The 57671-nt window shown below is 57.1% G+C and carries 49 protein-coding genes and 1 pseudogene (2 of these 50 cut by a window edge); 24 read left to right on the top strand and 26 right to left on the bottom strand.

Translation table 11 applies throughout. The annotated features are described in order from the left end of the window. The 3 genes from ACFQL3_RS02045 to ACFQL3_RS02055 all read left to right on the top strand — a co-directional run. Positions 1 to 138, top strand: the 3' portion of a protein-coding gene (locus ACFQL3_RS02045) for a CDC48 family AAA ATPase (protein ID WP_377050929.1). The gene continues 2082 nt to the left of window position 1, outside the view; the window shows 138 of its 2220 coding nt (coding positions 2083-2220); its start codon lies off the left edge, out of view; it ends in the stop codon at positions 136 to 138. 56 nt (positions 139 to 194) lie between these two features. After that, positions 195 to 500: a putative quinol monooxygenase gene (locus ACFQL3_RS02050; protein WP_336331012.1), complete on the top strand. Its 306-nt coding sequence runs from the start codon at positions 195 to 197 to the stop codon at positions 498 to 500. A 678-nt stretch (positions 501 to 1178) separates the two neighbouring features. Next, positions 1179 to 1814 carry an adenylate kinase gene (locus ACFQL3_RS02055; RefSeq protein ID WP_377050931.1) on the top strand — a complete coding sequence of 212 codons (636 nt, stop codon included), beginning with the start codon at positions 1179 to 1181 and terminating at the stop codon, positions 1812 to 1814. Between the two features lie 28 nt (positions 1815 to 1842). Here the strand turns inward: ACFQL3_RS02055 and ACFQL3_RS02060 are convergent, their stop codons facing one another. Further along, positions 1843 to 2031 (bottom strand): DUF5786 family protein, encoded by a 189-nt coding sequence (locus ACFQL3_RS02060; protein ID WP_377050933.1) that lies wholly within the window; start codon positions 2029 to 2031, stop codon positions 1843 to 1845. A 668-nt stretch (positions 2032 to 2699) separates the two neighbouring features. On the opposite strand from ACFQL3_RS02060, the gene gnd reads away from it, so the two are divergent. From gnd to ACFQL3_RS02075, 3 genes are all read left to right on the top strand, one after another. Further along, on the top strand, positions 2700 to 3602 hold the full coding sequence (gnd, locus tag ACFQL3_RS02065) for a phosphogluconate dehydrogenase (NAD(+)-dependent, decarboxylating) (protein WP_377050935.1): 903 nt from the start codon (positions 2700 to 2702) through the stop codon (positions 3600 to 3602). A 78-nt stretch (positions 3603 to 3680) separates the two neighbouring features. Further along, positions 3681 to 4610 carry a ribonuclease Z gene (gene rnz / locus ACFQL3_RS02070; RefSeq protein WP_377050937.1) on the top strand — a complete coding sequence of 310 codons (930 nt, stop codon included), beginning with the start codon at positions 3681 to 3683 and terminating at the stop codon, positions 4608 to 4610. 339 nt (positions 4611 to 4949) lie between these two features. Beyond that, a complete protein-coding gene (locus ACFQL3_RS02075; protein WP_377050939.1) occupies positions 4950 to 5459 on the top strand; it encodes a macro domain-containing protein in 510 nt (169 codons plus the stop codon). A 54-nt stretch (positions 5460 to 5513) separates the two neighbouring features. Here ACFQL3_RS02075 and ACFQL3_RS02080 read toward each other — a convergent pair whose 3' ends face one another. Both ACFQL3_RS02080 and ACFQL3_RS02085 read right to left on the bottom strand, forming a co-directional pair. After that, the gene (locus ACFQL3_RS02080; protein ID WP_377050941.1) at positions 5514 to 6374 is read right to left on the bottom strand and encodes a hypothetical protein; all 861 of its coding nucleotides are present in this window, start codon (positions 6372 to 6374) and stop codon (positions 5514 to 5516) included. A gap of 215 nt (positions 6375 to 6589) precedes the next feature. Further along, on the bottom strand, positions 6590 to 6868 hold the full coding sequence (locus ACFQL3_RS02085) for a helix-turn-helix domain-containing protein (RefSeq protein ID WP_377050943.1): 279 nt from the start codon (positions 6866 to 6868) through the stop codon (positions 6590 to 6592). A 59-nt stretch (positions 6869 to 6927) separates the two neighbouring features. On the opposite strand from ACFQL3_RS02085, the gene ACFQL3_RS02090 reads away from it, so the two are divergent. From ACFQL3_RS02090 to ACFQL3_RS02100, 3 genes are read left to right on the top strand one after another with little or no spacing between them, the layout of a single operon-like run. Further along, a complete protein-coding gene (locus ACFQL3_RS02090) occupies positions 6928 to 7227 on the top strand; it encodes an amphi-Trp domain-containing protein (RefSeq protein WP_336331019.1) in 300 nt (99 codons plus the stop codon). A gap of 54 nt (positions 7228 to 7281) precedes the next feature. Next, the gene (locus ACFQL3_RS02095; protein ID WP_377050945.1) at positions 7282 to 7434 is read left to right on the top strand and encodes a hypothetical protein; all 153 of its coding nucleotides are present in this window, start codon (positions 7282 to 7284) and stop codon (positions 7432 to 7434) included. A gap of 9 nt (positions 7435 to 7443) precedes the next feature. After that, entirely contained in the window at positions 7444 to 7707 is a 264-nt protein-coding gene (locus ACFQL3_RS02100; RefSeq protein ID WP_336331021.1) for a hypothetical protein, read from the top strand. On the opposite strand, the gene ACFQL3_RS02105 is transcribed toward ACFQL3_RS02100, so the two are convergent. The 3 genes from ACFQL3_RS02105 to ACFQL3_RS02115 all read right to left on the bottom strand — a co-directional run bounded on the left by ACFQL3_RS02105 (position 7687) and on the right by ACFQL3_RS02115 (position 11182). Beyond that, complete coding sequence (locus ACFQL3_RS02105; RefSeq protein ID WP_377050947.1) at positions 7687 to 8091, bottom strand: hypothetical protein; 405 nt, start codon at positions 8089 to 8091, stop codon at positions 7687 to 7689. The genes ACFQL3_RS02100 and ACFQL3_RS02105 overlap by 21 nt on opposite strands. Beyond that, a complete protein-coding gene (locus ACFQL3_RS02110; protein ID WP_377050949.1) occupies positions 8084 to 8773 on the bottom strand; it encodes a DUF7504 family protein in 690 nt (229 codons plus the stop codon). Before ACFQL3_RS02110 ends, ACFQL3_RS02105 begins: the two co-directional genes overlap by 8 nt. A 489-nt stretch (positions 8774 to 9262) precedes the next feature. Next, the gene (locus tag ACFQL3_RS02115; RefSeq protein ID WP_336331024.1) at positions 9263 to 11182 is read right to left on the bottom strand and encodes a beta-CASP ribonuclease aCPSF1; all 1920 of its coding nucleotides are present in this window, start codon (positions 11180 to 11182) and stop codon (positions 9263 to 9265) included. Positions 11183 to 11808: 626 nt separating this feature from the next. On the opposite strand from ACFQL3_RS02115, the gene ACFQL3_RS02120 reads away from it, so the two are divergent. Next, positions 11809 to 11976 (top strand): DUF1931 domain-containing protein, encoded by a 168-nt coding sequence (locus ACFQL3_RS02120; RefSeq protein WP_135822921.1) that lies wholly within the window; start codon positions 11809 to 11811, stop codon positions 11974 to 11976. A gap of 61 nt (positions 11977 to 12037) precedes the next feature. Here ACFQL3_RS02120 and ACFQL3_RS02125 read toward each other — a convergent pair whose 3' ends face one another. Both ACFQL3_RS02125 and ACFQL3_RS02130 read right to left on the bottom strand, forming a co-directional pair. Continuing rightward, the gene (locus tag ACFQL3_RS02125; RefSeq protein ID WP_377050952.1) at positions 12038 to 12466 is read right to left on the bottom strand and encodes a transposase; all 429 of its coding nucleotides are present in this window, start codon (positions 12464 to 12466) and stop codon (positions 12038 to 12040) included. After that, on the bottom strand, positions 12393 to 13340 hold the full coding sequence (locus tag ACFQL3_RS02130; RefSeq protein WP_377050954.1) for an IS4 family transposase: 948 nt from the start codon (positions 13338 to 13340) through the stop codon (positions 12393 to 12395). Before ACFQL3_RS02130 ends, ACFQL3_RS02125 begins: the two co-directional genes overlap by 74 nt. A gap of 123 nt (positions 13341 to 13463) precedes the next feature. Between ACFQL3_RS02130 and xseA the strand changes: the two genes are divergently transcribed. The 7 genes and pseudogenes from xseA to ACFQL3_RS02165 all read left to right on the top strand — a co-directional run. Beyond that, on the top strand, positions 13464 to 14516 hold the full coding sequence (xseA, locus tag ACFQL3_RS02135) for an exodeoxyribonuclease VII large subunit (protein WP_377050956.1): 1053 nt from the start codon (positions 13464 to 13466) through the stop codon (positions 14514 to 14516). Positions 14517 to 14518: 2 nt separating this feature from the next. Continuing rightward, on the top strand, positions 14519 to 14701 hold the full coding sequence (xseB, locus tag ACFQL3_RS02140; protein ID WP_377050958.1) for an exodeoxyribonuclease VII small subunit: 183 nt from the start codon (positions 14519 to 14521) through the stop codon (positions 14699 to 14701). 82 nt (positions 14702 to 14783) lie between these two features. Further along, complete coding sequence (locus ACFQL3_RS02145; RefSeq protein WP_377050960.1) at positions 14784 to 15752, top strand: IS1595 family transposase; 969 nt, start codon at positions 14784 to 14786, stop codon at positions 15750 to 15752. Positions 15753 to 15953: 201 nt separating this feature from the next. Further along, the gene (locus ACFQL3_RS02150; RefSeq protein WP_377050962.1) at positions 15954 to 16232 is read left to right on the top strand and encodes a hypothetical protein; all 279 of its coding nucleotides are present in this window, start codon (positions 15954 to 15956) and stop codon (positions 16230 to 16232) included. Positions 16233 to 16238: 6 nt separating this feature from the next. Next, positions 16239 to 16658 carry a hypothetical protein gene (locus tag ACFQL3_RS02155; protein ID WP_008580508.1) on the top strand — a complete coding sequence of 140 codons (420 nt, stop codon included), beginning with the start codon at positions 16239 to 16241 and terminating at the stop codon, positions 16656 to 16658. A 25-nt stretch (positions 16659 to 16683) separates the two neighbouring features. Beyond that, a complete protein-coding gene (locus ACFQL3_RS02160; RefSeq protein WP_377050965.1) occupies positions 16684 to 18417 on the top strand; it encodes a hypothetical protein in 1734 nt (577 codons plus the stop codon). Then, positions 18414 to 18728, top strand: a pseudogene (locus ACFQL3_RS02165) (hypothetical protein); the annotation flags it as partial. The gene ACFQL3_RS02160 and the pseudogene ACFQL3_RS02165, both read left to right, overlap by 4 nt. A 203-nt stretch (positions 18729 to 18931) precedes the next feature. Here ACFQL3_RS02165 and ACFQL3_RS02170 read toward each other — a convergent pair. Continuing rightward, on the bottom strand, positions 18932 to 19132 hold the full coding sequence (locus ACFQL3_RS02170) for a hypothetical protein (RefSeq protein WP_377050967.1): 201 nt from the start codon (positions 19130 to 19132) through the stop codon (positions 18932 to 18934). A gap of 713 nt (positions 19133 to 19845) precedes the next feature. Here ACFQL3_RS02170 and ACFQL3_RS02175 point away from each other — a divergent pair. Further along, complete coding sequence (locus ACFQL3_RS02175; RefSeq protein WP_377050969.1) at positions 19846 to 20727, top strand: hypothetical protein; 882 nt, start codon at positions 19846 to 19848, stop codon at positions 20725 to 20727. A 72-nt stretch (positions 20728 to 20799) separates the two neighbouring features. Here the strand turns inward: ACFQL3_RS02175 and ACFQL3_RS02180 are convergent, their stop codons facing one another. Then, a complete protein-coding gene (locus tag ACFQL3_RS02180) occupies positions 20800 to 21261 on the bottom strand; it encodes a DUF7344 domain-containing protein (RefSeq protein ID WP_377050971.1) in 462 nt (153 codons plus the stop codon). A 688-nt stretch (positions 21262 to 21949) separates the two neighbouring features. Here ACFQL3_RS02180 and ACFQL3_RS02185 point away from each other — a divergent pair. Beyond that, positions 21950 to 23194: an RNA-guided endonuclease InsQ/TnpB family protein gene (locus tag ACFQL3_RS02185; RefSeq protein ID WP_377050973.1), complete on the top strand. Its 1245-nt coding sequence runs from the start codon at positions 21950 to 21952 to the stop codon at positions 23192 to 23194. A 508-nt stretch (positions 23195 to 23702) separates the two neighbouring features. Next, positions 23703 to 24419 carry an HNH endonuclease gene (locus ACFQL3_RS02190; RefSeq protein ID WP_377050975.1) on the top strand — a complete coding sequence of 239 codons (717 nt, stop codon included), beginning with the start codon at positions 23703 to 23705 and terminating at the stop codon, positions 24417 to 24419. Between the two features lie 73 nt (positions 24420 to 24492). Here ACFQL3_RS02190 and ACFQL3_RS02195 read toward each other — a convergent pair whose 3' ends face one another. From ACFQL3_RS02195 to ACFQL3_RS02205, 3 genes are all read right to left on the bottom strand, one after another. Then, positions 24493 to 25200 carry a hypothetical protein gene (locus ACFQL3_RS02195; protein WP_377050977.1) on the bottom strand — a complete coding sequence of 236 codons (708 nt, stop codon included), beginning with the start codon at positions 25198 to 25200 and terminating at the stop codon, positions 24493 to 24495. Between the two features lie 750 nt (positions 25201 to 25950). Then, complete coding sequence (locus tag ACFQL3_RS02200) at positions 25951 to 26277, bottom strand: hypothetical protein (protein WP_377050979.1); 327 nt, start codon at positions 26275 to 26277, stop codon at positions 25951 to 25953. Between the two features lie 144 nt (positions 26278 to 26421). Further along, complete coding sequence (locus ACFQL3_RS02205) at positions 26422 to 26850, bottom strand: PadR family transcriptional regulator (protein ID WP_377050981.1); 429 nt, start codon at positions 26848 to 26850, stop codon at positions 26422 to 26424. Between the two features lie 135 nt (positions 26851 to 26985). On the opposite strand from ACFQL3_RS02205, the gene ACFQL3_RS02210 reads away from it, so the two are divergent. Then, the gene (locus ACFQL3_RS02210) at positions 26986 to 27555 is read left to right on the top strand and encodes a hypothetical protein (RefSeq protein ID WP_377050983.1); all 570 of its coding nucleotides are present in this window, start codon (positions 26986 to 26988) and stop codon (positions 27553 to 27555) included. Positions 27556 to 28019: 464 nt separating this feature from the next. Here ACFQL3_RS02210 and ACFQL3_RS02215 read toward each other — a convergent pair whose 3' ends face one another. From ACFQL3_RS02215 to ACFQL3_RS02245, 7 genes are all read right to left on the bottom strand, one after another. Next, on the bottom strand, positions 28020 to 29384 hold the full coding sequence (locus tag ACFQL3_RS02215) for a restriction endonuclease (protein WP_377050985.1): 1365 nt from the start codon (positions 29382 to 29384) through the stop codon (positions 28020 to 28022). Positions 29385 to 29449: 65 nt separating this feature from the next. Continuing rightward, a complete protein-coding gene (locus ACFQL3_RS02220) occupies positions 29450 to 30841 on the bottom strand; it encodes an ATP-binding protein (protein WP_377050987.1) in 1392 nt (463 codons plus the stop codon). Positions 30842 to 31000: 159 nt separating this feature from the next. Further along, positions 31001 to 34462 carry an ATP-dependent helicase gene (locus tag ACFQL3_RS02225; protein ID WP_377050989.1) on the bottom strand — a complete coding sequence of 1154 codons (3462 nt, stop codon included), beginning with the start codon at positions 34460 to 34462 and terminating at the stop codon, positions 31001 to 31003. Then, positions 34459 to 35361 (bottom strand): RecB family exonuclease, encoded by a 903-nt coding sequence (locus ACFQL3_RS02230; protein ID WP_377050991.1) that lies wholly within the window; start codon positions 35359 to 35361, stop codon positions 34459 to 34461. The genes ACFQL3_RS02225 and ACFQL3_RS02230 overlap by 4 nt, the downstream gene beginning before the upstream one ends. Next, positions 35358 to 37415, bottom strand: a complete 2058-nt coding sequence (locus tag ACFQL3_RS02235; protein WP_377050993.1) for a DNA helicase UvrD — start codon at positions 37413 to 37415, stop codon at positions 35358 to 35360. Before ACFQL3_RS02235 ends, ACFQL3_RS02230 begins: the two co-directional genes overlap by 4 nt. Before the next feature lie 5 nt (positions 37416 to 37420). Then, entirely contained in the window at positions 37421 to 39541 is a 2121-nt protein-coding gene (locus tag ACFQL3_RS02240) for a phospholipase D-like domain-containing protein (protein ID WP_377050995.1), read from the bottom strand. 63 nt (positions 39542 to 39604) lie between these two features. Further along, entirely contained in the window at positions 39605 to 42259 is a 2655-nt protein-coding gene (locus tag ACFQL3_RS02245) for a Piwi domain-containing protein (RefSeq protein ID WP_377050997.1), read from the bottom strand. A 257-nt stretch (positions 42260 to 42516) separates the two neighbouring features. Between ACFQL3_RS02245 and ACFQL3_RS02250 the strand changes: the two genes are divergently transcribed. Both ACFQL3_RS02250 and ACFQL3_RS02255 read left to right on the top strand, forming a co-directional pair. Further along, complete coding sequence (locus tag ACFQL3_RS02250) at positions 42517 to 44196, top strand: AAA family ATPase (RefSeq protein WP_377050999.1); 1680 nt, start codon at positions 42517 to 42519, stop codon at positions 44194 to 44196. 144 nt (positions 44197 to 44340) lie between these two features. Next, positions 44341 to 45750: a PD-(D/E)XK nuclease family protein gene (locus ACFQL3_RS02255; RefSeq protein WP_377051001.1), complete on the top strand. Its 1410-nt coding sequence runs from the start codon at positions 44341 to 44343 to the stop codon at positions 45748 to 45750. A 24-nt stretch (positions 45751 to 45774) separates the two neighbouring features. Here the strand turns inward: ACFQL3_RS02255 and ACFQL3_RS02260 are convergent, their stop codons facing one another. From ACFQL3_RS02260 to ACFQL3_RS02270, 3 genes are all read right to left on the bottom strand, one after another. Continuing rightward, a complete protein-coding gene (locus tag ACFQL3_RS02260; RefSeq protein ID WP_377051003.1) occupies positions 45775 to 47169 on the bottom strand; it encodes a hypothetical protein in 1395 nt (464 codons plus the stop codon). 6 nt (positions 47170 to 47175) lie between these two features. After that, complete coding sequence (locus ACFQL3_RS02265) at positions 47176 to 49809, bottom strand: AAA family ATPase (RefSeq protein ID WP_377051005.1); 2634 nt, start codon at positions 49807 to 49809, stop codon at positions 47176 to 47178. 131 nt (positions 49810 to 49940) lie between these two features. Continuing rightward, entirely contained in the window at positions 49941 to 51287 is a 1347-nt protein-coding gene (locus ACFQL3_RS02270; RefSeq protein WP_377051007.1) for a restriction endonuclease, read from the bottom strand. 193 nt (positions 51288 to 51480) lie between these two features. On the opposite strand from ACFQL3_RS02270, the gene ACFQL3_RS02275 reads away from it, so the two are divergent. After that, a complete protein-coding gene (locus tag ACFQL3_RS02275) occupies positions 51481 to 52218 on the top strand; it encodes a hypothetical protein (protein WP_377051009.1) in 738 nt (245 codons plus the stop codon). 62 nt (positions 52219 to 52280) lie between these two features. Here ACFQL3_RS02275 and ACFQL3_RS02280 read toward each other — a convergent pair whose 3' ends face one another. The 3 genes from ACFQL3_RS02280 to ACFQL3_RS02290 all read right to left on the bottom strand — a co-directional run. Beyond that, positions 52281 to 55841 carry an AAA family ATPase gene (locus ACFQL3_RS02280; protein ID WP_377051011.1) on the bottom strand — a complete coding sequence of 1187 codons (3561 nt, stop codon included), beginning with the start codon at positions 55839 to 55841 and terminating at the stop codon, positions 52281 to 52283. Next, positions 55834 to 57120, bottom strand: coding sequence for a metallophosphoesterase family protein (locus ACFQL3_RS02285; protein ID WP_377051013.1), 1287 nt, complete (start codon positions 57118 to 57120; stop codon positions 55834 to 55836). Before ACFQL3_RS02285 ends, ACFQL3_RS02280 begins: the two co-directional genes overlap by 8 nt. Before the next feature lie 134 nt (positions 57121 to 57254). Continuing rightward, positions 57255 to 57671, bottom strand: partial view of an HNH endonuclease gene (locus tag ACFQL3_RS02290; RefSeq protein ID WP_377051015.1) — the 3' end only. Its footprint extends 567 nt past the window's final position; the window shows 417 of its 984 coding nt (coding positions 568-984); its start codon lies off the right edge, out of view; the stop codon is at positions 57255 to 57257.

Genomic DNA, 57671 nt, shown 5'->3' on the forward strand with positions numbered 1-57671 from the left:
CATTTCGATCGCGCTATCGACCGGATCCGACCGACGATGACCGATGCGACCAGTGAATACTACGAGCGGATTGATGAGGAACTCGACCGAGAACGCTGGCCGGACACGACCGGGAGTGGTCCTCGAGGCTTCCAGTAAGCAACGGGAGGTATCAGGAGAACTTTTGGGCTGGCAGTTTGTGGCCCGGGCTGTCGATGATCGTACTTCACGCGAGTTTTCCGATCGATCCGGGTCGGCGTGATGAAGCGCTCGAACTGGTCGACGATCTCGTCGAGCAGTCACAGGCAGAGGACGGGATGATCGAGTACCGGGCGACGACGGATGTCCAAGACTCGAACGTCATCCGCTTCTTCGAGCAGTACGAAGACGCAGAGGCGTTCGAGTCGCATACGGAAACAGCACACTTCCAGGAGTTTGAGGCGGCACTGCCGGACCTCCTTGCCGGCGAACCCGAAGTTATCCAGTTCGACGTCGATAGCGCTACCGAACTCGAGCTGTAACGTCGTTCTCGGCAATCGAACGCCGTCGGGACTGCACTATACACCGAGGGTATTATAGAATCATTGATAAATATATTACTTTCCTCACATATGGCTGAATACGCTGATAAATAGAGATGTAACGTGTCAAACATCGTCTCCGAATCTATCATATCCACCGTCAGTGGCGAGTCGATACTCCACTTGAAGTACGATACGGTTATCCCTGTCCAGAGAGAAGATAAGGAAATGACGCCCTCCACTTCCACTACTGAGCGACAGCCGCCCGACAAGGCGACCCTCTATTGTCCCGAGTGCGGTCTCGATAGTCATATTAATGGCGACTGGACCATCCACATACTCGCCAATTCGCTTACCTACGAGTGTCCGAATTGTGAAGCGGTGATCGATTCTCGCCGGAATCAAAAGGAGTTGGCTGCATGGAGTGGTGGATCGCTTCATTTCGCGACCGAGAACTGACCTGTACATAGGTAACACCAGTCTCCCACAATTTGATAGCGTTCAGTCATATCACTCTCAACCTGAGTTATTGTCCATCGAATAGGATAATCAGCTCCCTGTATTGAGCGAATCGAGTGAGTAAGGAACTGGTATGAAAAATAATATATAACGTCCTCTCACACTACTCGTAATTTCGATTTCAGCGATGTTTTAGGGCTGCTCGTAGACGCTTACTGTATGGCTGATTTACGACTCGTTATTCTCGGGGCTCCTGGTGCCGGGAAAGGGACACAGTGCGAACGCCTCGTTGACGAATTCGATCTTGCGCACGTCACGACCGGTGACGCGCTCCGCGCGAACAAGGATATGGAGACTGAGTACGGTACGCCCCGGAGTTTCATGGACGAAGGCGAACTCGTTCCAGACCCTGTCGTCAACGAGATCGTCGAAGCAGAACTAACGGCTGCAGATGGGTTCGTGCTCGACGGCTATCCCCGGAATCACGATCAGGCCGAATATCTCGACTCGATCACCGACCTCGATGGTGTGCTGTATTTAGCGGTCGACGAAGATGTACTGGTTGACCGGCTTACTGGGCGACGAGTGTGTTCTGACTGTGGGGCAAACTACCACGTCGAGTTCAACCCACCGGCGGAGGCAGGGACCTGTGACGAGTGTGGTGGTGGCCTCTATCACCGAGAGGACGATCAGGAAGAAACGGCCCGTGAGCGGCTACGCGTCTACCAAGAAAACACGCAGCCGCTCATCGAGTTCTATCGGAATCGTGGGGAACTAATCGAAATCGATGGGGAGCAATCCATCGAAGCGGTTTGGGAGGACGTCAAAGATGCCGTGCAGTCGACCAGTTCGTAATACCGGAAAATAGCGCTAGGTGTTGATTCTACTCTTCGTCAGCGCCGTCCTTGATCTCTGCGAGCTGGTCCATGAGTTCATCGGTGGACGCGTCCGTTTCGAACGTGATCTCGCCTTCGTGTTCGTTTTCGTGAACACTCACGCCTTCACTGTCCTCATCATCGGCATTGACGTCCTGGTTCTGCTGCTCGGATTCGTCATAGCTCCCAAAACCCATATGAGACGATAGCGGTGGCGTGGACTAAAAACAACCGGTCCGCTTGCAGGTGATTATGAGACGTTCGGTATCATATACCAAGATAGATGGGGCTGGGCTCTCCATCTCGAAGGATAATGACCGCTGACGTTGCACAGTGTCCGGAATGCGGGTGGACCGGCCAGGAGTCTGATTTCGAGGTAGACGGCAACGAGCGAAAGTGCCCCGTATGTCAATACACGATGAAACGGGTTTGAATACAGTATCCAGCGAACCGAATACCTATGCCTACTGGTTGACCAGAGACAAATACGATGCCTTCCTGCGACAATTGTGGCTCGTTCGTGACTGAGGCCTATGTGCGAGTGTTTGCACCAGAGGGTATGGAGACTGTTCGAGTGTGCCCTAGCTGTGAAGACAAAGTTCGGGATGGGGCCGACGTTCGAACAGCTCGCTCCACGCGACAGCAGTAATTCTGGACTCTATCGGAATGAAGTGGCGGCTCGGATTCTCGCGTCATCACAAGGGGCTCAGAGGGGTAACCATTCGTCACTGCCGCCATCTCACACTCTCTGCTCAGTCGTAACAATCCCTTGGACCGCAAAGAGGTGTATCTGAGCCCACCGGGTGCTCAATTCAGTATCGAAACTGTCGAGTCCCGACCGTCCCGACTACTGAGGAGAACACGTATGAAACTCGGTATAATTGGGCTCGGGAGAATGGGCCAGATCGTCGTGGATCGAGTTCTCGCTGCCGGTCATAACGTCGTGGCCTTTGATATTGACGAGAACGCAGTTGCAACGGCTCTTGAACGGGGAGCATCGGGGGCGGCATCGATTTCGGATGTCGCGGATCAGCTTGGCGACGAGAAACGCATCTGGCTCATGGTGCCAGCGGGTGACCCAGTTGACGCCGCGCTTGACGAACTCGAACCATCGCTCGGCAGTGATGATATCGTCGTCGACGGCGGGAACTCGAACTTTCAGGATTCGATTCGGCGAGCAGAGTCAACTGACGCTGCGTATCTAGACTGTGGAACGAGTGGCGGGCCCGCCGGTGCAGAACGCGGTTTCTCGTTGATGATTGGTGGTCCGGAGTGGGCATACGACGAACTCGAAGCCGTATTCGATGCCGTCGCGACAGGCCCTGACGGCCACGAACGGATGGGGCCAGCAGGCTCCGGACACTACGTGAAGATGATCCACAACGGCGTCGAGTACGCGCTGATGCAGGCGTACGGTGAAGGCTTCGAACTGCTCGCGAACGGACGATACGATCTCGACCTTGAAGCAGTAGCACGAACGTGGAACAACGGAGCGGTAATCCGCTCGTGGTTGCTCGAACTCTGTGAAGAGGCGTTCCGCGAAGAGGGGAACGATCTGGATGGCGTTGCAGACTACGTTGCGGGTGGCTCGACTGGAACGTGGACTGTCCAGGAAGCGCTCGAACAGGAGGTCCCTGTTCCCCTCATCTACGGCGCACTGGCCGAACGCTTCAGTAGTCGCAACTCGCGATTCTCACGGCGTCTCGCCAATCGTCTCCGGTATGGGTTCGGTCGTCACGAGATCAAGCGACAGGACAAGAGCGAGTAATATCGTACCGATGGAGTCGTCGGAGTCGTATCCGCGGATCTCGAAGTTGCTTTCCGCATTGCTCTCCGAACTGGGACTATGGACGTGACCTTTCTCGGAACGAGTGGGGCAGTTCCGACGACCCAGCGCAATCCGAGTGCAATCCTGCTTCGTCGAGAAGGGGAACGATTTCTTTTCGATGTCGGAGAGGGGACACAGCGACAGATGATGCGCTTCTCGACCGGTTTCGACGTTTCCATGATCTTTCTCACACATCTCCACGGTGATCACGTCCTTGGTCTTCCTGGGCTTCTACAGACGCTCGATTTCAATGAGCGAACTACACCTCTCGACATCTACACGCCCGCAGGTACCTCTGGAGATGTTGAAAATCTCCTCGACGCGACAGGGACGACACCGGGCTTTCGTGTTCAGGTACACGATGCGACGCCTGGGAAGCCGATTATCGAGCGTGACGAGTACACGATTCGAACCGTCGAGACCGACCATCGAACACGTTCCGTTGGATACGCACTCGTCGAAGCCGAGCGGAAAGGTCGATTCGACCGTGAGCGAGCCGAAGATCTTGGCGTTCCTGTGGGGCCAAAGTTCCAACAGCTCCACGAGGGATCCCCCGTGGAACTCAAGGACGGAACTGTCGTTCAGCCAGAGGAGGTCGTCGGTGACCCACGTCCGGGGCGGCGCGTCGTTTATACCGGCGATACCCGACCGACAGAGCCTGTTGTTTCGGCCGCTGCGAACGCAGATTTGCTCATTCACGATGCGATGTTCACTCAGGACCGACAGCAGCGGGCGCAACAAACCGGTCACTCGACGGCCCAGGAGGCAGCTACTGTCGCCTCGAAGGCCGGTGTTAAGCGACTCGCACTCACACATATCTCCTCACGGTACGCAACCGATGCTGAACCGCTCGAGAACGAGGCTGTCGAGAAATTCGGTGACAATGCGTTCCTCCCTGATGATGGAGATACGATTACCATTCCCTATCCCGAGATCGACGACGAGTAGTCCTGTGGATATGGAGGGAAACCATCCAGCGAAGGGATTGTATGGCCGGTCGTTCTACAGGGAGAAGTGACTGAGAATCGCTCATCAATAGCCTGTGGTGATGAAGAGTGGACGGTAGAGGATTTGACGCGACGAGTCATGTGGACGACGGAGACGACGGAGTATCTGAATTGTGGCTCGACGGTCGATCTCGATACTGCACACTATTACGCAACGCTTCGGTCTGACCGATCAGATTCGACGGAGACACGGACGGTCGTCTTTTGCTCGCGGAACTGCTTCGAGGAGTGGTGCTGATCGTCGGGTGGATTTTACTGTTCAGTCTGTGTATGTCTTCGTATGGAGTTCACCGTCATTCAAGGCGATATCGCGGCAGAGAGTGCGGATGCACTGGTGAACGCCGCTGGGACGAGCTTACAGATGGGCAGCGGTGTCGCCGGCGCTCTACGACGCGGCGCGAACGGCTCGATCAACGAGGAGGCCGTCTCGAAAGGTCCAGTTGACCTCGGCGGCGTGGCCGTCACTGATGCGTATGACCTCGACGCTGACTACGTGATTCATGCAGCGGCGATGCCCCACTACGGAGACGGTCGAGCGACCTCCGAGAGCATTCGCGAAGCCACTCGAAATACACTCGAGAAAGCCGACGAACTGGGCTGTGAGTCACTCGTTATTCCGATTCTCGGGACAGGAGCTGCCGGCTTCGATTTCGAGACGGGTGCAAAACTGGTCTGTGAAGAAGTCTGGTCGTACGAGCCCACGTCGCTCACCGATGTTCGTGTGATCGCGTATTCGGAGCCAGAATATCAGACCGTTACCGATATCGCGGATCGACTCCAGTCGTCGTGAGTAACCCTCTCGGGTGACTCGTTCGTGTTCGACCACTAGTGGCGATTCTGTTGGTCACACAGCGGCGGTCTGGAACTCCTCGCGAATCGCATCGACGATCGCCTCTCGGTCGTAGTCCCCCGCAGTTGCGCTCACGAGCGTGATATCGTCTTCGTCGACTGGCATCCAAATCTGGAGGAATCCCTGTGAGCCGTCCATGTAGTCGACTTTCGAGGCCGGTTTTTGCCAGAGTTCAGCCGGCTCATCGGTGTATTTCGGATGAATCCCCTTGGGGAGAGGTTTCGTCGTCTCCTGTCTGAAATCCGGATCCGTCTCGAGCCGCTCTCGAATATCCGCCGTGATGGTGTGCCGGTCGGCATCCTCCTCGATTCGCGTGTTCACCGTCCGCACTGTTCGCGAGATGAACTTCTCCAGCGTCTTGTCCGGGACAATCTTGTCGACGTCCTCGAAGATCTCCTGCTCTCGGATTCGTGGCGTTCCACTGATGCCGGAGACGATCCGATCGTCTCCTGGCTCGTGACAGACACCGAAATTCGCCCGCGGCCGTTCACCCAGCTGGGGCTGATAGATATCCGGGAGTTCGAGAAGCCGGGCAATCTCGAGCTCTCTGTACACGCCATACTGCTTCCGGAGGAGGAGTTTGAACTTCGACATCTCTTTGCGTGATGGCGAGAGGAAGATGAAGCGCTGAAGCACCTCCTGATTGGGCGCGTCATCGTGGTAGAAGAAGGTGTGTGTCTCGTAGTCCTCGAGCGCAAACCAGACGAGGTAGTCGATCGGACCGTCGTCGACGAAGATTGCTTCTTCAACGGGCTGCTCGGAGAACTTCGGACAGCGCTCACAGAAGGTATCCACCAGGTGCTGGACGTAATCTCCCGGGTCGAGTCCGTACTCAGAAATGAACTCCCGAGGCATATACGGACCTACGAGTGACCGTCGATAAAAGCCACCCGAAGCGTCAGCACTTGGCGGCACGTCTCCTTTGGGATTGGCGAGAGCAAGTGCGGCTCGGTGATGGCCGTCATCACAAGGGGCTCAGTGCGGGGGTAAAATGATCGTCATCGCCGCACTCCAATATCCCTTTTCGACCGGGCGTATTCAGCGTTCTCTTTCGGTGATGTCACCTGCTGTCAGGACAGTTCGGGGTCGGGAAACCGCGCAACAAATCGACGGTTTGGAGATGGTGTGATTTCGAGTCGAACTTCCCGAACCAACGTGTAATACCGTCTGCGTCCGTCTTTATACGACTCCAGTAAGCCCGCGTCAGTGAGGACATCGAGATGATGCGTCGCGGTTTTCCCGTCCATTCCGACCTCTTCCATCAACTCGGAAACGTACATATCGCGCCGAGAGAGCAATCGGAGCAGCTCGAGTCGGGGCTTCGATCCGAGTACGTCGAGCGAGTCCATATAGAGATAATATTCCAACGAAATTTTATCTGTTACGGACCGCACGTCTCGAATGTACTATGCCTGAAGTCCCTGCCGAAGAAGAGGAAGTACCGTCGATAGAAACAGTCACAGACGGCTACTTCGAGGAAGAATACTACATCGGCGCTGAGGATGCTGGCGACTTCTTGATCAAACTCGGAGAGCAGTTCAAAGAGGAGGACGAGATCACCATTACCGGCGACGACTGGGAGCTGCCGTTCGCGTTCGGCGAGCCCGTCAAGCTGGATATCGAATTCGAAGGCAACGGCGAGCCGGAACTGGAGATCGAAGTCGAACTCTCCGGACGTGTCGAAGACGAGACCCCGGATCTCGCATAGACGCGGCACAAACCATCCTGTACCGTTATAGCAACAGCGCGAGTAGGGCCACGTATGCAATCTCGTGTTCCTACTCTTGTGAGAGAGGAGACTACCGATTCTGACGATTCAGACGACGAATCCACGCCCGAGGAGTCTGTCTCCGCTGATGACTCCTCAGACGACGAGAAATCACTCGATGAAATCATTGACACCTACGCAGAGTGAGCCCCTGATATGGTCGATACACACCGATTCCCGTCGGAAAGCACCTCGCAACTCCAGGAAGCAATAGATACGATTGTCCAAGCATTCAGTCATCCGGAAACGATCTCCGTCACCTATACGTTCGAAGACGGACAGAAACGGACGATGATCGAGGTGCCAACTGGTGATGGCGCTACCACCTACGAGCTCGTCTACAACGGACAGGACGACGACGCAGAACCAGAGCTCAAATCGGTCGACGAAGATGACCAGTCACCGAAACCGTCGAAGTAACCGCCCAATCGACGGGAATACTCGCTCCCCTCTGAATGCCTCGATTGTCCCGCGTATTGCCTCAATTTCAGGGTCAGCAGCCGAAATCGACCCCTCCTGTACCCGCTGTGAGAACATCTCGATGAACGACTGTGCGCCCGCCACTGCATCGTCGACTGTGTCGTATTCATCGACAGGGTAATCGTGCCGGACATGCGTCGACGTTCGATTGATCGTCGATAACCGGAGTTTGAATCCCTCATCGGCTGTCTTCGACATCACAGAGACAACAAACGTCGTGTCATCTGCCGTTTCGTGTTGATACTCGACGACTGCGGTGCTATGCTGGGCCTCCTCGCGTTTCCTTGTCCACTCTGCTGGAAGGCCAATATCGGTCTCAGTCATCAGTACCACCGCCAAGAACAGATCGACTGTGTCGTCCCCTCGTCGGCTGATAGTCGAACGAGAGACGATCCGGTAATGGCTGGTTGACCCAGAGCACTCCATCGACGAGGGGAGCAATCGCTGCTATCGTCTCTTCATCGTGAGCGGTGTAGTCGATTCCGAGGAGACAGAGGCCCGACTCGGAACGGAGCCCAGTGATTCGCTCGAGGACAGTACTCACACGAGTGGCAGACGACGCCTTGAGGATCGGTGTGAGCGAGCGGATGACGAGGTGATGCGCTCCATTACTCGGTGCCGAACTGTCGGAGAGATCAGAGAGGGCCATGACCAGCCGTTCGAGATCGCCCGGCGAGGGTGTGAAGACGACATGTGACTCGCCATAGAGCGCTGAGACGGATTGTTGCTCTGAAACTGTGTCGACGATGCTGATCGATGGTCGCCCGGTCTCTCCTCCGAGACGGTCATAGACTGCAATCGTTCGATCGGCACTTTCTGTTGTCGTGACGACAAAGGCTGTATCCTCTTCCGTTCCCTGCATACAGAGAATACGGAGACACACAGCGTACTGAGACGGGTCACCGGTGGTCGCGACGAGAACGGTTGAGCCACCGCTGAGGCTGTTTGGGAGCGGATCAACCTGCAAGGCCTCTATTTCGACAGTACTATCAGAGTTTCCGTCCATCAGTCAGCTGTCACCACGAGGCTGCGGATTGTTCGTCGAACCCGTCAGCTGAGACAGCGTCTGTTCAGGGTAGTATCGAGCCTCACATGCCGGGCACTCGGCGATACGGACCTGGCCCTGCCAGCTTGTCGGAACTGGAAGGTCCCGTGCGGGGACCGTCCGTTCGATAAGCTCCGTGCCACAGTCTGCACAGGGGATATCTGTTTCATTCATGGGTGGATACGTGGATCGTGCCCAGTCCCGTCGGGGAGACCCAGGGCCACCGCAGACGGGTGGGCATCCGGCACGGCGCATCTCAGAGCTGTGCTATCGAGGGACGCCCCCGTAGTGGCGGCGAACCGATGGGCGAGCGAAGAAAGGACGGGACGGAGCCCTTAGTACGACGTAAAGTTGCTGTGTGCCGGATAAATAGGTTTCGGACACCCGATTTAAGCGATTGAACGTTCCTATACTAATTTCCAGTGCTCCCGAGCGTGGGACGCACGTCTCTCAATCGAAGCGGAATGTTTCCATATTTTTCGGCGCGTGGGTTCGGATATTGAATTCCTGATACAGGCCAGACGAGAGTTGGTCTGTCGAGGATTCATCGCCGTGAACACAGAGGATTCGCTCTGGACGAGGGTTCATCGTCCGCACGAAGTTCTCGAGGCCGTTCCGGTCGGCGTGACCGGAAAACCCACTGACTGATTCGACGTCGAACCGAAGCGTCAATTGTTCGCTACGGCTCCCGCGGTCACTGAATGGGATCTCGCGACGGCCACTCTGAATGCGCCGTCCGAGCGTGCCCTGGGCCTGGTAGCCGACGAAGATGAGCGTGTTTTTCGGGTTACCCCCAAGCAGTTCCAACCACGACATAATCGGGCCGCCGGTCACCATCCCGGAGGTCGAGAGGATGATACAGGGCTCGCCACCTGCGATATCTTCCCGCATCTCCTGGCCACCGTCGACCTGCTGAAACTGGTCGGCGAGGAACGGGTTCTCGTCCTCGTGGAGAATTCGCTGGCGGAGTCCATCACGGAGGAACTCAGGATAGGCCGTGTGGATCGCCGTCGCCTCGCGAATCATCCCGTCGAGATAGATCGGCATCGTCGGGAGTCGATCCTCACGCATTGCCTCCTCCAAGACGAGCATCAACTCCTGGGATCGACCGACAGCGAACGCTGGAATTACGACTATCCCGTCCTGTTCGTACGTGTCGTTGATCAGCTCGATGAGCTTGCGCTCACTGTCCTCCTGGTCGGTCTGGTAGTCGTTGCGCCGTCCGTAGGTCGACTCCATGATGAGTGACTCGACGCGGGGGAAGTCGTTCGATGCCCCGTTGAACAGCCGAGTATCGGTGTGGTGGACGTCGCCGGAGAAGACGATGTTGTGGAAGCCGTCGCCGACGTGGAAGTGCGCGACTGCACTGCCGAGGATGTGGCCGGCGTTGTGGAACGTGAGTTTGATATCTGGCGCAATGTCGGTGACGTTGCCATAGTCAACCGTAATCGTGTGTTTGAGTTCTTCCCGGACCATCGCGCTCTCGTACGGCGGCGTACGCCCCTCCTTGGCTGCAACGTCCAAATAATCGAGCTGGAGCAGGCCCATCAGATCACGGGTCGCCTGCGTCGTATACACTGGTCCATCGTACCCGTACTTGAATAGGAGCGGGAGTAACGCACTGTGGTCAAGGTGGGCGTGAGTCAGGACAACCGCGTCGAGATCTGGGATGGGGTTCGCCTCGGGTATCTGGAGGTATGGAACCTCGCCTTCCGCACCAGGTTTGTCCCCACAGTCGATGAGAACCCGTGTTTCGGGGGTACTGAGGATGAAACTCGCCCGCCCGACCTCACGACAGCAGCCGAGCGTTGTGACGCGAACCCATTCAGTGTCGTGCATCGGTTCGCGGTGGATTTGGTTCCCCACGCGTTCGAGAATCTCGCGGCGCTCGTCGCGCTCCTGCATCAGGAAGTTCCGGACGTTATCAACCGTCGACGATTCCATCGGCGGTGTTCGGAGAACTTCGGGTGTCCAGCCGACCTCCTGTGTGATTTCACGGAGAGTGCTGGCGCGACGACCGATCACGAGCCCCGGCTTCTCAGCTTCGATGAGTACCTCACCGGTGGCAGGATAGAACTGCAGATTCGTGATGCCGGCATCTTCCGGAATAAGGTCGAGAATGCGGGGCTCGGCATCTGCCGGACTCGCCTGCGTGCCCGCCGCAGGCCGGACCGTGATTCGTTTGCGAACCGTACTGGCGAGTTTCCGGATCAATCCATCCCGCTCGGCAAACTTCCGTGGCGTTTCAGTGTAGATGACGAGTTCTGGACCCTCGTAGGTCACCCGTGAGATATCGAGATCGTCTGGAATCTCAGCCTCTACCTGAGCCTGCATAGTCTCGAGCGGATCGTTCTCGTCGTCAGAACTCATACTTGGGCGAGAGTATGTATTGTGAGCGATGGGCGATACGGCGAATATACCCGTTTCTCGACGGGGATGTCGGCTGATGAGGGAACTCCATGACCATGGATTTTCGAGTAGTGGGAGACATTCACTGATCAGTGCTCTCCGGAATATCCCCGCGATGCTGAGGTGGGGAAGACCGATACAGTATGCTCTCCAGCGTGCGAACGAATGAAATCGTTCGATTGAGACTACCCGAGGGCCAATATAAACCTTTTCCGACGCATCGTTCCGGGCTCAGATCGGCTGTTAGTGAGTAGAAATCCCAACGACTAAGCGATTCAATGATGAAGTAGAATTCGTCATAACCCTCGCGAGCCGCGAAAATATACCGGGATTCGGGAACATCGCCCGATGAGGCCACCGCGGCTGAGGGCGTGTATCGCCGCTCGCGGCAGTCAGCGACCCTGCCGCTGAACCGTGGGCCCCACGCAAGGCATACGTGGGAACAACTAACCTGGAGGTCGTTCCGGGATCTGCTCCCCGGAATGGACCTGCTTCTGCTCTTTCGCCATCTTATTTCCTGGCGCAACCCGCATTATCGTCCACAATTCCCCAATTTCATATACGTAGTCGGAGAACTCCGCGATGGAATGTCTGACCTAATCGTCAAAGCAGCCGTGAAGGATGCACTCTCGGACAACAACGTCTCGGCAGATTTCTACGACACTCTCAACGAGGAGGTCGCCGAACTGCTCGACGACGCCGCAGAGCGTGCCGAGGCCAACGACCGAAAGACGGTTCAGCCCCGCGATCTGTAGGCCTGCTTAGCGTAGCCGCCCCCGTCACTCGAACGTAGCTTTTTGAGGCATCCGTCTTTAGTTAAGACTCACACCTCGGTTGAGTAGCGGTAGCGAGTGTCTCTTGTAAGATTGGTCGTTGCTTGTGGATCTTCTGAGCGTCTTCGATCAACCGTTCTAGAAGTGGTGGCGGTGAGTAGCCGAGATATTCACCGAGTTCGTGGAGGATAAGCTGGGCGTGCGACCGAAAGGTCGCCGCCCAGCGCTCCGTCGGAAACACGATCCCATCACCCGCTTGCTCGGTCACCAGATCCAACAGATCACGGCTTACAAGCAGCGATAGCAACGCTGCGTACAGTAGGATCTTTACCACGTGTTCGTCACTCGTGTCGAACTCATCCAGTTCGTACTGCGTCTTCAACTCACGGAACAGCAACTCAACCTCCCACCGACATCGGTAGATCTGCGCTAAATCCGCCGGGAAGAACTCTTTTCTCACCAAATTCGTCATGTACAGATGGTAGTCGTCGGCGTCCTCGTCGCGGACGCCGACGACGCGAAACCGCTTCGTATCCAGCGACCGCGTCCCGTTGTACGGTCCTCGTTTGAACTCTACTTCGACCTCTACATCGATGTACTTCCGGTCGAGATCGTCGAGAACAGCTCGGAGCTGCTTCCTCTAAGGGAATGGCGCGGCCGCGCCATTCCCGTAATTCGTCCGTAATAACCGGGTTTGCGTTCTGTTTTAGCCTGCTCACGAAGTAACCGCCGTTCTCGTCGATCCGCGCAAACCGGCGGTACTTGAAATACGCAAGATCGAACAACACGAGGCGGTTCTCAAGCCACGGCCCTGTCTTGAACAGCGTGCTATCGTGTGCTTTCTCGTCAGTCACGTCGATTCGTTCAATCGTCTGGTCGGTGGCATTGTGGAGCAGGTGGAGCTTCGCTCCAGCCTGCTCCTCGTGGCAGGCTTCGTACTCGTTGGAAAGGAACTCGTGCAACCGCAGCACCGTTCCATCGGCGATCATCACATCTCTAAATCGGTCGATATCAGCGTCAACAGCGTCGGGAACAGCGACCTCGTCGAGACCGTGCTCGACGAGGTCGCAGAGGTACTCTGCGAGTATCGGAGTCAACCGCTGATAGAACCCACCCGGTGAGATTGTCTTGTCGGCAGTAGAGTTGTAGCAGCGTCTAAAACTGGCGAGTGTTCGGCTTTCGCCTGCGGCGAAGCCGAACACAAATGCCCAGACGAAGGCAGGAATCTGGAGTTTGCGGTCACGTTTGACCACGCCGAGTTCCTCGGCGTGCTCTTCAAGAAACTCAGAGGGAAACAATGTAGTGAGCCGACGCATAATCCGAGACGAGGAGGTTTCGTTGTGCACACTCGACACCTCCTCATTCCTTGCGAAAAGTAGTCTCGATAAGCCGCTGCTGTCACGCGGTTTCCCGCTTAACTAAAGACGGATGGCTTTTTGAGGTTCCTGCTCAGAAGTTAGGAAACGGAGATGGCGGACGCACCGGATACCGAACGGCAGGCGGTCGAACCTGATGCGAGAGAGGTCCTTAGCGTGTCCCAGCTAAACGACCGGATCGCGTCGGTCGTCCAGGACACGCCTGCCCTCAACGGTGTCCGGTGTATTGGCGAAGTCACTGATCTCCACCAGAACAGTACGGCGCTCTACTTCACGCTCACCGACGGCGACGCCGAGCTCCCCTGTATGATCTGGGCAAACCGCTACCGGGAGATGGACGCCGATCTCGAGGACGGGACCGAGGTCATCCTCGAAGGCGATATCGACTACTGGGTCGAAGGTGGGAAAATCGACCTCAAACCGTGGGAAGTAATCGTCGTCGGCGACGGCGACCAGGCCGCTGCCGTGGAGCGACTGCGGAGCGAACTCGAAGAGCGTGGCTGGTTCGATGACGAACAGAAACAGCAACCGCCGGCGTTCCCGGAGCGGGTCGGCGTCGTCACGTCCCTCCGAGGGGACGCCCGGTACGACATTCAGAACGCGATCCACGGGCAGGACCCCACCGTCGACATCCTGGTGAAGGACGCAACCGTCCAAGGGTCGAACGCGCCGACGTCCATCGCGAACGGCATCCATCATCTCGACCGTTCCGAGGACGTCGACGCGATCATCGTCGGCCGTGGCGGTGGGAGCGATTCGAACCTCCAAGCCTTCAACACCGAGCGGGTCGCGGAGGCGATCTTCACCGCCAATACCCCTGTGGTCACCGCTATCGGACACACCGATGACCGACTCATCGCGGATCAGGTGGCGGACGTTGCGACGATCACGCCGACCGCCGCCGGCGAGTATATCGTGAACTCCCGCCAAGAGTTCCTTGCGAGTGAGATCGAGCCGCTGGAGCAACAGCTCGACGCCGCATACGAGACCTTCCAGCAGGACCACGAACACGAACAGGAGCTCGCCGAAGTAGTCGATGAAGCGACTGCACCCGAAGGCCTCCCACCGATTTACTACAAGGTCGCGATCGCTGTGCTGCTGTTGCTGTTGCTGGTCATCACCGGGCTTTGGCTGGGGGTGATCTAACCGTGGCTAAAGACGCCGAAATCCACGATCGGGTGAGTCGCGTCGAGGAGATCATTGAGCAGCTCGACGCAGATGAGTGCGACCTCGACGAAGGTACAGCACTTCACGAGGAGGGTCAGGAACTCCTGACCGAGGTTCGAGAGGTCCTCGACGAGGGAAGCGGCGAAGTTGTGGAGCTCGAGTAAGTGAGCTGATTCTCACCCTCGCTCTTATGCAAAGCTACGGAAAGACCGTATCATTACACTGAACCGGCGCTAATCTGGTGATATGGCTTCTGCTCAGCCGGCGTTCGGCGCGATGTTTCGAGAGCTGATCGAGCTGGGCGTCGTCAAGATCGACACGGAGCCGCTCGATGCCCGCATCGAGCGGCGACTCAAGGAGGAGACGTCCTGTCCACGCTGCGGCCACACCGCCGTTCAAACGTGGCCGCATCTCGACCGTGTCTGGTGCCGTGACTGCAACTTCAAGCCGGTGTACACCTACGGAACGCCGTTTCACGAGAAGCACCTCTCTTGCGGCGAGGTGCTTCTCGCGTTCACCCTCTACGCCGATACGTTGCTCAGTATCAACCAGATCGCGCCGTTGCTCGATCGGGTCTACACTACCGTTCACACGGCAATTCGGGAGGTGGAAGCCGCGATCCATCGCGGCTTCCCCGTCGTCTGGCGTCTCCTCGACCAGACCATCGACGGACCGACCCAAGTCGACGAGTCTGGGGAGGTCTGTTCGGGCTACAAAGGGAAAGAGCCGCCGCGGAACAGCCGTTCTCGCGGCGGCTCGTCCCAAACTGGGCGGTCGCGCTGGCGAGGCCGTCACGGTGACCAGCTGACGCTCGTCGCGGCGTGCCGCGACTCGCTTCGCGTGCTCCGTGGACAGCGTGGGATTGACTACAGCGGCGACCTGGAACCAGTGATCCAACTGGCTGAAGACCTCTCCCAGCCACTGGGAGAGGTCTGGACCGATGGCCTCCAAGCATACCGCGAGATGGAGCGTGACCACCGAACGGTCGTACACAAAGAGCGGTACGTATCGCCAGAAGGCGTCCATATTAACCAAGCTGAATGCCTGTTTTCGCTCGTCCAGCCGTGGCTACGGAAGTTCCGCGGCCTGTCCAAGCAAGGCTTGGAACAGGCCGCTCACACCTTCGGCATCGTGCGCTCACTGACTCTAGCAGGTGCATCCACCGAGTCAATCGTTGACTGTCTCATTATCGGGGCTTTCCGCAATTCTACATAAGAGCGCTCACCCTTAACCAACAGACTTCTTCCTCCTGCGCCTTCGTTGGTTAAGTCCTTTCCTACGAGGTCAACAAGTGATTTGGTTATAATTTATCCGATAAACTTGCACCACTTGGTAGCCAGAAAGCATTTAGGTATCATCCAACTACCGCGCCAATATGTACCGTGACTCAACCGGTGCATACCCATACCCGCATGTATGATTACGAGGTCAGTCACCATCGAAGACATCGATGACCTGTACCTGATGTGGAACGACCACATCAACGCCTCCGCCCTCTATCGCCGCGCCCTCCGCGAGGAAATGGAAGTCCGCGGTGTTGACCCCGATGAACTCCGCGACCTCCTCGAACGGGCCCGCGAGCAGGGCTACACGCTCGACGAGATCGCAGAGGACACCAACCGATTCGACGACCTCCAGTCGCTCGTCGAAGAGCAACAGAGCCAGCCACCAGCTGGAGACGCCACAGATGATTGACTCGCTATGTCACAGGACCAGACTCCCTCCGACCCTGAGCCTAGCGTCGAAAACCAATCACCGCTGACCGGGAAGATCCCCCGGCAGGCAGCGCTCACTGTCGTCCTCCTGAGCCTGTTCGCTGTCCAGCCGGTCGCCGCCCAGAGTAACGCGGTCTGTAGCGCAGACAACCTCCCGAGCATGATTGAGGGGTTCTTCCAGCTGACCACCGCGCTGGGGATCGTCGGCCTCGCCATCGTTTGGCAGGCTGACTCCCTCATCGAGATGTTCACCCTCAATCCCGAGCAGAAGAAGGGGCTCAAGCGCCACAAGCGCTCGGCGATGAAGTCCGCCGTCGTCCTCGTCGTCCTCGGCCCGCTGTACACCGTCGCCGGGTCGATGATGGGCCTCCCGCTGGCGCAGTGCGTCGACCTCGTCCCCTGGTAACCACTCCGCAGTCCCCGCGAGCCCTATGAACCATCGAGAGCTCTCCGTGCTCATGGCCGGCTTGCTCGCGACGAGCCTAGTCACGGGTATCGTCGCCGCTGACCCGCCACGACCAGGTACGGAGGGGAACGGACTCACGGAAAATGAGTCGGCAACGCTGTGGTCACGTGATGCGGACAACTACATCACTCAAGAGGAGTACCGCCAGCGCTACGGCGAGAACCGCTCTGCCGTTCATCAGGTCGCGAACGGGACGGACATTACGTTCAAACGACCGCCGGCGACTGCGACGACGTGGACGCGGAACGACTTCGAGGACCTCGACGCCGGCGGCCCAGATACGTCCGTGCATCCACCGCACGCGGACCTCGAGGACGGCGTCTTCATCGAGGATGCTCACGCGACGATCTTCGCCGTCCAGCCCTCTACTCGTGGCCACCTCGAGTCCGGTGAAACCCCACTCTACATCGCGCCGAATGGGACGATGCGCGGGTTCGTTGATTACCGCGTTCGTGTGCCCAACGGGAGTTCCTCCGGCAACACGACTATCTCGTGGTCGCTCACGGAGCACGAGATCGAAGAAGTCCGGTTGAAGAAGGACGGCGAGATCATCGCCGAGCGTGATGGGGCCCATATGCCTGCCCTCGACTACCAGATCGAGGACGACTGGAGTGCGAATCTCACGCTGGAAGCGGAGATTAGCGTCCGGCTGAAGAAGACCGTCAGGACCGACCTGGGTGACCGGACGGACGTCGACATCACCTATCGGACGGAATCACGCAACGTCTCCGATTCGATCGCCGTCGAGATTTACGACCTCTCGGCGTACCCCTACTACGCCGAGTATCCGAACGGCGATGCCGGCGTGGCCATCTTCCAGTCGCGGCCGTGGCAGGGGTACACGCTCACGGAGGACGGTGAGGCACGGGTCCGTGGCATCTGGCGGTTCTACACCGCTCGGAACACCAACTGGGACACGCTCGTCCGGTCGAATCGCACGGATAGCGCCACCGTCGAGTCAGACGCGATTCCGGTGTACGTCCACGCCTATCCCTCGCGGATCGGGCCGCGTGCCGAGCCGGTTCGAGACGGACCGGAACTCATCGAGACCTGGGGGACTGACCGCCCGTCACCAGTCGGCACCATCGGTGAGAACATCAATATCGACATCGTCAACCAGTCGTACACGACGACGTACGGCGTCGCCGTTCGAGCCGAGAACGTCGATCCAGAGTCGCTGCACGTTGCGGGCATCGTCCGGGGCGTGAATGCGTCAATCGTCGAGCCGAATGCCGGCTCCGAGCGACAGCTCCGCCGCAGCAATCTCACTGTTGAGGTCATCCAGCAGAATCAGTCGCAAGCCACGCTCAGGGTCGAACTCCGGGATAATCAGTCCGGCGCACCGATCGGGCTCGATGATAGCCGTCAGTATCCAATCGGCGGCACCACCCGAAACGGGTACATCACGGTCGCGGATCAGCGCGTCGAGACCAACGCCTCGGGAGTGGCCATCGTGACCATCGACGAACCGGGCATCTACACGGCTCGGTACCATCCGGGCTCGTGGCTCGGTCACAACCCGGCGTACGTCAGCGATACCGCGACGGCCCGCTGGCACCCTCTAGGGACGATCGACGGCTGGTTTGCGCTGGTGTTCGAGGTCGGCTGGCAGCTCCTGCCGTTCTTCGTGATGTTCTACGCTGGCAAGCGCCTCCTGCGGATGCTCGGCCCAGAAGACATCTTCGGACAGAAACCATGACTCAGGACAATCCCCACTTCAGTAGACGGACCGCCCTCCGAACAGTCGCCGGCGCCGCTCTCGTGAGCGTGGCCGGATGCCTCAACAACGACGATTCCCCGGATGGCGGGAACCCAACACCGTCTGATGAAAGGGGAATCATCCAGCAAGTCACCGTAGAGGAGACAGAACTCGTCGTTGAATACTCCTCAGAGGAGGGAGTCGACCAGATCAACCTTGTCCAGCCGAATGGGGAGCTGTTCGGTCAACGAGAAACCGCTGCTGGGTCACAACAGGTCTCTTTCGAGATCGGAACTTCCTATGAGCCTGGCATACGTTCTAGCTTAAAACCAGTAGTAATAACGAGTGGAAAACCGATAGACTGCACAGGGATTGACCGTTTGACACAGCAATCTCACCGGCGATCGGCAGTCGAGAAGCCACGAGCGGATCAACGAGTTGATTCGATTGATTACAGAACAGCTAATAACACAGTTAGAAAACCGTGCACTTGGTGCACGCCATTCTAAAGATGTTAAAGAGTACCCTTTCGTCGCCGGATAATGAGTTCACGCACTTGTTCAACGTGATCAGTGTCAGACCGGATGTAGGCTGTGAGGATTGCTTCGATGATCTCGGAGCGGCTGGCTCCGAGATCTTCGCACTCGTACACCAGTTCATCGATCTCTCGGGCGATATCTTTTGCAACCGCAACGCCGAACTTCTCTTTTGCCATCTATGAAACACAATTAAAACACCGTGCACCAAGTGCACGGCGATCTACTTCCGTTAACACGAATCCCGACGTGAGTCCACTCAGAACGCCGACTACCGTACTGCTTCTGAGAGAGGTGAGATGGAGCAGGAGTCTAGGATACCCGTGCTGTACAGCGATTTACAATCATATATTACTGCCAGTATTAAACTAGAACGGATGAATGATGATCCAAACATGAGACATGATCATACTATATATCTTATACTTCCTGTCACACATCAACAAACCAGTCGATTCTCTATCCAACACATGCACCCCATTATTCTTCTGTATATGTAAGCAGCCAGAACGACGGGTAGGACACCGCCACCCACAGCTGTAAGCACCAAATCTACGTGTAAATTCACTCTATACACGTAATCCGGTCTAAGAACCCAAAATAGATGTAAACTTTCTCCAGACAACGTGTAAGAGTGACAGTTATCAAATATGTGATGGCAGGCACTATATATTCTTCCAACTAATCGTTGTATAGAAGTCTTTTATTCGTGGAGAAAGTACAGTATATAATTATGGTTGCAGATACACTTGCAGACCACAGTACGTTGTTCAACCACCGGCGATGTTCCCTTACACGGGCCTCTCTCGTCCAAGATATCCAGGCCGGGCAATATCCGACAGTCCGAAAACGATTGCAGCGAGCGTATCAGAATTGCTTTGGACTCAATTCGATGGACTGGGAATTCCTCCAGTCACTCGCGGCTGTCCGGAACGCTATGACGACGAGGACAATCTTGACACGTGAGGATGATAGAGGGGAGAACTCTCTCTTCACCGACCTTTTCAAAGGCCACGCGCCGATTCGGGATTTCTACGACGGGAACATCGATGCTCTGTTCGAAGCAGGCCTTCTTCGTCAACCCAGAATCTGTGGCGAGAAACGAACTCGCATCATCTACAAGCCCTACTATGTCCTGACACCGGAAGCGACCGACTGTATCGACGCTGGGTTAGTCGGACCGAACGTCGGCGACCTCGGTGAGAGTGTTGTCCACGCCATCGGAGCGCGGCTCTACGGCCACTACATGCGACAGCGTCTATCGAATCTGACCAAGTATCACGTGATGATCGAGTACTACGATGATTTGCTGCTTGATAACCACGATGTCGACGTGGCGGTATTCATCCGGCCAGCCAATCGAACAAATGGGAGGGAACTCCACGCTGTCGGCGAAGTGAAGACAGTGCTAAGTGCCGATAGCGAGGCGATAAATGCGCTGCACAAGATGGGGGCGCTACAGAAGCCCCAGTGCAAGCACTGGATTGCCCCACGGAGAGAACTTATCAACGAGATCGTCAACGTAGCTGCGCTTCGAGGCTGGTATTCGTTGGATAGAGTCCCGACAACGCTGGCCCTCGAGAATGCTCAGAGCTCCGGTATCCGGTCGACGAACGAGCGAATTGAGGACAGCGAGTTCCTCGCCGACCAACATGGTGGGCCGCTGACGACACCACTGACGAAAGGATTCAGCTATACCATGCTATATCGGGAGTTGAAACGGATGGAACCGTCGCTGTTCGATGCTCCGCGGGTCACAAAGACCCAGTTTTGAGGTGTGGGGGTAGCCGCTCGCTGTAGCGGTCGCCACACTCGCATGGATGAGTAACAGGGATTGGGACTCTCGTTACTGTTTTTCTGTCAGCGCATCTGTGAGGATGCTGTAGACGCGACGAAGCTCGCTGAATCTCGGTCCTTCGTCGACGAGTTTCTGATTATCATCGTAGGAGACGATTTGGGCTTCGGCAAGACGCGGGAGATGGACCTGACACAGCGCGATATAGACCCGTTTCCGCTGTTGGCTGCCAAGCTCTGTTGGTGGACAGTTGTACTCGATGGCAGCGACTTCCTCAGCAAGGGTCGAAACGGAGATGGGTCCTTTTTCGACGTTTTCAAGGACGTCCATGACGGCTTGCCGACGTTCGGGTTTGAGCAGGTCGAATACCTCTGATGGGTCGAAATCCGGTTGCTTGTCTTTCGAAGAGTGGCCTTGGTGGCTAGGTTCCTGGTACTGGAAGAAGCGTACGACGTTCTTGAGCGATTCGACGAGCGAAGATGGCTCTGCCGGTGTGGGTTCTGGTGCTGTCATCGTATATCGGCCTGTGAGCGGTCGGTGCTCATCTGCCTCCGTCGGCACCGACCGTTCGACAGCCAATTCTTGTCGTCGGCTAGTAAAATAGTTGGTGACCAGCCTCCTTGTTCGTTAGCCAAGCTGCCGAACCCTTGTGGGGTTTCAGCTTGACATCCCCTCCGCGTGAACGCGGAGGAATCCTGAGCGTTGGAGATTTCAGGTTTGCAGTTCCACCGAGCATCCAAACGGTAAGAATCCGTGGGGATGCTCACGGACTGTAGCGGGTGGGACTGCTGGGAGTGCCAAGCCCCCGGTACTCCTATCCTCCGTCGTGTATGGACTCCCAGAGTTGTTTTTGCCTCGGGGAGTCCGGCAGACTTCGACAGACACGGAGTTACTTTCGTCGGCCGTACAGCAGTCAACTCCGGTCGAATCCTGTGAGGGTTCGCCGGTTATCGACTGGTTCCGATTATTGCTTGGTTGCTTGGGGCGGACAGGCCGCCATCGTAGGGCTGGTGGGAATCGCTTTATTCCCAACCGATTCCTACCTGTGTGTAGGGTTGTCTGTCAGTTAAAGCTACGCGCCAAATCTCACAGTGGCTCTTGTAGCGTCGATTGACTCCGTGTTGTCGGATTCATCCTGCGGCTACAGCCGCAGGTATTCTCCTCGAATCTGTATAAGAACCGTCAAGTAGTAATCTGAAATATGGAGGTGCGTCGAACTGCGCCGGTCAAACTCGTTGTTCCCGATGAGCGGCGCGACGACCTCCACGAATCCGCGCAACAGTTCCTCTACTGTGCGAATCGTGCCGCCGAGTTCTGTTGGGACGACGACTCCTACACGAACTGCGTTACGGCGAACTCGACCGCACGGGACGCGCTCTACGAACAACTGCGAGAGGAAACCGATCTCACCGCGAATCTTGTTCAAGAAGCTATCCGACGTGCCGTCCAAGCCACGAAAGGGTGCGTCGAACGGTGGAAACAGGGCAAGCGTGTGAGCCAGCCGGAGTTCACGTCGTGGAGCATGGTCTACGACAAGCGAAGCGCGACGTTCTACCGCGACCGTGTGTCCCTCTCGACCGTCAACGGGCGCGTCGAGTGCGACTTTGAGCTTCCGGCGGATAGCTCGACTCCCTACGAGCGGTACGTTCTCTCGGAGGACTACGAGTTCCGTGCGAGCACATTACAATACGACAAGGCGACTGACGAGTTCTACTTTCACATCACGACGCGGAAGTACGATAACGACGAATCCGAGGTTTCGGCAGATACTGGGCATCAAACAGTCCTCGGTATCGACCTCGGCGTTAATAGCCTAGCCGTCTCCTCGACCGGCCGCTTCTGGCAGGGTGATGACTACGACCATTGGTGCCGTGAGTTTGAGAAACGCCGTGGTGAGATGCAAGAGCGCGGGACGCAAGCTGCACACAACGCGCTCCTTCGCCTCGGCAAGCGCGAAGAAGCGTGGCGGAAGCAGTACATTCACACGGTCGCCAACGAGATTGTTTCGGAAGCCGTTGAACACGACTGCGACGTGATCGTGTTCGAGGATCTAACGGACATCCGCGAGCGTTTCCCGCAGGCAAAATGGCACCACATTTGGGCGTTCCGACGCCTGTACGAGTACGTCTCCTACAAGGCACCAGAACAAGGCGTCTCCGTGGAGAAAGTCGAGCCGAACCACACGTCGCAACGCTGCTCTCGGACGGATTGTGGGTTCACGCACGAATCAAACCGTGATGGCGAACACTTCTATTGTTTGAAGTGTGGATACGAACTGAACGCGGATTACAACGCTGCAAAGAACATTGGCGTGCGGTACGCTCGAAAGCGGAAACACAGACTCCGTTCCTCGCCCAAGTCGGGGGGCGGAGACGCACCAGTAGACGTGCGTTTGAATGGTGGGACGTTGAACGGCGAGAGTCATCAGCCTATTGCTGGGGACTGATTGCCGGGTGTCCACATCAAAGCCACCGAAAGGCTTCGCCTTTCGAGGCCTCGATAGAGCTCCGCTCTATCGGTGGCCCCACCCTCAAGAACTGAGGCGCGTATGCGCCGAAGGAGTAGGGTAGGGTAGTTTACCACTAACGGTGAAGTTCCCCTAAATGCCTGTCTCAGGAACTGTAGGAGCCGGTCGCTCCGAGATAGTCGTTAGAGTATGTGTTAGACCTAGTCTGTATCAAGAATACGTATTCCAATTCGCGCGAAGAGCAGGTCTAACACGCTGAACTGCCGGCGTGTTTAAATGACTAGTTCTAGACTGGTGGGATGTGGAGCGCGAATCCGCCTCGGTAGTCAAGCAGTTGGCTCCCAGCAGACCTCGATTCGCGCTTCCAGACCAAGCATGCATATACGAAAATCAGATTTTGATGCGTCCCACGACATCTGTGGGCTCCTTTGGAAGAATGTAATGACCACTGCTAGCGCAAGCGTAGACCTCCGAGGAGGGGATTCCGGTGAGTAATCGAGAGCCGATTCCCCCGGAAGTTCGGCAGTTGGTGATTGAGCGTGACGACTACGCCTGTCAGTTATGTGGTACTCTGGGAAGCCAGGCGGGCGAGGAGGCGACCCTCCATCTCCATCATCGGGAGTCACCAGCAGACGGTGGGTCGAACGACCCATCCAATCTCGTCACTCTCTGCGACGATTGCCACCATCACCACCACAGCACGCGGCGCAAGGAAGACGAGATACAGATAGACTTGGACGAGTACGACATCTCCACCACGCCCGCCGACTTCAAGATACTCGATGCGATCGAGGAGGTGGCACCCGCAACCCCGGGTGAGATTGCGGACGAGGCCTGCATCAGCGGCGTCCACGCGCGGCGTCGACTGTATGCGTTGGCTGCTGCAGGCGTGGTTGCGCATGGTATCGATGGGCAATGGAATATCGCCGACAGGGTCGAAGAGCCCGCTCGGGGACAACTCCCTGAGAGTCCGGAGCGAGCAGCCCAATTCGCTCGTGACGACGTGATTCGGCGGATGCGCGATGCCGGGATGTCGCACGCACGAATTGCCGATATCGTCGGGCTCGACGAGCGGACGATTCCGGTCGCTGCCAATCGCGCGCGAGCGTTCGATCCGCCGGTTCCCCCGTCCGAGGGGAGTGACCCGGATGTCGCCGACCTTGCCCGCCGGCTTGCATCGATCGAACGGCAACTGGACAGCTGATAATTACGTTCAAACAGAATATTCAATAGAATTAAAATTTGGGTTGGGGTTTTAGCGCCGGTCCATCCCCAACTCAGACGGTGGGGTACGTGTTGATTGCCTTCGAACCGCTCCCACCCCAGTTATACGGAACATCGTGCTTTTCGAGGATCGATACGATGAGATATCCGAGATCTTGTATCGATAACGCCTCGGTATCAAACGAGTCATACAAAAGATACGGACTTTTCGGGTTTTTTTGGGCCGAGAACCCAACATAGCCGAGCACAGGTGTTCCATCAGTTTTGAGTTCGGTAATCAGATTCTGGGTGGCTGGATCACCGCACGATTCACATCCAGATTGACCGATATTCGTCACGATATTATTTTTTCTGAAGTCGGCCATCGCATCCAAGAGTTGCTGCGGGTAATGGTGAAGACGCCTTACAGATTCGATGCCACAGGCACCACCATGCACGCGAGCACGTTGATTGAACTCCGGGTAGTAGTAGCCGGCGAGGTCGTCGTCGACGCCCAAGAGCTCGAGACAGTCATCGAGGAAGCGGTCGACGTACTCATTCGATAGACGCCTCCGCGGAAGTGGCTCCAAGGCGAACTGGCCATCGACGCGCTTACGGAGGGTTCCGTACAGTGTGAGTTCTCCACCACGTAGATCTCTTTGCCAGTATCTCGATTCTAACTGAGTGAGTCCTTTCGGTCCGATTCCGACGAGATGGTTCAGATGATCTCTGAGCCGTGTATCCTTCGCTTGTTGTTCAACGGTCGAATTCCATTGTGACATAATGGATTCTGATCAACCCATTTGTCACTTATAAGGACTAGCCAAGCGAAAAAGAGTCGTATTAAGTTTGGAACGAGGCGGTCGGTTTTGATCATGAGCATCTGAATCTTCAATCACCTCATTCTCAACTTAACGTGATCAAATATATCTGACAAAGACTTAAATTAAGCAATAGTCAACTCCACAATGCATGGTTCCCAACCAACTACCAGACATCCGAACCCTCCGCTCGGCGGCCGACTTCCTCGAGATTCTCGAGGCACGTTCTCAGATATTGATTGACGCACACCACGGTCCCCATCGTAACTACCCATTGAGTGACCGTTCTTGCTTCGGTGCGGTCTCTCCCCGACTCACACCTCGTCGACACGGGTGGTGGCGATGAGACCCCGTCGCCCACCGCTGCGTCGCGATCTTCCCGGCCTCCCCCGCGTGTGCGATGAATTGCAAGCAACCACTGCACCAGCTGACAACACCCAGCTGCGTGATCACCTGGATTGCCTCCCTGGCCTTGGCAATGAGGAGGCGAATCTCCTTTCGAATATCTCCGAGAAAACCATCCCACCTGCTCGAGACGATGGTATTACGGACCCGAGCCAACGCGTTCTCGGGCTCGCCGACCTGATTCGCACCCATCTGCGAGGGTGCCATGCGCTTCATCCGCGTGTCCAGCAGGTGGTGCCAGTAGGGACAGTCGATTGGCTGCTGGAGACCATTGCCAAGCGACTTGATATTCGACCTGATACCTTGTCATATCAATATCCGCACTATCTCCTTGACTGTCGCGGGGCTGCCCCGGATAGGGCGAGCCTCCACGCCCCACAGTACCACATCCGGACGCTGGACGTCGTTCGGGAGCTTCGAGCGAACGATATTCTGACGACGGTCTGTCAGCGTGATGCCCCCCTTCCAGAAGCTGAGACGATCGCCGATGCTGTCGACGCGATGGAAGCTGACAACGACACCGTTTGTGGCGTCTTCACCCTCCGGGGAGAGCGCGGCCCCGAGCCAGCACTCGTCTTCCACGATAATACCGTCCGTTCGGATGGCCCGACGCGGGCGGAGCTCTTCGAACACTGTAGGATGCTGCGGACGGAGTTCGGGGTAAGCTATCGGCTGGTCGATAGCAGTACGTATCGGTCGGAGGTAGACGATGACTGACGTCCGGTAGATTCTTTCCTATTTCACACGCACCAAAAGAGAACCGTTCACGTAGCAGTTCTACGGTCGTGGGGCGTTTTCGTGGCGACTGTGTTCTTCGTCTTTCTGAAGACTGTTGTAGTAGTGCTTGAGGGTCTCCTGTGCATCGAACAGACCTGTCCCTTCAAGAACCTCTCGACCCTGATCGGTGAGGCCATAGAATTTTGAAGGCATGTCAGGGTCGTCGCTGGTGTCGTGGTTTTCGACGCGTTCGATGACACCGACATCGATGAGTTTCTCGAGGTGCTCGTGGATCGTTGTCCGTCCGAGACTCGGATTCATCAACTCCAGCTCTCGAAGCGACGGGAGTTCCTCTGGGTGGCTGAGGATGCCCTGGATGAGCGTGAATCGCGTCTTCTGCGTGGCCATATCCAGCATTTCACGCCGCGTATTTAGCCCCTCTTCAACCCCTGCATCGATATCGGCGTGTTCCGGGTCGGGATGGCTCATACGTCAGTATAGTATCTCCGTTCCGATAGGCGTTTCGGTGAAAACCGAAATACTACAGTGCGGGCGAAACCCCTCGTGTTCCTACGTTCTGGTCACACATTTTATATCCACTTCCGAGGAACCAGACAGCCATACGTGACCCCCACACCGACCGATATTCGTGGTGAACTCACAGAACAAGCTCAAGCCCACTACAAGGGCCTCGAATTCACCTATGAAGACTTCGAAGCAATCCTGAATTCTGCCTCGGAACTGAATGAAATCCGGTCAACCGACGACTCATATTTCGTGTTAGGGAGCTACGATGATGCAGCTGAACAGCGGCTAGAAACTGTCCGAGATCAACTCGATAATCGACCTGGTGCACGTGCCGTGCTGATGAAAGATGTTGCTGAAGAGTGGGAACACTCCTACCCGAAATTCCGCTTGATCGCTGATTTCGCAACATACCTCGTTGGCGTTGCAGAACATCGTTGTGGTGGTTTTCTTGTCGAAATGGGGTACTTCACTGCGGTTGAGAAATACTTCCAGAAAACGTACGTCTGCAAGCTCTCTTACCCGAACGACAACATCAGAGACACCGACCATGAATATCCGTATAGCTGGATGCAGATCGGTATTTTCGATCTTCTCGCCGAAGAACAACGCCTGTTCGTCTGGAAGAACGAAGACGGTCTTGAACTCTGCATCACCAAAATTCCGTGAAGTACCACGGGCACGGTGGCCCGTGGCGTCCGGGTTTAGGGCTGCACTGCACCAGCACCAGACTTTAATCCCCCTCGCACTCGCCTTACGGCTCGTGCCCGGCACGGGTAAACACCCGAAGCGAACGTTGCTCCGTGAGGGTCGGTCGCTCCACCACGACCCGACAACTCCCGTCTCACCGCCTCGTGACGGGTTTTGAGAGGAGCCGCATTTTCATGCCATCGGACGACCAGCAAAAGAATTGAGGTCTTCAATCCCATACTTTGCGTATCGTTTTCTGGTCGTTCTCGAACAAACGTGTATGAGATACTTAATCATTTGGACAATAGTTGACGCGCTTCACCCACGGGTGCGGTGACCCGTGGTACTCGCGCTGCTCTTTTTTATAGATTTTGTCATCCTCATCTACTGTTCACGCCGGGGAGGATGTCACGCCACACTGGACGTGCCGATTGAAGATGTCGTCAGACACCCCCAACGCTGGCAAGTAGTCCGAGAAGTACGATTATGACGAGCACGGCTGTACCGACGGTAAGCGGCGTGTTTTCCATCGCTTTCTCGTAGAACGGCATCGATGCGTACTGTTCGCGGAATTCGTCTCGGTTCGCCTCGTCGTAGAAGTACTTCGTTTTGAACGCGAAGCGCTCAGTTACCGCACACCCAGTACAGACCGGTGTTTCCTCCCGTCGCTCGGTTTTGATGTGCGAGTCACAGTTGATACTTCCGCAGTTCGCACAGTACGTGTAGGTGTTGTCGGTGCCTGCTGTGTCGCAGTGGACGCATTGATGGAGTTCGTCTTCGCTCGCTACGCGTGATGGTCCTGCTGCGAAATACTCGTACGGATACGAGTACTCCTGCAGGTCCGTCGTGTGCCGAACCTGCGGCAGGTACACCGGTTCGATTGACTGTACTGAAATATCGGAGCGATTCGGTTCACACGTTTTCGTGTACGTGACGTTGTTGTCTCCGGTATAGGAGACCGTCGTGGTGTGGTGGTCTCGGAGTCGTTGCACGGCCCAGTCTTTGTATTCGGTCTGGGTTTGCCCGAACCGCCGCTCATCAACTGCATCGAACAAACTATCGAACCGGTCCGCGTCGAGATCAACAGTCGCATGGAGGTTCTCCAACACCAGATTTGAGACGTCACCTGACGCAGCTTGGGGGCGTCCGCGGTCAGCGTGGACAACGAACCGAGATCGTTCGTCGATCCGGTGAACCACGCCAACCGACGTTTCAAAGACTGCGTTCGTATCCGCTGTCACAGCGACGACTGGTCGGAACGTAACGTTGGAATACGGCGCGGGAAGCTTCGATGACTGGATATTTTCGATGTCTTGGAATGCTTCTTTGACAGGCGCAGTCACCGATGTCGCTGAATCATACGGCCTGAGCGTTTCGTCGCACAGGATTTCGATTCGACCGTTGTAGAGGTCAAGTCCGATTTCGTCAGCGATTTCACGGAGGTCTTCACCGTCAATGAGTTCAATCGGATACGGGTCATCATTCCGCTGGAGTCGCTGGGCATACTCGATAGCCGGGGTAGTGAATCGACCAGTCGTGACCACCATCCCGCGCTTTGGCCCGTTGAACCCGAACGTCGCAATCGCCGAGTGAAGTTTCTGCACCACCGGTCGCCCGACAGTTCCTGTGTGCTTACACTCGACAACGATAGCCCGGCGAGTTCCATCGACGACCTTTTCCATGAGAATGTCACGTCCTTCGTCAGCCGTCCGCTCAGCTTGCCGAACGTTCTCGTAGCCAAGGTTCCGGAAGACATCCTCGATAACGTCCTCGAACTCGAATCCAGAGAGATCGTCCAGAACAGGCATTTTGCTGTTTTTTGATTATTGGTTGTCTGTCATATATTTGTTCCCTACGATTAGTGTTAGAGTACTCAGGACGGCGTGAGTAGGTCGTCGATGTCCGCTACAGTAAACAAGGACCACGAGTCATCGAGTTGTGCTTCGAGTCCGTCGACGAATCCGTTTTTCGAGAACAGGGCGAACTGCTCGTCTCGATCCGACGGTCCCCATCGGACGTGCTTTGCTTTTGCTCGCAGCCTCTCGACGAGATCTTCCCCGACCGGATCTGTCGTCCACTTACATTCGGCGAGGAGGACTCGGTCGTCGTTCGGTGCCAGCCCGACGATATCGATCTCCTCTTCTCCGTACCACCAGCGACCGACTTCGGAGTACGGTTCGAGTTCGCCGCGTCGAATCTCTTCCCAGACGGCTTCTTGGCACACGTCCTCGAACGTGGTTGCGACGTGCGTTGGGAGGTCCGGTTCAATCGTCCCGTCGTACACGATCTCTGGTGCTTCCTCGATACTTGATCGATGTGGCTCGACATACCGAAACCAGAACCGAAGGAACTCGTCCGCAACCCGGTACCGTGACCGCTTTGATTTCTTCCCCGAGGCCGTGATTGGGACATCTCGTTCGATGAGGCGGAGTCGGCGAAGTGTCTGTAGGTATTTCGAGAGCGGTCCCGAATCGATCCCCGTTGCGCCGGAGATCTCGTTCGGTGTCGTATGGCCCAATGCGACTGCTTCGAGGATGCTCATGTACCGGGCTGGGGTTCGGAGCTCGGTGCGCAGGAGGAACTCGGGTTCGTTATACAGTACCGCAGACGGTGACAGGACGTGTGATTGAATGTTCGCCGCGAGCGACTGGTCGTAGTCGAACAGGGTGAGGTACATCGGGGTGCCACCTGTGACGGCATACGAGCGAACCGCGTCCGCGATGTTGTATGAGATGACCGCTCGTGCCTGTTGAAAGGAGAACGGCGTTACGTCGAGTTGGGCTGTTCGTCGCCCGTATAGTGGACTCTCGTGACCCAGGATCTCTGACTCCATTGTGCTCACGCTCGACCCACAGAGCACCAGCATCGAGTCCGTTCCATCGAGCGCCTGGTCAACGAACGCTTGTACGTACGATGGAAGCGAGTCGTTCTCTTCGACGAGATACGGGAACTCGTCGATGACGACAACAAGGTCCTCTCGCTGGAGGTTTTCCCCGAGGTATTCGAACGCTTCGTCCCAACTGTCGATTCGAGGGACGCGCTCGTCGAAGTAGTCCGCAACTTGGTCGAGGAACTTCTCGCGCTGTCGATGCTCGGCTTCCTGCGCTGCAAGGAAGTAAATGTGGGGGCGGTCAGCACAGAATTCTTTGAGGAGTTCCGTTTTCCCGACCCGACGCCGGCCATAGACGACAACGAAGTCTGAACCGGGGGATTCTACCGCAGCGGTGAGTGTATCGAGTTCTTCCTCCCGGTCGTGGAAGGTCATACTTAGGATAATGATTACTGCGATAATGACTTAAGAATTCGGGTGGCCACCCCCACCGGAGTGATTCTTGCACGCGAACAAGACACCGAATCTGACGAGGGATGCAGGCGAGATGGGAACTAGATGTACGGGAAACTGTTTTCGCGTGGTGCCGGCTATTCACTCCTCAAACCCGGTACCGACGGTAAAGGAGGCCGGCGCGCAGGGCAGCTGGTTGTGCTGACACCACCGGCAGTGCTCACCCGAAGTGTACCGACTGAACGAGAACTCCGCAATATCGTTCATCGACGACGTCACGTCATCTCTGACTGCTTCCAGATCACCATCGCTGAACGTTCGGGATTCGACTTTCGGCCCGATGTCACCGACGTAGGCATATCCCGCGCGTGCAACAGGCTCATCGTACAGGTCACGGCACGCTAACAGGTAGATCGGGAGTTGCTTATCGTCCTCCAAGTCGCGGTGACGCTCGGTCGCCTTGTAGTCGATGACGACCAGTTCGTCGTCAGGCGTCCGGTAGACGGCGTCAATGTAGCCGACGAGTTCGTGCCCATCGATAGTGAGTTCGAACTCTCGCTCCGCGTCGATGATCTCGTAACTGGGGAGATCTAACTCGAAGTACCGGTCGATGCACTGTTTTGCCGCCGAGAGAGCGTCGTCAGCGCGGCGCTGACTGGCAAGTCGCTCGCAGATCTCGTACCACTCCTCACGACGTTTCACCCCTTGATTCGCGGCTTGCTCAGCGGTGTCGTGGAACAGCAATCCGATCTCACGTTGCGATACACCTCCCTTCGCATCGCTCGTGGCCGCGGTCTCCTGATAGTCGGGGAACGCGTTGACCACGTAGTCCAGATAATGACTCCGCGGGCATTCTTCATAGGCCGCCAGCGACGTGTAGCTGTGAGAGAGCGATGGCGACGGTGTCGACGGGCCAGTCAGCGACGCAACTTGGAGGATTTCCCGCTCGGCTCTCGGTGAGAGACTCCCATCGAGAGTGGCCGTTGCAAGGGTTAGCACGCGGTCGCGCGCAACCCCAACCGCGAGATCTTCCCCATCGTGCCTGACGGTACCGCCGATATTTCCGAGAGTCTCGCTGGCCAGCGTGTTCGTCCAGTCTACTGCGTCGTCCGGGAGACACTCTTGAACATCAGTCCAGAGCGGGAGCTGTCCTCGCTCTGGCTGCCATGGGATTCGAGATGGGAGAATCTCGCCGACCACTTCCGAAACCGAATCCTCGTCCGCAGCATCGTCGTCTTCCTCGCTGCCACCCTGCAGGACAAGGATGTCCTCGGCACGCGTGATTCCGACGTGGAACACGCGGCGTGTCTCACAGGCATCACGCTCGACGAAGTCCTGCGCGAACGCTGCTTCCGCGCCATCCGAGAGGCTGGTTTCGAGCGCGTCGTACGTACGTGAGCTCGGGGCCCATTCATCAGCCGTGACTTGTGGGATGAGGACGACCGGGAAGTCCAGGCCCTTGCTTTTGTGGATGGTCATCACGTTGACCGCGTCGTCGGCGACATCCGGCTGACTCGTGGGTGTGGTGCCACTCTCGTCGAACAGAGAGTCGTAGTGTTCGAGCGAGTCGATGAACTCCGGGGTAAGCGGCGGTTGGACGGCACTATCCCCATACTGTTCGATGACGTCCTCCAGTTGGGCGAGATCCCGGCGCTCTTGCTCGCTAAGATACCACTCGATGTTCGTGCGGTCCGTGAGTTCGCGGTACAGGTGACTGAGTGACGCTGAGTCGCGGAGTTCGAGTAGTTCCGTGGCGTGCTTGCGGACTTCTGCGACGCGGTCGGGCTCCTCGAACTCGTCGAGTGGCGTCTCCCGGAGTGTGTCCACGAGAGGCTCGTCGCCCGCGTTGAGCGTACGGAAGTCTGCGTCGCACAGACGGTACCGCATCAGGAGGACGCGGTTCCAGCTCACCTCGTCTTCCGGCCGTGCGAGCGCCTTCAGGTAGGCAGTGACGGTTCCGACGCCGACTGATTCCGTGGCCAAATCCCCAGCAACCTGATATGGGATGCCAGCGTCCTCGAATTCGTCGATGACAGGAGTCGCGTGGGCATGCTTCCGAACGAGTAACGCTATGTCGCCTGGATCGTACGTCTCATCGAGATTTTCTGCTGCACCGCTCAGTAAATTCTGTACGACGGTACGAAGTTGGGCTGCACCGTCCGAGTGGTCGTCTTCGTCCGGTAGTTCGACGGTAGCGACAGTGTCTCCGTCGTATGCGGGTTCGTCGACACGAGTGAGCGTCTTGTGCCGTTCACGGCGATCGAGTTTCTGAATCGCCTCGTTCGCTAGATCGAGGATCGGCTGTCGGGAGCGGAAGTTCTCCTCCAGCGGTTCGTCCGTGAGCGCTGCGAACGCGCGGTCGAGTTCGTCGGTAATGTTGGCGACGTTCGCTCCGCGCCATTCGTAGATTGCCTGATCGTCGTCCCCGACGACGAACAGATTATCGTCGGTAACGAGTGACGTTACGAGGTCGAATTGGAGGCGATCGGTGTCCTGGAACTCGTCACAGAACACGTAGTCCCACCGGTCAGTGATTTCCTCGCCAATCGGAGAGTTCATCAGCGCAGCTGTCTCGACTACCAGGCCGTCGAAGTCAAGGAGATTGCGCTCGTCCAGCTCTCGCTCGTACGCCGCATACCCAGCCGTCAGGTCACGGGCAGTGAGACAGTCGGAAACGAACGAGTCGAGGTGGTCCGTGAGTTCAAGATCCAGATCGTCCGGGATCCCTTTCGGAGCACCGCTTGCGTACCCTCCGAACAGGTACTTCGGGAGTTTGTACGCGTTGTCTGGCAGGTCACGCTCGCCATCCTCGTGGGCCTCGAACACGGTTTCAAGCGCATCACACAGATCGACGAGCCGGTCGAGGAAATCCCGAGCACTGGCTTCGATCCCGTCCGTTCCCAATGCGTCGCGTTCCGCGGCGAGCTCATCGCGCACATCGGGAAGTGAGTCCAGCACGCTCGACACGGACCGGCCGCCGAGATGATCGCTGGCAATCGTTTCGATGCGCTCCGGGAGATCGGCGAGATCGTAGACGCGGTCGGTGGGCCCGAGGAACGCGTCGATGTCGTCTGGAGAGATGCCGCTGCGCTTCATCGACCCGATAAAGCTGAGCAGCTTCGACGCGGCTCCGGACGCGTACCCGTCGCTGCCGTACACGTTGGGTTTGACCGACCGGTACTCGATGTCGTCCAGAACATCCAGCACAATAGCGTACTTCTCGGCGTCGGTGACGACCTCGAAATCCGGGTCGATCCCGGCTTCGTAGGCGTAGTCAGTGAGGATCTCGTTACAGATCGAGTGGTACGTGTACGCGTCGATGTCGTACCCTGCTGTCCCGAGTTTCGCGTTAAGCTTCTCCCGCATCGAGTCCGCCGCGTTGTTCGTGAACGTCAACGCGAGAATCCGGTCCGGCGAGACGTCTTCCTCGTCGATGAGGTGCTCGATCTTTCGCACCATCGTGAACGTCTTCCCCGTCCCTGCACCGGCGAGGACACGCATCGGGTACGCGTCGGAGTTGATAATCGACTTCTGTTGGGGCTCCGGTGAGATGTCTGCTTCCGGCACCGGGAACCAGGACGGGTACTCGGACTCGTCGCTCATCGTTGCACCTCCGTGGACAGTCGGTCAGCACACATTTCTCGATAGTCGCAGTCCGGGCACGCCTCCTCAGTAATAAGGTCGAGCGGTTCCGGCTCGTACGTCTCGCCCGTGATGCCGTCGTGGGCGGCACGGATGAGCGCCCAGATCGTATCATAGTGCTCCTCGTAGATTTCCGTGGTTTCCCGAGGCCAGCCACGCGCGGACACGTCGTATCCGCTCGGGGTGCTCTCGAACGACGTGCTGTTGAGGATCCCGTAAAAACTGAACCGAACCGCCATCCCGTCCTCGTAGAACGGTTCGTTCTTCACGCCTTCGACGTATGTCGCCGTCTGGAACGCGTTCCGGACCCGCTTCGGTTCGTGGGCCTCTCCGTCGAGATGGTCGCTAATGTACTCGGCCGTTCCCGACGAAAGAACTCCGTCCGTGTTTCGCTTGTAGTCGAAGATGTGCAGCCCGTCGTCAGTCCGGATGACGTTGTCAGCTTTCCCGTGGAGTTCTCGACCATCCACTTCGCACTCCACCCAACATTCCGTGGCGACCGAGTAGCGAGCGTGCTCGATCCCGTCGCCGCCGTCCGGATCGAAGAATGACGCGATGGCAGCGCGGTTCTCAGCTCGTTGGTACTCCTGATGCGCAGCGGATTCGTAGTCGTCCGGGGTACTGTGTTCGTCCCACTTCGCATCGAAGACCTGCATCGCCCGGTTGTGTATCGTCTCCGGGTCGTCATCGCGGTCAGTCGCATCACACACGTCCTCGATAGTCTCGTGGTAGATCGTTCCTTGGTTGAGATACAGTTCTGTACGGTCCGGCGCGTTCACGTCTTGCGTGTAGCGGTAGTCGTACAGCCGCGGGCACGTCGCGTAGTTCGCTAACCGCGACGGGGAGAGCGACGAACTCATCGCCGAACCTCCCCGTTAGCGAATTCGACACGTGCACGCAACGCTTCTCGGAGCTCGTCTCCTCGGGAGCCGCTCTGGTCGAGCAGGTCCTGAATCTCTCCGAGTTCCGCTTCGACCTCGTCAAGCGATACCGTCACGTCCTGACTGTTCGCGCGGCGCACCTCCGCGAGCGCGTCGTCAACCCGCGACAGCAAGTACTGCTCCGCCGCTTGCTCACTCGTAATGTGTGGCTCAGCGGCCTCGGTCACCCACGGAAGCTCCTCATACGCTGCTGTGAGGAACCGCGATGCCTGCGTACGCTCTTCGAGCGCCGTGTCTTCGTACTCGTAGAGACAACAGTAGAGCCGCTCTGTCGCCGCGCCAGCACCGACAGCCAACCGTCGCCGCGCGTGCTCCGTGTGGTACTGCGCGAACGGTCGGCCTGACGCTGTCGACGTCGTCGGGAACGTCGCATCCACATCCGCTCCATCCAGTTCCGTCACACCCGGATAGTCCGGCATCGACGCGACCCGCTCGCTCGGGAACAACCGTGTCAAGAACGGGTCACCTGGGTACTCACTGTCGACGAGATTTACGAGAAAGACCGCGCGAAAGGCCTCGTTCTTAATCGCTTGCAAGTGATCGACTCGGACGCCGCCGTCAAGGTCCGTCGCGCTAGTCTGATTCTGCTGCGGTGCGTATTCGTGGGCGCGTTCGAGCATCTCCTTGTAGGATTCCCACGTCGCATCTACGAACGCGGTCTCTTCGAGGAACTCGGCCATGCGGAACGCCCGTCGGACGTTCCCGAACTGCGCCCGTGCATCCAACGGGGCCGCCCGCTCTGCGATCCGCTCTTTTAACCCGGAGTCCGTTGCCCACCAGCGAATCGCGTCTTCGAGGCTCTCTGCCTCGCTGACACGGTCTAAGCGGTCCGTATCGAGCTCCGGGCTGTGGTTGGGTACATCACCTTCATCGTCAGCGAGATGCCGAACGGCCGCGAGGAGTTCCCGAATCGCGGGGTCGTCACCGAACCCGGTGACGGTTGTCGATTCCGTTGGAATCCCGGTGCCTTCGAGCGCTTCGATAATGTCTGTAACAGCGCTCCCGCTTTGCTTCGTGGCGACAGCGATGTCGTCGTACCCCCAGTCCGGCTGCGCGACGAGTGCTTCAATCTCGTTCGCAATCTCAGCGAGTTGTTCGTCACTGGAGTCTGTAGCGAGGACGGACACCGACCCGGATTCTGGATCTTCCGGGACCGTTTCGTCGGCGAAATAGGCTGCCGTCGCGGCTGGTCGCGTCGACGGCGTCCCCGATGCCCCACGTCGGGATTCACTGAACGAGACGTAGTCCGTGACTGGCCCGGTCTCGACCCAGGTGCGGCGCACACTCGCGTGCTCTTCAGCGACACAGACGAGCTCGCAGTCTCCCGCAAGCGCGTCGAGGTACGCGCGATCAAGCGGGAAGAACTCCTCAAACTCGACTGCGAGCACCGCGTCGAAATCAACGACCTCGTCGCGGGCATCCCCGGTGAGGACATCGAGCGCTTCCGAGATGAGTTGCCCGCGCTCCATGTGCCCGTGCTCGGCGAGCCACTCGTGGAACGCGTCAAGCGCAGTCGTGATGTCTCGGAGTTCCGGAGTATCGTCGGGCCTGACTGTCTGCCAGGAGATCGTGCCCATCACGGCATCCACGTCCTCGATGAACGACGGCTGTGCAGACGCCCGTTGGAGGTACTCCGTGTCCCACTCGTAGTCTTCGAGGAACCGGTACAGGAGTTCCCGTCGTAGGGCGTCGGAGAGAATGACGCGGTCATCGGTCTGGTTGAGGACATCGGTCGCGTGCACCACTGACGACGTCACGTACGGCGTCGCCGCGCCCGGCAGTTCCTCACCTAACGCTTCACGGAACGTGTCTGCGCTCGTCGGCGCACCGGTGATGACGAGCACATCCTCAGAATCGTGCTCGTCGAGAAGCATTCGGTATTCGTTTCGCGCTGTCCGTTCGACGTTTTCGCCCCCGAACGGTACCGTGACTAACGTCTCGTCGAACTGCCGGTGAGATGAGTGATCAGACATGTCTATTACCCTCGGACGAGCCGCGTGACCCGAGACAGCACACCGGTGTCGTCAGCGGCTGTCTCGGTATCGCGTCGTGCATCTTCAATCACACTGGGCTCATCAATCCAATTCTGGAACCTGGTTGCGCTTTCAAACTGGACCGCCGGCCCGTAAATACCCGCCCGGATATGGGCTGGCGTTGCCTTCTGGAACTCCCAGCATTGCTGCTGGTCCAGATGTGCCGAGAAATCAGCGACGATCCGTCCATCGTCCTTGAAATCCAGTTCACATAGCCCGTCGGACAGCGCACTGATCCACTTCCGACGTCCCGGATCGTGCTCCTGCTCGGCGGGTGTCTCCAGCGGCACGTACTCTGGCGGTTCCTTCTCGGCATACGCGTACAGCTCCGCGAATACGTCCCGAGCATCCGCGAGCCGATCCGACTGGTCTGGAAGCGAGATATCCCGCTGCAAGAACAGGTGGGCGAACCACGGGAACAGGTTACAACTGTCTGCCTGCCCCGCGATCTGCGCGGCGGCTTCGCGTTCGTCCTTCTTCAGTTCGGAGAAGTTGACGTTGAAATCCAGCGTCTTCATGCGAGTACGCAATTCGGACTTGGGTTTCGTCGAATCGTTCGAGGAGAAGATGAATGTCGGCATCTGGATGGTGCCGTCCCACTTACCTTCCCAGTATGACTTAATGATGTCCCGGTCTATCTTCGACTTCGCTACGTCGTCTACAATATACGGGAAAACGGTGTCTGACGCCCGAGCACGCTCGATATTGTTCTTAACGAAGTCACCACCGGTTGTGACTTCCTGTACGTATCCATTCGAGATGAGTCGCGCCCCGAACCGCAGGAACATACCTTTCCCGCTGTCGTTGTCACCGTGGAGGAATAGGAACGGCAGGTCCTTGTCCAGCTCTGCGGACTCGTATTCGGCGTAGTGATGGGCGCAGTAGTTAGCGAACGGAGCCCAGCAGAAGTAGATAATTCCCTCGTAGAAATGTGCCCGCGTCTCCTTCGTCGTTCGCGTGTCCCCGAACTCGCCGACAGTTTCAACGTAGTCTTGAATCAGGTCGAGTGCGTCAGCGACTTCCTGCGGATCGTCCGGCAGTGGTGCTGTTAGTTCAAGGATGGAGTCGTCAATCCGCAATCCGACATTTTTCTCGTCTCTATCGACGTTGAGGTCAGGATACCCTGTGAAGGTCTCTTTGTACCGCGCGATACCGGCTGGCGTCGCCACGATTTCACCGTCGTTGATCCGGATGTTATTGGCAGATAGCGTGTCGTCCAGATTCGAGATAGCGTCTTCGAGGCCCTGCGGGGAGAGACGGACACGCTTGTCCGGGCTAATCTCGGTCGGATCGGTGTCCGTATCTTCAGCGGCGAACACCGCTTTCTCTGCTTCTTCGGCGTCGGTGACGACGTTGTACGTGTTGACTTGGTCGTCGTCAACTGCTTCGTCGAGCCGTGCGTTCAGCTCGGCGACCGGGTCATCACTGAACTCGTCGCCGCCCAGCCAGATATCGTAGATTTTTGCCTCTTCCTCTGCCGTTTCAGCGTCCTCGATCTCTTCAGTGAGGTCCTCCATGAACGGCGTCGCGTAGTCCTTGTGGAACGCATAGAGCCGTTCGAACCACTCGTCGACGGGCGTGTCTCCATCGGTACGCCACGCGATGTTGACGTTGGTTTGTTTGCTCCCCTGCCAGGCCTGCTTGGAGAGATTCGCAGACCCACAGATGAGTGTACGTGACCCGTCCTGGTTCTCGACGATGTAGAGTTTCGTGTGAAGCAGAACGCGTGCGGAATCGACGGTGTGGATGAGCAGATCACCGTCTTGGCGCAGCGATTCCAGTTGCGCGGCGATTTTCTTCGCGTTGTTCGTGTTTTTCAGCGACCGCCGGTAATCGTCGTGCTGGTTGTCCCCGACGATGACCTCCAGCGAGTCCACTGCGAGATCCTGGTTCTGAAACATCTTGTAGATGAACGCGGGGGACTGACTGTACGTGACGCAGTAAACGTGCTGGGCATCACCGAAGTAGTTCAGGAAGCTATCCCATGATTTGTCGGCAGCCATCTCTAAGTCGGCGGTGCTACCGTCATCGAACTCGACTGTTGCTTCGAATTCTGTCTTGGTCATGCGAGGATCACCGGTGTGTTGACGGGTGCGTGAGTGGTTGCGCGGGGCTGTGCTGGTGCATGGTCAGATATACGGGACACCGCGGATGACGCTCCCCTTGGTGAGGTAGCCCTTCATGGCGAAGTCGGCGCACTTGTCGGCGTAGTACGTGGTGATGGGGAGCCGGGTGGACCGGCTCAGCGAACCGACGTGTGCTTCCGACAGCCAGTAGGTTTGCTCCGCGAGCGTGTCGAGATCTGTCGACCCGTGGCGTTTCACGATCTGCAACGGCCGCGGCGTGCCGGGGCTGCCCTCCTTCCCGCCGGTTGTGGTCAGGTAGGAGTGCTCGCCGTTGTGGACGTGGAAGGCGATGCCTTTGTCTGCGATATCGAACCGTGAATTCGATTCATCGTACGCTGCGATTCGGGGGTTCCCGGATTTCCGGACCTCGACGAGGGCGAACCGTTTGATGAGATCGCGGGCTTTGTCGAGACGGTTGATGAGGTTCTCGACGTCCAGGTAGAACTTCCCGTCACGATGAATCACGACGTGCCGCGGAGGCCGGCCTTCCTCTTCGGCGAAGATTTCGAGGACGTGTTTGATGACGTTCGCCACGTCGTCCTCACCGAACGTCTCACCAGCCTGCTTCGTGACCGCCTCTGACGCGAGGATCGTTCCGTCAGCCATGATGACGTTCGCGGCCGCACCGAGGTGTTGCTTGGTCGCGTGGTCGTACGTCACGTCAAGCCCGACGAACGCGTCAACGTCCCCAGGGACGTCGTCGATACGCCACGGCACACCGCCCGCTTTCCCGATAAGCGACGAGCAGATGTTCCCACGGTAGTTGTCGTTACCGAGATTGTCGACGGAGATCATCTGACTCGGCACCCCGAGTTGTCCGAGCCGCCGCTTGAACTCGGGATACGGGTCGTCGTAGTCCGCCGCTGCGGCCTCGTCTGCATCCGGGACGACGATCAGCGCCGCATCGTAGTCACTCGCTTTCTGCGCGTGTTGGGAGTAGTGGAATTCCGAGCCGAGTTCGTAGGTCTCCTGATCGAACGCCGTTGGACCCGCATCGTAGTCTGCGAGCTTGTTGAGCAGCGTGAGCACGTACGGCCGTGCGTCGCTCTCCTCATCTTCTGGGTACAGCGCGATGATGTCGAACGACTCAGGAGCCTTGTACACGCCGTACTCCTTCCGCTCCAGCCCGCCAGCCCCGTAGTACCCCGTATTTCCACCTCCGAACCGCAGGTTCGGGGTGTTCGGTGTCTTGTGCTCCCGGTACCCGGCGTTCGTGGGCTGTGGGACGGGGTCAAAGCTGAAGTACGGCGTCGGACCGAGCAAATCCACGAACGACGTGACGACGTTGAACCGTTCTTCGGGCTTCATCCGGCTCTCGTTGTGAATGACATCCAAGAACGTGTCATCGACACGGCCCAACTGCTCGAACGTCGGGATGACCTTACAGTACTCCAAGAGCTGCGGGAAGATCGAATCATCACCGCTCCCGTACTGCAGATCAGCGATGATCGGGTCACCAGCCCGCATCGAGTCGATGACGTCCTGCTCGACGTGCTTCTCGTGGTACTCCGACATCGGGACGCCCGGCCCATCCAGCACATCATCGTAGTCCATATCGATGACCTCCTTGACCGTTGCCGTGCGAGCACTGTCGTACAGGTCAGTGTCGTGCTCGACGGTCACCTCGGCGATGTCGTGTCCACGCTCAACCCACTCGGCAGCGGAGAACGTCGATTCCAAGTGGTACGCGACGTTCACGCCACAAATCACGGTCCCGTCAGCATCAACACGAATCCGGCACTTATACTTCCGATATGCTTCGAACAACCCGCTGTTCGCGGTTCGCTGCGGGGTGGGCTCGATGATCGAATCGATTCCCGACACCTCGAAGCGACCAGCAACAGCACGCTTCACGTCCTGCTTGACGAACTCTTGGAGCGGTCCGTCGTCTGTGTACGAGCGCGCCTCCAGGGTCGTCTCACCTTGGTGGATGGGTTCGATGGTGTACCCGTGGATCGAGATCGTGCTGTGGATCTTTTCGGTCGCGTAGATACGCCGCCGGGACGCATCAGCTGTCGTGACTGGACTGTTACTCCGGGACTGGTAGTAGTTCGCTGCTTTCGCCGTGAACCCCTCGATCCCGTTCGTGAAGTCATCCGGGTTGAGCCCGCCGCTTCCGGTTGCGCGGAGTTCATATTCGTGGACGGTGAGTTCCGGCAGGTCCCCGAGGTCGAACTGCAGCAGGTAGTTCCCCTCCGACAACGGCTGTTGGTGTAACAGTTCACCGCCACCATCTGCCGTCGGCCGTGGCTCGTTCGTCACTTCACTCCCCCGCACGAACTCCGACTCATCGCTTGAATCTGCCTCCGATGAAGATTCGCCAGCGTCCGCAGCCGATGTATTCTCCGCCCCGCCGCTCTCGGCTTCGGCAGGTGGCTCGTCGAGCGGCGTGACGATCAGGTCATACCCCGGGTTGAGTTGCATCTCGCCGCGGTATTCGTTCCCGACCACGTTCTCCAGCACGTACCAGCGTCCGACCTCCCACTCGAAATCCGCGATCTCGTTATTGTGGAACACGGTCAGTTCCACTGGCGTTCCTTCGACGTCCACCAACTGAATTTTCCGAGCGATGGCGTCGTGGTCCCACTCGTCAGTCCCTGTGACGCGCAGTGAGATATCGATCTGTTCCCCATCCTCGATGTCGTCCTTCACTGCCATCTGTACCGACCAACGGACTCCCAGAATAAATAGATTTCCACTAGACGAATCTGAAACACGAAAACTGAGTTTTAGGCGAAACACAACAACACAACTGCCCTACAAACGATTTGGAGGACGCTGCGGGGATAGCACCGGACAACGACGAGGTCGAGAATCTGCCTCACAAACTCAGCGAACAGAGGTTTTATGATAGAATTGAAAATAGGTACATCAGGATGCGTGAATATTTGTACTAGCGCAGAATAATCTGCCCTATGCTCGGGACAGGGACCGCAGAAGAATTCATCGACGACGCCGAACATCATAACCAGTGGTGGAGTAACGGCACTTCCCCGGAACTATCGCAGGCCGCAGACCTCACCCCACGCTCTGATTTCCACCGCGTCCTCAAGGGAACAAACACCCACTACACTGACGGTGTCGAGAGTCTCGTCTACGCAATTCACGGCCAAACCGGCATCGGGAAAACCACGCTTCTCCACCAACTCATCGCAGCTCTCCTCGACACAACAGACTTCCCACACCAAAACCAAGACCTCGAACTCACCTCCGCACTCTCCCCCAGACAAATCCTCTATCTCCCCTTAGAAGACTCTCTGTATCAGCTGGAACGCCCAGGCGACGACATCAAACGCCTCAACCAGGTCATCGACTACTTCCAGACCCACGTCGCACCCCGTCAAGGACAAAAATTCATTCTCCTCGACGACGTCCAAGCCCTTGACCTCGACGAGAACCGCAAAGCAGAGCTACTCGACCTGATCGACGACAATACGTACGTATTCCTAACCGGCAACGTCCGCGCGCAGGTCAACCTCTCTACCGTCGAAACCGCCGACACCATCGATGAATTCGAAGGCCCATGGCCCATCCTCCCGATGAAATTCATCGACACCGTCCAAACCGGCGAAGGCCTAGGCGTCACATTCACTGAAGAATTCCGAACCCAACTCGAACAATACCAATCACCCGACTTAGACGGCCCATCACCGATCAAAACAATTCGAACCGGACTTTCCGGAACTAATTCGGAAACCAGTCTCGACACAGCTGTTGAGACACTCTCAGAACTCTGCTTCGACATCTTCGACGCGGACGACCGAAACAACCTCCACGACGCCGCGCGCACATACCTCCGAACAGGCGGCACCCTCCACCAAACAGACGACCCGTCAATCCGGAACGACCTCTCAAAATCCCACTTCCTCCTCTTCCTCTACAAAGAACTCGCCAAGCACCGATCCATCCAACAACCCGGAAACCTCCACCGACTCAGTTCCATCGCCGCCACCAACGCCGGTGAAGAACTCCAGTACACCGATCTCAGCGACCAAATCGGCGTCGACAGGCGAACCGTCGACAACTACCTCGACGTACTCGACGAAGGCATCGCCGTCACCGAATCCCACGACTACACCCTGCGACGCTACCGCCGCACCCGCTTGTACCTCCGCAACCCACGCCACCTCGTCCTCCTCTCCCAACGCCAGGAACACCACGGCTTCGAAGCGTACGAACAACAAGACACACTCAACCACGAATTCGAATACAAACTCGCCCGCACCGTCGCCTTCGACCACGCCAAACGCCTCGCCTTCAACGTCGGAGCATACGACGTCGAATACACCGAAACCGAATCCGGCCTCGTTGACTACATCCTCCACCGCAACGGACACGTCCTCCCCTTCATCCTCTCCTACCACCCACACACTGGCAACGCCGAAACAATCGCCGAAGAATTCACCCCCGAATCAGGCCAGCACACCGAATCCGACAGTGAAGAACTCCAAGAGTTCGACTACCAAGCACCGTACCGGTTCGTCATCACCGACAGCTTGCCAAAGGAAGCCAAAGAAGACGAATCCCTGATCATCGAGAAAGACGAGACCAGTATCTGCTATCTCCCGTTCTGGTTGTTCTTACTGATCTGCTGAGAAAGCCTCTGCCGTCTATGTCGACGGCCTATTCCGTATGCGAGTCGTGCTCCAAAGCCCTCTTAGAGGGTGTATTCGTTCCAGCATCGCAGTTTGTCGGCAAAGCGCCTATACCTCCACGTTGAGTTGTCCGGGGATGATGGAATGACTGAGACAGATGACTTGCGGCGGGAGTTGAAGACGTTCACACGCCGATGGGAGCAACTCACTGCGGTTCCCGAGACACCTCGGTCACTGATGGATGTGATCGAGTACTCGTTAGGAACACAACGGAAGGCCGAGGTGTACATCAACCGGCTCTTCGCATATTTCCTCAACCCAGAGCAGCCACACCGGATGAACTCGGAATTTCTCCGCGTATTTCTCAATGGCCTACCCGACACGTGTGGGTTCGAGGAGGATATCCACGATCTCTCAGACGTCGTTGTCGACGATCAAGTACGGCTCACTGAGCAGGCCGACGGAGAAACAGTATCGTCAGGATTCGTCGACCTGGCAATTCAAGTACCGAACGAATGGTTCCTTCTGGTTGAACTCAAATTCTCTGCTGAGGACACGCAAACGGAGTTCTATCGACAGGACGTCACGCACATCGACGGTGTTCCGAAGGACGACTACGAGTCTGGCGCGTACTATCTCTATCTACATCAAGGGGACCGACCAGACGCGAACGATCCAGAATTCAGTAACTGGACGTGGACAGCCTTCGTCGAAACCGTCCTGACCGACTTTATTGTCGATAACGCACCCCGGTACCCACAACGAACAGTCGTACAGCTTCACGAATTCGCTGACGATATTCGATCCATCACAGGTATGTCAGACCCCACCGACAACGTTGACGAGAAGATCGAACTGTATCTCGACCACTACGAGGCCATCGCTGACGTAACGGCCACATTCGAGAACCAGTGGGAGACGTTCTCTCATAACTGGCCCTCTCGCCTTTCTGACCGCCTCGTAACCGCCGATCAAGGATCGATCCGCTCGGAGAGCGACTACCACGTATTATTCGAGTGTTCGAACGACGCTGTCGGGGACTGGTGGTTCCGCTCAACGAGTTCCGATTGGGGGATGATCTTCAAACACGGCTGGTGGCGACACACCGATGACCTCTCAGACGTGCTCCACGAGCGACCCGACAATCGGAACGATGCCAGAATCGGATTCCACCACCGCCTCGAAAACGACCGTGAGCAAGCCCTCCGAGACAACACGCTCACACTGTATTTCCGAAACATGGGGGCTAATGATCAACCGTTCATCGATGCTGTTTCTGACCACTTCGATGCGCAAGCCGATGCTATCGAGGCCACGCTGCCGGATACTGCCAGTCTCACCGGAAACAAACGCAATATGATCTCAGCAGAGTACGATATCACCCCCGACAAGTATGATGACTTTTTCGCGGCCTATATCGCGGCCCTCGAAGAAGGATTCACTGACCTCGTCGTTAACAACCCCAAACTAATCGCTATCCTCGACGACATCTACACTGACGCCGTCGCGGAGGTCTACGACACCCAGATCACAATGAACCCCCAACAAAACTGAGTTCGAAGCTCGTGTCATGCAGGCTTACAACACCGCTCCTGGTGATTCCGGATACTGAATGATTTTCACGTCTTCGTCGCGGTTAGCGGGTGTTTCGCGCGCTAACTCGTCGACGAACAGCAGCCCCTTGACATCGACTGACTCCAGTAGATCTTCTGCGGACTCAACGTACTCGTCAGTCCCCGACTGTTTGACAAACGCCATGTACTCCAGTAGTTCCCGGAGCCCAGTTGCGACATAGTCGGTATTCTGCGTGTACTTCACTTCACCAAGGAACACTTGTTCAAGTTCCGTCCCACCAGCCTCTGTCTCTCGGTATCTCTCTAAAACGATATCAGGACGGCCGCCCCACAGTGAATCACTGCCGCCACGCCCAAGCAGATCCTCAGAGATCGTTTGCCACCGGGAGAGCACCTCGTTCATACGGTACAAGTACCCGTCAGGCTCGATATCTTCAGAGCCAATTGATTCACTGAAGGACAGCCTTTCACCGGTCGCATCGTGAGACAAGACGAATCGTGACCCGTCCTGTTCCCACGTAGCGATCGTCGACGGACTATCTCGACTGTCAGTCAACACCCGATACTCCACGCCCTCGTACGAATCAAGTACGCGGAACACCCAGTACAGTTCGAACAGCGTGTCCGTGTTCGCTGGCGCAATGAGTGTGTGATTCAAGATATCGCGCGCTTCGGTACTGTCCAACTCGTGGTTCATCAACTGCCGATACCGATCCAGCAAGACCGCTGCATCCTGATAGAACTGCGAACGCGAGCGCTTGACTGACTCGATGGTCCTGTCTGTGATATCAGTATCAGCGACGTTGATCCGCTGCAGGTAGATGTTCTGCTCGTAAATCCGGTCAAGCATCTCCGCTGCTGACTCTACACCCCGACCACTTCCACCTGTGTGCGGCATCACCCATTCGTTCAGCCAGTCATACCCCTCCGGGTTGTCCAGCGCGTACGCAAGGTCATCCGTAACGATCTCGTGAATAATCGTCAGTAACCGTTTCAGCACGAGATTCTCGTCGATGTTATAGTGCTCTTCAGGCTGCATACACACAAACAGCGGCTCATCCAGCCGACCAGCGCGCGCCCGTGTCTTCACCGTTCCCTGCCAGTCGATCTGTCCGCGGATCTCACCACGGTACTGGAACGACTCCGGAGCGGTTGTCGTCTTCATCTGCCGAATCCGATCCTCCAATTGCCGCATAAAATCCAGGACACCGACTTCCGAGCTGTCGTCTTCAGCATCGGTCAAGACGAAGTGAATCCGAAGCAGCGTTTCGATGTCGTCAATATCCAGATCCGCGTGCGCCGACCCGATGACTCGATCGAATCGAACGCCTTTCCGGAGATACGTCTGAAAATCGTCGGCAATCTCTCCCAACAACGCCTCTTCAGTCGTCTTCGCCATCTTCAGTTACTCTCCCCCACCCGGCTGCAGGTCAATCTGGAAGAAATCACGCGCGACTGTCCACAACTCACCAGTCTCGTCGTCAACAATCTCGTCAAGCGCCCCGATCAGCTGCTCTAACTCGTTTCGCCGCAGCCCCTCCAACTGCGGAAACACGTACATAATGATCGGCGAAACATAATCCGCGGTATCCGTTGAGGAAGCAGCTGCAACGTGTTCATAAATGTCTTCAACGATAGCTGGCCCGATGGCTCGCTGTTCATTAACCGCTCGCCAAATACGCCCGACCGTCTCGTAGTGCTGGTCTGCTTCCGGCACGCCACCGTTTGCCGCCCAGACTGCGACATAGTCCGCGACAAGTGATTCGAGTGCAGAATCATCACCATCCTCACGGGCAGGCAAATCAGGAATCCCGACCGGGACGAACGCCCAGCGCCGCATAAACGCGTAACTCATCTCGTACAGCGACGTCTTATCGAGCGTGTTCATCGTCGCCAGCATCCGCCAGTCCTCAGGGATGAAAAACCGGTTCTGCCCAATCTCCTCGTGGCTGCGGGACGCGTCGAGGATCTCAATCGGATCCCCGTCAGCGTCATCGAACGGTAACGTGACGCTCTCTCCCGTCAACGCCGAGAACAACGACCCGAACGCCTTATCGATATCTGCCCGGTTGAGTTCGTCGATGACCAACCACTCATTCGCTGGTGTCCCGTCGCCATCTGCCTGGAACCGGTCCAACACAACACCCGGCTCGAATTCCAGCGTATTCTGCGTGGTCGTTTGATACCCGCCGACCGTGTCGAACGTCGACCAATCAGCCGACGCTGTCACGAGCTCGTATGTATCTTCCCCGACTGTCGCCTCACACACCTGACGTGCCAGCTTTGTCTTCCCCGTTCCCGGCGGGCCAAACAACAAAACGTGATTCCCGTTTGCCAACGCTTGCTCCACCCGTGACTGAATTCGATCCCATTCCTCCTCCGGGAAATGCAAGTGCTCCTGCTCAACCGCAATCTCCGAATCCGGGACCGAAAGCTCCGAAGCGAAGTCATCAAACCGCGTCATCTCGCATAACTCCAGAATCCGCTCGTACTCACCCTCTGTGAGTTGCGTGATGACGAAGCTGTTGTCAGATTCAACGAGTCGGCTGCCATCTAACTCCGCGTCTGACTTCACATCCCGCCAACTTGCTCCATCTAATGACTCCTCCCATTGGAGCGTGATGCCTTCCACGGGTTCCGAATAACCTGACGTGGAAGCCTCCTCGTGTAATCCACGCACAACATGCGCTCGCCCGACAACCTCCTTCACCGGCGCAATCTGATATATTAATACCTGATCCCCTGGCATCGCCTCCTGATACGCCTCCAGATTCCGTCGCGTTTCACCGGCTGAATTTGTCACCTGGTAAAACGACTCACCGCCCTCTTGATGCCAGTCAGTGGCCTCAGCATTCACCCAGAAGTACTGCGTTTCCCCTTCCGGCTCCGGTGGTTCTATTGCTGCTGCGTCCAAAAGATATGCACCAGCTTCCGGTGTGAGGTGGCAAAGATACGCCTGCAGCACCTTCCCAGCGTCGTTCAATGGGTACCTAGTTTTCTCCTGCCGGACCTCCGGATCAAGCAGCCCGTCCCGAATTTCGTCTAGCGGCACTGGATCACTTAACCGCTCTGTCGACAGATCGACGAAGAAGTGCTGTTCACCGTCGAATTCATCCTGATACGCTTCCGCCTCAACGACTGAACACGCACGGATCTCCTGATTCGCGTAATGGAAAACGACATCCCCCGGATCCAAAACTGTAAGATCGCGTTGCCACTTCGTATCCGTTGACCGAAGATACTCCCCGTCTAATTCTTCATCGTGCGTTTGATTTACCCAATAAAAATCGATGTCGTCCTCAACGTCAGGTAATGCATCGGGTTCGACTGCGTCAGGAGCGAGAAGATCGCTCCAACTCCAAATCATCGTTTGGACGTGTAGCATCGACGGGTCCTCCACCCGCCCTTCAAGCCGCGTTAACAGTTGCGCACACGCCTCGTTTAATTCCTGATACTGACGCGCATCGAACCCTTGATTCACCTTGTAGTCCGCGAACTCACCGAAGAAATCCCGCATCTGCGTCCACTTGTAGTGAACATACTGATCCGGATGGACAAACATCAGAAGACACCCACCGAGTCCAAGCAGCGAACCAGGCGCACTCCCAGCTTCCACATCCGCGTAAAACTCCCGAAACCGGTCTAATCGCTCTACGAGATCTTCAGTCGGATCAAAGAAAAACGAAAGCGTATCTGCAGTTGCTTCGGCGTCCGTTTCAGAAACCTCTTTGAACTCATGCCACGCTACACCGCCATTCTGCCCACCACCTAACATATACGCCGGAATTTTCGTGTCGATACTCACCTGCTCATCAAGCACTTCAAGCAGCACCGGAACATCACTCGGCGATAACTCCGTCACCTCCGTGTCCGCTAAGAATTCTGCTTCCAAATGCCGCTGATAATCCCATTTCCACGTTTCCCACCCAACAGGCGACGCCGCACCTTCCTCATACCCACCAGCATCCCACACCTCAACAAACCGATCAACAATATCATCGATTCCGTTAAACACAATCTCAGAAGACGATTCACTCATTCACCAATACTGTCTCATCTACTCGCTTAAACGTACTCCAACGAATATGCCACATACACCGAAACAGTAGTTTCCCGACTTTGACCCAGCTCCCTGTGAGTGAAAACAGACCGTTCCACAGTATCCGTGTCTCACTCTTCACTGAACTCGCTCACTTCAGTGACGAGATTCCCGAAGCGTCGAAGCAACACTTCGGCGTTTTCCTTCGTTGTTGTCGGCTGATACTGTCCGTCATCATACTCTGCCAGTTGGATACCTGGATGAGCTAACAGATTGAGTGACTGCTCAATGACGTGCTTATCTGGAACACGCTCCTCCGCGTACATTCCTTTCAGAATCAGGCGGAGTCGAGCAGCGGTCCCTTCCTCTGGATCTGCTCGTTGAAGCGCTTCCATCACCGCTAACAAGTCCTCAGTACCATCAAGACGAGTCCGTAGTTCATCATCGATCTGATCAAGCCGGTCATCTTGGAATGCACCCGGCTCAGTGAGATACATCGACAGTTCTTCCGGCGGGATTCCATAGGCATCACGCCGATCTAAGAGCGCTTGGAGGTGATCGGTTGCAAGGAGGACAATCCCCTGTCGGTCCGCATCTTCAATTGCTGCCGGGGTAAAGCCAGGCGCAACAACAATCGCTTGGTCGGCTGAGTGCCGCTCTTTATGCCCCTGAATTCGTGTTGCATCCGGCGAGGCCAGCGTCCCACTGCTTCGCGCCTTCACTTCGATGACTGCGTGAATTGGAGCCGTAATTTCAACATCCGTATCATCTCCGCCTTCAATCCATCGTGCTTCAAACCCCAGCCGAGAGAACCCCTTGGCGACCAGTTCTTCCAACTCCTCATATTGGTCACCATCCCGACTCGCCGCAACGATACGCTCTCCCAGATCGATTTCCTGTTCCTCTTCAGACTCCTCCTGCGACGGCTCCTCATCGAACTCATGAACCCGGACACCGCTCCCCGTTAACTCATTAACCGCGGTTTCAACGGACTCATACGCATCCTCTACATCGCGGATACGCGAATCCGACACCCGACTGAATCCCTGCGGGATATAATTATCTTGGTACCCAACCAACTCGTTGAACGACTCGATATCCACATCAATCTCCGCCACACCAGTCAAGAACACCAAATACCGCCACGGACTTTCAGGATCCCACGGATTCCCCTCAGTACGCCAGAGATGCTCTGCCAGGTCCAGATCATCACGTGTCCGAACAACCGTGGCCTGCGCAATGTACCTCCCATCCCGATAGATTAACGCGATGTCCCCACCCTCCACGAACTGCCACTTCGAATCAACTGACGTCCCCCAAAGATGCACTTTCTCCGACTCTGAATCAGTAACGGCCTCAACTTCGGCGTCAGAAAGATGCTCCTCAAACTCCGCTGGGTCATGGCCCCCCTTCACAGACTGCAGATAATCCTGATAGGCATCCTCACGTCCAGCTGTAATAATGGCAATCCCCGTCATTCGTAAGTAAGTGAACAACTACTCGGTCAGGAGAAAAATCATCGGGGTAGACAGGGCATCTATCGGTTACTCTGCGGTCTGAATTCCGGTATGAATGTCAGAATGGCCTATCAATGTGGTCTCAGATTTCGGATCGGCGTCCACAACAAACATACCATTGTCCGACGCGCATTATTTCTGGAGGTCTGTTTAGATGGGCACACTTGACATCGACATTGAAACCGCGAGCCCGTTCGAAGAGCCGCCCGACAACTCGAACGACACCCGGTACTTCGAATTCTTCTCTGTCAGCCTCGCGTACGCTAGCGACCTGGACGACACACCAGAAACCGAGGTGTTGTTTCGGAGCGGCGACTGGGACGATCAGTATACGATTGACCTCTACGAGCGCCTCTTCGAGTGGTGTGATGACCGCAGCGTAGATCGTCTCTTGACGTACAATGGTGCCTGGTTCGACGGCACGCACTTGCTGAACTGGGCCCGCGACATCGACGATAGTGCTGACCGAGACTTCTTACCACGCACAGAGGATTTGTTCGAGAACCACGTTGATGTCGCACTCGCAGCTGCCGACGAGTATGAAGCCGAGCTCTGGGACGACCAGCACATCCTCCCTGACTGGAAAGTCTACGACCTCGCTGGCATCGACAACGACAGCGTCTGGTACGACGACTACGACTTCCCAGACAACTACCTCTCTGGAATAGACGGCAAAGCTGTCCAAGGCAAGCACATCGGGCAAGTCCTCGGCGATAAATACGTGCAAAACGTCGAAGCCGGCATCGAACATACCAGCGTCCACCGCGAACTCACACAACTCCTCAAAGACTACTGCATCAGCGACGTCGCGGACCTCATCAACCTCTACACCGCCCTCGGTGGTCCCAGCCTCGACGATACCTACCGCCGGCCCGCCACCAACATCGTCTGAATTCGATTTACCTCGCTATCTTGGTGCGCAAAATCCCTGAGAAGATTTTGATCGAGGAGCTCTCAGTCCGTTTTCTCACTCGGCTCCGAATCCGCCGAAATCCGATTAAGGAGTCTGTCTGCGGCTGTTGCTGCGGTGGTTGGTTCCAGTCCGTGCTGACAGTAGGCATCAACCACGGCTGACCGGATTTGTTCGTCAGGCCACTTCGGGCGCGGGTCAAGATAGCCCTCATCGCGGAGACATTCCCGGAGTTTTTCGGTTTTGCGCGAGCCGAATCGGTGGATGTCTGGGACCCTCTGAAGAAGCGCGTCTGGATCGCCATCAACCTGATCGGCCAACGCACTAACTTCATCAATAAAATTGTCGCTAACAGCGTCGACCGCTTCTAGTACGTCACGGCCAACTGCCTTTCCGCGTCCGACCGTATATCCATCAACGAACGCTTCCAGTGCCGCACCGTGCCGACGAACCTGCTCGCGGGCTGACTCCGACATGAGACCATCAATGGCACCGATCTCCAGTAGCGACCGGAGATGCCCCCAGCGCTCAATACCTGCTGCACGGAGTCGATGCAATACTTCGGGGTCCTCAGTCACGTACCAGAGCGGAGCTGAGGCCGCTCCCTGTCGTGGGTCGAACGTCGGGACATCCAGCCGTTCACGGTACGTCCGGTGATCGTCGCCGTCCGGGACTGGCACGTCGATTGCACTGGATGTTTCGAGTGTCGGTGGTTCAGCGATAGGGTCGTGCCCGTCGCTCGCCGTCAACTGCTGGAGACTGTACTCAACGTCCGACTCTTCAAGCCGCGTCTCCCACCGTGCGCGTTCGTCGTGCCGGGCCGTGAAGTAGAATACCTGCCTCCCTGCCCGGGCCAGGTCAATCACGGTGTCAAGGACCGTTTCGGCTCGTTGGTCATCGAACGGTGCCAGCGTCTCGTCAAGCAACAACGGGGGCGCAGTCTCCTGCTCTCTGTGTTCGACGAAAGCGACCCGAACCGCGAGCAGGACCTGCACGCGCGTCCCACTCGACAAATCGTTTAGATCAACGCGTCGCTGTTCTCCCGTATCATATGCCCTGAACGTACCATCATCGAGTCTGAGCTCGAACTGCCCGTCAGTAATCCGCCGCAAGAGATCATCCGCCCGCTGAAACACCGGCTCCTGGTTGCTGGTAACTGTCTCCGCTTCGACGGACTCAAGAAGTGTATCCGTGACCGCATCGGCCACGTCCGCTTCGAGCGCTTCCTCAAGACCGCGCAAGGCTTCACCTCGCTCTTGAACGGCGTCAGCAATCTCCGTCGACGCCTTCGCGTCCTCGATTTCCTTCTCCAACGTCGTTTTTTCCTGTAACAGCTCGTCGTACTGGTTCGCAAGCTCCTGTTTTTCGTCTAACTCTTGTTCCAAGTCGTCCCTGTCTCGCTCTTCGATCTCTTCCTCGTAAGCATCGTGGTCACGAAGGTCTGAACGGCGATTCTCAAGTGTGGTCTCCGCAGTACCTTTCGCCTCAACGGCTGCTTCGTACTCCGAGTACTGCTCACACAGCGCTGCAAGCCGCTCCCGGTCACCAGACTCCAAGCCACGCTCAGTGAATAATACCTCTCGGTCGGCCCTGTACCGGTCGAGTTCCTCGTGGGCCGCAGCAACGTTCCCGTCTACCTCTGTGAGTTGCTGAGTTGCATTCTCGTAGTCGCGCTGTCGCTGGTCGAGACTCTCAACAGCAGCTGTCGCATCGGCACTCGTTTCGAACGCATAGGAGTACGCGTCAGTAGCGTAGGGCTTGATCGTCGCGCAGAACTGCTCCCGATACGTCTCGACCTGATCGCTGGCTTCCTGTAGCGCCGCCTGTTTCCCAACGACGGTTTCATCAGCAGCCTGCCAGCGCTCAACACGCTCGACTGTCACCGCCAGTTCAATGTCGTCGTCAATCTCGGTGTCGAACCGGTCCCGAAGGCGCTCACGCGCCGTCTCCAGTTCATCCCTGACGTCGTCGATATCGAACTGCGCACGGAGCTCATCCTGCTTCTGAGCCTCCTGCTCGTCCACTTCGATGACACGCAGTCGCTCACGAAGGTCAGCTACCCGGTCCCTGACAACATCAGGTTCCCACGAATCTGGCTCTGGAAGTCCAGTCTGCCGGAACGTCTCCGCATGGGTAGCTCTAGCAGTATTGTCAGATCCAGTATCGTCACTCCTCGCGGAGAGAGCCGCGTAGCCAGCGAGAGCGAGCCCGAGGACAGTCAGCAGGCCCCCAGCAGGATTGACGGTAAGCGCGATTACGACGCCTGACAGCGCCGTCAAGAGCCCCGCTGTGATGGCCACTGCAACAGGGCCTCGACTACTCGGCTCGTCAGTCGCTTGTGCTGGCGGGGCTGCGAGCCAGTTCTCAAGCGCATTCCGCCCGCTTTCTAGCGTTTCACGATCTGCGGATTCCCTCGACTCTCCAGCGAGCCACTCATCAATAGCAGCTTCAACCTGTGCTTTCCCATCAACTTCCGACACCTTCGAAACGAACGACCGAAGCTCGGCAAGGTCGTCCGTATCAATCTCTCGGAGGGTCTCGCCGTCAAGGTCCAGGGGAATCTTTTCCCGTATCTCACTGCGCTTGGCTTCTGCGTCAGCTACTTTACGCTGCAATCGGTCACGATTATCTTCAGCATCATCGAGTTCATCCCGGTACTCTCGAAGCGTCTGCAACACCTCATCGGTAACGCCGTCCTCCGGGAGTTCCGTGCCGGCCAGTTTGTCAGCAGCCTCACGGTATTTTACGGCCGCTTCCTGCTCAACGCGTTTCTGTTGCGCTATCTGCTCATCAAGATCGTTGAGCTGGTCTAGTTCATCCCCATCGAACGAAGCCAACTCATCTGGGAATGACGTGACTTCATCGATCCGCTGGTCGTAGGCGTCCTGCGCCTTCCGATACTCAATCGCCGTCTCAAGCAGATCAACGCGCTCACTCGCATCGGCGGCAGCCGCGAGATCCTCTTCGAGTTGACTGAGACGGGCCCGTTCGGCTTCCAGATCCGGCGCGTCCCTCCGCAGTTCCTCAACTTGGTCGATGGCTGCCGCCGCCTCTTTCGTAGCACTAATTCCTCGTGTGGCGGGGCTGGCCCCGTCAGTCAGGCCGAAATCCCCACGGACTGCGTCGATATTGAACCCACCAGTCGATTCGCGCTGAATGACGCTTGCAAACTCGCCGTCGTCCGTTTCCTCTTGCAGCATGTCGTGCAACGACAATGCGTACCGACGACCGCCATCCAGCGACGGCACCGGGATCGCGTCAGCGGGTTCGCCATCACGAAAGTGCTCGCTGACACCACCGTGCAGTTCGATCCGCCGCGACTCCCCATCGTAGGTCAGTTCACTCCGAACAGTCGCAGAGGAAGGGGCCTCCTCGGGCCACAACGACCAGCGGATCGCTTCCGCCAGCGTCGATTTCCCAGCTGCATTTGCGCCGTACACAACGTTGACTCCTGGCGAAAACCCGTCAAGCGAGAAGCCAGCCGTCTCAAACCCGGGCGCACGGTCGAGGGTAACAGCGTTAATTGCGACCGGGGTCTCTCGGCTTCCTTCTGTGTCACTGTCGGTATCAGGCTGGTCAGCGTCGGTCGGGACGGGCTCACTCATCTGCGGGCACCCCCTGCTGCTCGACGAAAGCGTCGACGAGTTGCCGAGCTTGTCGGCGGAGTACTTCCTTCGTTTCAGCTTCCGTCGGGCGGGTGTACGTCTCGTCGTGGCTCTTGAGCTCCCGATACGCGTTCGAGTCGTGGGTCTCGCGGACACTCGTGTGAGCGGCCTCTATGACATCCTGATACGGGTCCAGCGGTTCGTCATCGTCGAGTGCACGCAGCAACCCGGCCAAGTACCCGACTGGATCATCATCGCCAGCGCGATCGGCGAGATTGATCGACGGTTTCGTATCGACAGTCACGTCGAGAACACGTACTGCCGTCCCGCCCTCAGTGAGTTCGATCTGTTCAAGCTCTCCGCGTCGGCTGCGCAGGTCTGTGTGCGCGTCCGTTCGTCCCGAAACGGTCACTGTTACGGCAAGAAGCTCGGTCTGGGGGCCGCACTTCGTTGCTGTCTCACGTAACTGCTCGTGGGTAGCATCGACGATGTCGTGGAACCCTTGGTCAGGGTCCGTTGAGACGACGACCTCCTCGTACTGCAGTGTCGCTGACCTGAGCGGCTCTGTCTCTACTGTTCCGTCATTCTCGACCGAGACGAGCCACGCACCATGACCGTCGGTCTCACTCGGATCCAACGGTTGGAGCGACCCGGGATAGAGGATTGGCGGGTTCCCGTGACGGGGCCCCGGGACGTGGAGATGACCAAGAACCCACGCCGAGTGCCCACTCGTCGCCAAGTCGTCCACGGCGACCGGGGCGTACCGATCCTCCCCACTGACGTCTGCGTGGACGACTCCAAGACGTGGAACGCCCTCATCGACCAAGTCGTACGTAGCCAAAGGACTCTCGTGGTAGTACCGACCGGGGAACGACCACCCGTCCACGTGAAGGTTCGGTTCACCCTCGCCGTCGGTTACGGCTGTTCGCTCCCAGGACCCATCCCGACCAAGCAACCGGAGATTATCGATTGCCTCAGCCAAGTCCGGGAGCACGTCGGCGTCGTGGTTACCAGCGACAGCAACAAGAGGGATACCAGCCTCTGCAAGCGTAGTAGCCACGGACTCAACGGCACCGAACGCCTCCGCATACTTGTTTTCCTGATCAACAAGGTCACCCGCAACGATGACCGCATCCACTCCCCGAGAAACAGCCGACTCCGTGATATTAGCCCAGATCGTCCGGGGAGAAAACTCGGACGGATCGAATCTATCCGGGAGTCGGCTTGGACGACGCCCGATATGACTATCTGCTACACACAGAACCTCTACTGATGCCATCTGATAATCACATCACAAGAGATAAACATAAGCCCGGCGGTCGGATTGTGACCAGCCGAGGAGTTTTGGTGAACCCCATCCTCCTTACAATTACTCACTACGAGCGAACGAAATTCCATTCAGTTGTACCTGACTCACACCCACTCAAGCGCGGCGTTGTGTTGCGCAACATACTGCGTTTTCAAGCTATCATCGGGTATCGAGATCCGTTCTCCTGCATGGTCGATAATCGTCCTTTGGAGCACATCACTCTGGGTTTCGAAGCTCGGATTCACTCGAATCCGATACTCTTGATCGATCGTGAATAGCTCTCGGTCGAACGCCGCGTGATGCGTCTTACTCAACGGCAGTACGTTCGCTAGGTCCGCTCGATGCCCAGGGTACTCACTCCAGGAAAGCACGTGCGCCACGTCCAACAACCCCGGGTGATCCACTCCCGAGATTGGGCACGTTCGATCATGCCGCGAAATCACCGTTGCTCGGAACTCCGGATCAACCACCCGCGCATGCACCGTCGTCTCATACGTCCCAGTATTCACACCATCAGCCGA

This window comes from Natronoarchaeum sp. GCM10025321, assembly GCF_042663585.1.
In the GTDB taxonomy this organism is placed as follows: Archaea; Halobacteriota; Halobacteria; order Halobacteriales; family Natronoarchaeaceae; genus Natranaeroarchaeum.

Bases quoted from the DNA above. Each gene is read 5' to 3' on its own strand.
- ACFQL3_RS02245 (WP_377050997.1), bottom strand. From the start codon at position 42,259: ATGGCAGTGAAGGACGACATCGAGGATGGGGAACAGATCGATATCTCA.
- ACFQL3_RS02170 (WP_377050967.1), bottom strand. From the start codon at position 19,132: ATGGCAAAAGAGAAGTTCGGCGTTGCGGTTGCAAAAGATATCGCCCGA.
- ACFQL3_RS02075 (WP_377050939.1), top strand. From the start codon at position 4,950: ATGGAGTTCACCGTCATTCAAGGCGATATCGCGGCAGAGAGTGCGGAT.
- xseA (WP_377050956.1), top strand. From the start codon at position 13,464: ATGGCGGACGCACCGGATACCGAACGGCAGGCGGTCGAACCTGATGCG.
- ACFQL3_RS02205 (WP_377050981.1), bottom strand. From the start codon at position 26,850: ATGAGCCATCCCGACCCGGAACACGCCGATATCGATGCAGGGGTTGAA.
- ACFQL3_RS02225 (WP_377050989.1), bottom strand. From the start codon at position 34,462: ATGAGCGACGAGTCCGAGTACCCGTCCTGGTTCCCGGTGCCGGAAGCA.
- ACFQL3_RS02185 (WP_377050973.1), top strand. From the start codon at position 21,950: ATGGAGGTGCGTCGAACTGCGCCGGTCAAACTCGTTGTTCCCGATGAG.
- ACFQL3_RS02125 (WP_377050952.1), bottom strand. From the start codon at position 12,466: ATGACGAATTTGGTGAGAAAAGAGTTCTTCCCGGCGGATTTAGCGCAG.
- ACFQL3_RS02270 (WP_377051007.1), bottom strand. From the start codon at position 51,287: ATGACGGGGATTGCCATTATTACAGCTGGACGTGAGGATGCCTATCAG.
- ACFQL3_RS02050 (WP_336331012.1), top strand. From the start codon at position 195: ATGATCGTACTTCACGCGAGTTTTCCGATCGATCCGGGTCGGCGTGAT.
- ACFQL3_RS02090 (WP_336331019.1), top strand. From the start codon at position 6,928: ATGCCTGAAGTCCCTGCCGAAGAAGAGGAAGTACCGTCGATAGAAACA.
- ACFQL3_RS02110 (WP_377050949.1), bottom strand. From the start codon at position 8,773: ATGGACGGAAACTCTGATAGTACTGTCGAAATAGAGGCCTTGCAGGTT.
- ACFQL3_RS02155 (WP_008580508.1), top strand. From the start codon at position 16,239: ATGTCACAGGACCAGACTCCCTCCGACCCTGAGCCTAGCGTCGAAAAC.
- ACFQL3_RS02250 (WP_377050999.1), top strand. From the start codon at position 42,517: ATGCTCGGGACAGGGACCGCAGAAGAATTCATCGACGACGCCGAACAT.
- ACFQL3_RS02180 (WP_377050971.1), bottom strand. From the start codon at position 21,261: ATGACAGCACCAGAACCCACACCGGCAGAGCCATCTTCGCTCGTCGAA.
- ACFQL3_RS02095 (WP_377050945.1), top strand. From the start codon at position 7,282: ATGCAATCTCGTGTTCCTACTCTTGTGAGAGAGGAGACTACCGATTCT.
- ACFQL3_RS02235 (WP_377050993.1), bottom strand. From the start codon at position 37,415: ATGTCTGATCACTCATCTCACCGGCAGTTCGACGAGACGTTAGTCACG.
- ACFQL3_RS02085 (WP_377050943.1), bottom strand. From the start codon at position 6,868: ATGGACTCGCTCGACGTACTCGGATCGAAGCCCCGACTCGAGCTGCTC.
- ACFQL3_RS02060 (WP_377050933.1), bottom strand. From the start codon at position 2,031: ATGGGTTTTGGGAGCTATGACGAATCCGAGCAGCAGAACCAGGACGTC.
- ACFQL3_RS02105 (WP_377050947.1), bottom strand. From the start codon at position 8,091: ATGACTGAGACCGATATTGGCCTTCCAGCAGAGTGGACAAGGAAACGC.
- ACFQL3_RS02175 (WP_377050969.1), top strand. From the start codon at position 19,846: ATGGACTGGGAATTCCTCCAGTCACTCGCGGCTGTCCGGAACGCTATG.
- ACFQL3_RS02150 (WP_377050962.1), top strand. From the start codon at position 15,954: ATGATTACGAGGTCAGTCACCATCGAAGACATCGATGACCTGTACCTG.
- ACFQL3_RS02260 (WP_377051003.1), bottom strand. From the start codon at position 47,169: ATGGCGAAGACGACTGAAGAGGCGTTGTTGGGAGAGATTGCCGACGAT.
- ACFQL3_RS02230 (WP_377050991.1), bottom strand. From the start codon at position 35,361: ATGAGTTCGTCGCTCTCCCCGTCGCGGTTAGCGAACTACGCGACGTGC.
- ACFQL3_RS02285 (WP_377051013.1), bottom strand. From the start codon at position 57,120: ATGGCATCAGTAGAGGTTCTGTGTGTAGCAGATAGTCATATCGGGCGT.
- ACFQL3_RS02100 (WP_336331021.1), top strand. From the start codon at position 7,444: ATGGTCGATACACACCGATTCCCGTCGGAAAGCACCTCGCAACTCCAG.
- ACFQL3_RS02115 (WP_336331024.1), bottom strand. From the start codon at position 11,182: ATGAGTTCTGACGACGAGAACGATCCGCTCGAGACTATGCAGGCTCAG.
- ACFQL3_RS02145 (WP_377050960.1), top strand. From the start codon at position 14,784: ATGGCTTCTGCTCAGCCGGCGTTCGGCGCGATGTTTCGAGAGCTGATC.
- ACFQL3_RS02080 (WP_377050941.1), bottom strand. From the start codon at position 6,374: ATGCCTCGGGAGTTCATTTCTGAGTACGGACTCGACCCGGGAGATTAC.
- ACFQL3_RS02280 (WP_377051011.1), bottom strand. From the start codon at position 55,841: ATGAGTGAGCCCGTCCCGACCGACGCTGACCAGCCTGATACCGACAGT.
- ACFQL3_RS02120 (WP_135822921.1), top strand. From the start codon at position 11,809: ATGTCTGACCTAATCGTCAAAGCAGCCGTGAAGGATGCACTCTCGGAC.
- ACFQL3_RS02160 (WP_377050965.1), top strand. From the start codon at position 16,684: ATGAACCATCGAGAGCTCTCCGTGCTCATGGCCGGCTTGCTCGCGACG.
- rnz (WP_377050937.1), top strand. From the start codon at position 3,681: ATGGACGTGACCTTTCTCGGAACGAGTGGGGCAGTTCCGACGACCCAG.
- ACFQL3_RS02240 (WP_377050995.1), bottom strand. From the start codon at position 39,541: ATGACCAAGACAGAATTCGAAGCAACAGTCGAGTTCGATGACGGTAGC.
- ACFQL3_RS02220 (WP_377050987.1), bottom strand. From the start codon at position 30,841: ATGACCTTCCACGACCGGGAGGAAGAACTCGATACACTCACCGCTGCG.
- ACFQL3_RS02195 (WP_377050977.1), bottom strand. From the start codon at position 25,200: ATGTCACAATGGAATTCGACCGTTGAACAACAAGCGAAGGATACACGG.
- ACFQL3_RS02055 (WP_377050931.1), top strand. From the start codon at position 1,179: ATGGCTGATTTACGACTCGTTATTCTCGGGGCTCCTGGTGCCGGGAAA.
- ACFQL3_RS02255 (WP_377051001.1), top strand. From the start codon at position 44,341: ATGACTGAGACAGATGACTTGCGGCGGGAGTTGAAGACGTTCACACGC.
- ACFQL3_RS02215 (WP_377050985.1), bottom strand. From the start codon at position 29,384: ATGCCTGTTCTGGACGATCTCTCTGGATTCGAGTTCGAGGACGTTATC.
- gnd (WP_377050935.1), top strand. From the start codon at position 2,700: ATGAAACTCGGTATAATTGGGCTCGGGAGAATGGGCCAGATCGTCGTG.
- ACFQL3_RS02275 (WP_377051009.1), top strand. From the start codon at position 51,481: ATGGGCACACTTGACATCGACATTGAAACCGCGAGCCCGTTCGAAGAG.
- ACFQL3_RS02265 (WP_377051005.1), bottom strand. From the start codon at position 49,809: ATGAGTGAATCGTCTTCTGAGATTGTGTTTAACGGAATCGATGATATT.